The organism is Ruegeria sp. TM1040 (genome assembly GCF_000014065.1).
Taxonomy (GTDB): Bacteria; Pseudomonadota; Alphaproteobacteria; order Rhodobacterales; family Rhodobacteraceae; genus Epibacterium.
The window spans coordinates 2,127,285-2,182,007 of sequence record NC_008044.1; the positions used below are offsets into that span (position 1 = coordinate 2,127,285).

At 61.5% G+C, this 54,723-nt stretch carries 56 protein-coding genes, 4 tRNA genes and 1 riboswitch (2 of these 61 running past the window's edge); of the genes, 34 read left to right on the forward strand and 26 right to left on the reverse strand.

What is annotated here, in order from left to right; all coding sequences use genetic code 11:
- Positions 1 to 400 carry the start of an Mrp/NBP35 family ATP-binding protein gene (locus TM1040_RS14510; protein ID WP_011539347.1) on the reverse strand. 686 nt of this gene lie to the left of the window's left edge, so only the first 400 of its 1,086 coding nucleotides appear in the window; its start codon is at positions 398 to 400; the stop codon falls past the left edge of the window.
- A 318-nt stretch (positions 401 to 718) separates the two neighbouring features.
- Between TM1040_RS14510 and TM1040_RS14515 the strand changes: the two genes are divergently transcribed.
- Entirely contained in the window at positions 719 to 940 is a 222-nt protein-coding gene (locus tag TM1040_RS14515; protein WP_011539348.1) for a DUF1127 domain-containing protein, read from the forward strand.
- A 539-nt stretch (positions 941 to 1,479) separates the two neighbouring features.
- Here the strand turns inward: TM1040_RS14515 and TM1040_RS14520 are convergent.
- Complete coding sequence (locus tag TM1040_RS14520; RefSeq protein WP_011539349.1) at positions 1,480 to 3,924, reverse strand: ATP-dependent helicase; 2,445 nt, start codon at positions 3,922 to 3,924, stop codon at positions 1,480 to 1,482.
- Between the two features lie 260 nt (positions 3,925 to 4,184).
- Here TM1040_RS14520 and TM1040_RS14525 point away from each other — a divergent pair, with 260 nt between their 5' ends.
- Positions 4,185 to 4,601 carry a BLUF domain-containing protein gene (locus tag TM1040_RS14525; protein WP_044027223.1) on the forward strand — a complete coding sequence of 139 codons (417 nt, stop codon included), beginning with the start codon at positions 4,185 to 4,187 and terminating at the stop codon, positions 4,599 to 4,601.
- 175 nt (positions 4,602 to 4,776) lie between these two features.
- A complete protein-coding gene (locus TM1040_RS14530; protein ID WP_011539351.1) occupies positions 4,777 to 5,946 on the forward strand; it encodes an alpha-hydroxy acid oxidase in 1,170 nt (389 codons plus the stop codon).
- Between the two features lie 142 nt (positions 5,947 to 6,088).
- Here the strand turns inward: TM1040_RS14530 and TM1040_RS14535 are convergent, their stop codons facing one another.
- A complete protein-coding gene (locus TM1040_RS14535; protein WP_011539352.1) occupies positions 6,089 to 6,523 on the reverse strand; it encodes a BLUF domain-containing protein in 435 nt (144 codons plus the stop codon).
- A 438-nt stretch (positions 6,524 to 6,961) separates the two neighbouring features.
- Between TM1040_RS14535 and TM1040_RS14540 the strand changes: the two genes are divergently transcribed.
- Positions 6,962 to 10,402, forward strand: coding sequence for a pyruvate carboxylase (locus TM1040_RS14540; RefSeq protein ID WP_011539353.1), 3,441 nt, complete (start codon positions 6,962 to 6,964; stop codon positions 10,400 to 10,402).
- A 71-nt stretch (positions 10,403 to 10,473) separates the two neighbouring features.
- Complete coding sequence (locus TM1040_RS14545) at positions 10,474 to 11,382, forward strand: DUF2971 domain-containing protein (protein ID WP_011539354.1); 909 nt, start codon at positions 10,474 to 10,476, stop codon at positions 11,380 to 11,382.
- Here the strand turns inward: TM1040_RS14545 and TM1040_RS14550 are convergent, their stop codons facing one another.
- A complete protein-coding gene (locus TM1040_RS14550; protein ID WP_011539355.1) occupies positions 11,383 to 11,868 on the reverse strand; it encodes a GNAT family N-acetyltransferase in 486 nt (161 codons plus the stop codon).
- A 291-nt stretch (positions 11,869 to 12,159) separates the two neighbouring features.
- Between TM1040_RS14550 and TM1040_RS14555 the strand changes: the two genes are divergently transcribed.
- The 4 genes from TM1040_RS14555 (at position 12,160) to TM1040_RS14570 (ending at position 14,268) form a co-directional block, all read left to right on the forward strand.
- Positions 12,160 to 12,234 (forward strand) — tRNA-Gly (locus tag TM1040_RS14555).
- Positions 12,235 to 12,425: 191 nt separating this feature from the next.
- Positions 12,426 to 12,500: transfer RNA gene (locus TM1040_RS14560), tRNA-Gly, on the forward strand.
- A gap of 178 nt (positions 12,501 to 12,678) precedes the next feature.
- Positions 12,679 to 12,753 (forward strand) — tRNA-Gly (locus tag TM1040_RS14565).
- A 162-nt stretch (positions 12,754 to 12,915) separates the two neighbouring features.
- Complete coding sequence (locus tag TM1040_RS14570) at positions 12,916 to 14,268, forward strand: aminotransferase (RefSeq protein WP_011539356.1); 1,353 nt, start codon at positions 12,916 to 12,918, stop codon at positions 14,266 to 14,268.
- A gap of 146 nt (positions 14,269 to 14,414) precedes the next feature.
- Here TM1040_RS14570 and TM1040_RS14575 read toward each other — a convergent pair whose 3' ends face one another.
- Positions 14,415 to 14,654 carry an Lrp/AsnC family transcriptional regulator gene (locus tag TM1040_RS14575; RefSeq protein WP_005652398.1) on the reverse strand — a complete coding sequence of 80 codons (240 nt, stop codon included), beginning with the start codon at positions 14,652 to 14,654 and terminating at the stop codon, positions 14,415 to 14,417.
- A gap of 198 nt (positions 14,655 to 14,852) precedes the next feature.
- Here TM1040_RS14575 and hisB point away from each other — a divergent pair, with 198 nt between their 5' ends.
- Both hisB and hisH read left to right on the forward strand, forming a co-directional pair.
- Entirely contained in the window at positions 14,853 to 15,440 is a 588-nt protein-coding gene (gene hisB, locus TM1040_RS14580; RefSeq protein ID WP_011539357.1) for an imidazoleglycerol-phosphate dehydratase HisB, read from the forward strand.
- Between the two features lie 106 nt (positions 15,441 to 15,546).
- Complete coding sequence (gene hisH, locus TM1040_RS14585) at positions 15,547 to 16,185, forward strand: imidazole glycerol phosphate synthase subunit HisH (RefSeq protein WP_011539358.1); 639 nt, start codon at positions 15,547 to 15,549, stop codon at positions 16,183 to 16,185.
- Positions 16,186 to 16,438: 253 nt separating this feature from the next.
- Here hisH and TM1040_RS14590 read toward each other — a convergent pair whose 3' ends face one another.
- Positions 16,439 to 17,170, reverse strand: coding sequence for a helix-turn-helix transcriptional regulator (locus tag TM1040_RS14590; protein WP_011539359.1), 732 nt, complete (start codon positions 17,168 to 17,170; stop codon positions 16,439 to 16,441).
- Positions 17,171 to 17,349: 179 nt separating this feature from the next.
- Between TM1040_RS14590 and TM1040_RS14595 the strand changes: the two genes are divergently transcribed.
- Both TM1040_RS14595 and TM1040_RS14600 read left to right on the forward strand, forming a co-directional pair.
- On the forward strand, positions 17,350 to 17,886 hold the full coding sequence (locus TM1040_RS14595; protein WP_011539360.1) for a peroxiredoxin-like family protein: 537 nt from the start codon (positions 17,350 to 17,352) through the stop codon (positions 17,884 to 17,886).
- Between the two features lie 117 nt (positions 17,887 to 18,003).
- Entirely contained in the window at positions 18,004 to 18,255 is a 252-nt protein-coding gene (locus TM1040_RS14600; RefSeq protein ID WP_011539361.1) for a WGR domain-containing protein, read from the forward strand.
- A 50-nt stretch (positions 18,256 to 18,305) separates the two neighbouring features.
- Here TM1040_RS14600 and TM1040_RS14605 read toward each other — a convergent pair whose 3' ends face one another.
- On the reverse strand, positions 18,306 to 18,695 hold the full coding sequence (locus TM1040_RS14605; protein WP_011539362.1) for a DUF2147 domain-containing protein: 390 nt from the start codon (positions 18,693 to 18,695) through the stop codon (positions 18,306 to 18,308).
- Between the two features lie 311 nt (positions 18,696 to 19,006).
- Here TM1040_RS14605 and hisA point away from each other — a divergent pair, with 311 nt between their 5' ends.
- The 4 genes from hisA to TM1040_RS14625 all read left to right on the forward strand — a co-directional run bounded on the left by hisA (position 19,007) and on the right by TM1040_RS14625 (position 21,754).
- Positions 19,007 to 19,729, forward strand: a complete 723-nt coding sequence (gene hisA, locus TM1040_RS14610; protein WP_011539363.1) for a 1-(5-phosphoribosyl)-5-[(5-phosphoribosylamino)methylideneamino]imidazole-4-carboxamide isomerase — start codon at positions 19,007 to 19,009, stop codon at positions 19,727 to 19,729.
- A gap of 315 nt (positions 19,730 to 20,044) precedes the next feature.
- Positions 20,045 to 20,536: a DUF2867 domain-containing protein gene (locus tag TM1040_RS14615; protein WP_011539364.1), complete on the forward strand. Its 492-nt coding sequence runs from the start codon at positions 20,045 to 20,047 to the stop codon at positions 20,534 to 20,536.
- Between the two features lie 142 nt (positions 20,537 to 20,678).
- The gene (hisF, locus tag TM1040_RS14620) at positions 20,679 to 21,440 is read left to right on the forward strand and encodes an imidazole glycerol phosphate synthase subunit HisF (protein WP_011539365.1); all 762 of its coding nucleotides are present in this window, start codon (positions 20,679 to 20,681) and stop codon (positions 21,438 to 21,440) included.
- Positions 21,437 to 21,754 (forward strand): phosphoribosyl-ATP diphosphatase, encoded by a 318-nt coding sequence (locus TM1040_RS14625; protein WP_011539366.1) that lies wholly within the window; start codon positions 21,437 to 21,439, stop codon positions 21,752 to 21,754. Before hisF ends, TM1040_RS14625 begins: the two co-directional genes overlap by 4 nt.
- Before the next feature lie 56 nt (positions 21,755 to 21,810).
- On the opposite strand, the gene TM1040_RS14630 is transcribed toward TM1040_RS14625, so the two are convergent.
- The 6 genes from TM1040_RS14630 to TM1040_RS20375 form a co-directional block, all read right to left on the reverse strand.
- Positions 21,811 to 22,974: a winged helix-turn-helix domain-containing protein gene (locus TM1040_RS14630; RefSeq protein ID WP_011539367.1), complete on the reverse strand. Its 1,164-nt coding sequence runs from the start codon at positions 22,972 to 22,974 to the stop codon at positions 21,811 to 21,813.
- A 143-nt stretch (positions 22,975 to 23,117) separates the two neighbouring features.
- Positions 23,118 to 23,582, reverse strand: coding sequence for a preQ(1) synthase (queF, locus tag TM1040_RS14635; protein WP_011539368.1), 465 nt, complete (start codon positions 23,580 to 23,582; stop codon positions 23,118 to 23,120).
- A 16-nt stretch (positions 23,583 to 23,598) separates the two neighbouring features.
- Positions 23,599 to 24,306: a 7-carboxy-7-deazaguanine synthase QueE gene (gene queE / locus TM1040_RS14640; RefSeq protein WP_011539369.1), complete on the reverse strand. Its 708-nt coding sequence runs from the start codon at positions 24,304 to 24,306 to the stop codon at positions 23,599 to 23,601.
- Positions 24,303 to 24,656 carry a 6-carboxytetrahydropterin synthase QueD gene (gene queD / locus TM1040_RS14645; protein ID WP_011539370.1) on the reverse strand — a complete coding sequence of 118 codons (354 nt, stop codon included), beginning with the start codon at positions 24,654 to 24,656 and terminating at the stop codon, positions 24,303 to 24,305. Before queD ends, queE begins: the two co-directional genes overlap by 4 nt.
- Positions 24,656 to 25,357: a 7-cyano-7-deazaguanine synthase QueC gene (gene queC / locus TM1040_RS14650; RefSeq protein ID WP_011539371.1), complete on the reverse strand. Its 702-nt coding sequence runs from the start codon at positions 25,355 to 25,357 to the stop codon at positions 24,656 to 24,658. The genes queD and queC overlap by 1 nt, the downstream gene beginning before the upstream one ends.
- 307 nt (positions 25,358 to 25,664) lie before the next feature.
- Positions 25,665 to 25,748 (reverse strand) — tRNA-Tyr (locus TM1040_RS20375).
- Positions 25,749 to 25,867: 119 nt separating this feature from the next.
- Here TM1040_RS20375 and rlmB point away from each other — a divergent pair.
- The 4 genes from rlmB (at position 25,868) to TM1040_RS14670 (ending at position 28,517) form a co-directional block, all read left to right on the forward strand.
- Entirely contained in the window at positions 25,868 to 26,656 is a 789-nt protein-coding gene (rlmB, locus tag TM1040_RS14655; RefSeq protein ID WP_011539373.1) for a 23S rRNA (guanosine(2251)-2'-O)-methyltransferase RlmB, read from the forward strand.
- A gap of 72 nt (positions 26,657 to 26,728) precedes the next feature.
- The gene (locus tag TM1040_RS14660; protein WP_011539374.1) at positions 26,729 to 27,070 is read left to right on the forward strand and encodes a hypothetical protein; all 342 of its coding nucleotides are present in this window, start codon (positions 26,729 to 26,731) and stop codon (positions 27,068 to 27,070) included.
- 172 nt (positions 27,071 to 27,242) lie between these two features.
- Positions 27,243 to 27,725, forward strand: coding sequence for a YHS domain-containing (seleno)protein (locus TM1040_RS14665; RefSeq protein ID WP_011539375.1), 483 nt, complete (start codon positions 27,243 to 27,245; stop codon positions 27,723 to 27,725).
- A gap of 327 nt (positions 27,726 to 28,052) precedes the next feature.
- A complete protein-coding gene (locus TM1040_RS14670; protein WP_011539376.1) occupies positions 28,053 to 28,517 on the forward strand; it encodes a CoA-binding protein in 465 nt (154 codons plus the stop codon).
- A gap of 74 nt (positions 28,518 to 28,591) precedes the next feature.
- On the opposite strand, the gene TM1040_RS14675 is transcribed toward TM1040_RS14670, so the two are convergent.
- On the reverse strand, positions 28,592 to 29,110 hold the full coding sequence (locus tag TM1040_RS14675; RefSeq protein WP_044027225.1) for a DUF2478 domain-containing protein: 519 nt from the start codon (positions 29,108 to 29,110) through the stop codon (positions 28,592 to 28,594).
- 320 nt (positions 29,111 to 29,430) lie between these two features.
- A riboswitch (TPP riboswitch) is annotated at positions 29,431 to 29,553 on the forward strand.
- 120 nt (positions 29,554 to 29,673) lie between these two features.
- On the opposite strand from TM1040_RS14675, the gene thiC reads away from it, so the two are divergent.
- Positions 29,674 to 31,500, forward strand: a complete 1,827-nt coding sequence (gene thiC, locus TM1040_RS14680; RefSeq protein WP_011539378.1) for a phosphomethylpyrimidine synthase ThiC — start codon at positions 29,674 to 29,676, stop codon at positions 31,498 to 31,500.
- A 166-nt stretch (positions 31,501 to 31,666) separates the two neighbouring features.
- On the opposite strand, the gene TM1040_RS14685 is transcribed toward thiC, so the two are convergent.
- The 3 genes from TM1040_RS14685 to TM1040_RS14695 are packed head-to-tail and all read right to left on the reverse strand — an operon-like array spanning position 31,667 to position 34,274.
- The gene (locus TM1040_RS14685) at positions 31,667 to 32,440 is read right to left on the reverse strand and encodes a LamB/YcsF family protein (protein ID WP_011539379.1); all 774 of its coding nucleotides are present in this window, start codon (positions 32,438 to 32,440) and stop codon (positions 31,667 to 31,669) included.
- 41 nt (positions 32,441 to 32,481) lie between these two features.
- Positions 32,482 to 33,507 (reverse strand): biotin-dependent carboxyltransferase family protein, encoded by a 1,026-nt coding sequence (locus TM1040_RS14690; RefSeq protein ID WP_011539380.1) that lies wholly within the window; start codon positions 33,505 to 33,507, stop codon positions 32,482 to 32,484.
- Positions 33,504 to 34,274, reverse strand: a complete 771-nt coding sequence (locus TM1040_RS14695; RefSeq protein ID WP_011539381.1) for a 5-oxoprolinase subunit B family protein — start codon at positions 34,272 to 34,274, stop codon at positions 33,504 to 33,506. Before TM1040_RS14695 ends, TM1040_RS14690 begins: the two co-directional genes overlap by 4 nt.
- A 136-nt stretch (positions 34,275 to 34,410) precedes the next feature.
- Between TM1040_RS14695 and TM1040_RS14700 the strand changes: the two genes are divergently transcribed.
- The 3 genes from TM1040_RS14700 to TM1040_RS14710 all read left to right on the forward strand — a co-directional run bounded on the left by TM1040_RS14700 (position 34,411) and on the right by TM1040_RS14710 (position 36,839).
- Positions 34,411 to 35,325 (forward strand): LysR substrate-binding domain-containing protein, encoded by a 915-nt coding sequence (locus TM1040_RS14700; protein WP_011539382.1) that lies wholly within the window; start codon positions 34,411 to 34,413, stop codon positions 35,323 to 35,325.
- Positions 35,326 to 35,418: 93 nt separating this feature from the next.
- Positions 35,419 to 36,573: an aromatic ring-hydroxylating oxygenase subunit alpha gene (locus TM1040_RS14705; RefSeq protein WP_011539383.1), complete on the forward strand. Its 1,155-nt coding sequence runs from the start codon at positions 35,419 to 35,421 to the stop codon at positions 36,571 to 36,573.
- A complete protein-coding gene (locus TM1040_RS14710; protein WP_011539384.1) occupies positions 36,570 to 36,839 on the forward strand; it encodes a hypothetical protein in 270 nt (89 codons plus the stop codon). Before TM1040_RS14705 ends, TM1040_RS14710 begins: the two co-directional genes overlap by 4 nt.
- Positions 36,840 to 36,890: 51 nt before the next feature.
- On the opposite strand, the gene TM1040_RS14715 is transcribed toward TM1040_RS14710, so the two are convergent.
- Positions 36,891 to 37,811: a hydrogen peroxide-inducible genes activator gene (locus tag TM1040_RS14715; protein WP_011539385.1), complete on the reverse strand. Its 921-nt coding sequence runs from the start codon at positions 37,809 to 37,811 to the stop codon at positions 36,891 to 36,893.
- A 144-nt stretch (positions 37,812 to 37,955) separates the two neighbouring features.
- Here TM1040_RS14715 and TM1040_RS14720 point away from each other — a divergent pair, with 144 nt between their 5' ends.
- A complete protein-coding gene (locus tag TM1040_RS14720; RefSeq protein WP_166485561.1) occupies positions 37,956 to 38,210 on the forward strand; it encodes a YdcH family protein in 255 nt (84 codons plus the stop codon).
- 131 nt (positions 38,211 to 38,341) lie between these two features.
- Positions 38,342 to 40,762: a GcvT family protein gene (locus TM1040_RS14725; RefSeq protein WP_011539387.1), complete on the forward strand. Its 2,421-nt coding sequence runs from the start codon at positions 38,342 to 38,344 to the stop codon at positions 40,760 to 40,762.
- Here TM1040_RS14725 and TM1040_RS14730 read toward each other — a convergent pair.
- The 6 genes from TM1040_RS14730 to dctP form a co-directional block, all read right to left on the reverse strand.
- Positions 40,759 to 42,003, reverse strand: a complete 1,245-nt coding sequence (locus TM1040_RS14730; RefSeq protein ID WP_011539388.1) for an NAD(P)/FAD-dependent oxidoreductase — start codon at positions 42,001 to 42,003, stop codon at positions 40,759 to 40,761. The two genes, TM1040_RS14725 and TM1040_RS14730, sit on opposite strands and share 4 nt — an antisense overlap.
- A 102-nt stretch (positions 42,004 to 42,105) precedes the next feature.
- Positions 42,106 to 42,456 (reverse strand): RidA family protein, encoded by a 351-nt coding sequence (locus TM1040_RS14735; RefSeq protein ID WP_011539389.1) that lies wholly within the window; start codon positions 42,454 to 42,456, stop codon positions 42,106 to 42,108.
- Between the two features lie 35 nt (positions 42,457 to 42,491).
- Positions 42,492 to 43,520: a histone deacetylase family protein gene (locus TM1040_RS14740; protein ID WP_011539390.1), complete on the reverse strand. Its 1,029-nt coding sequence runs from the start codon at positions 43,518 to 43,520 to the stop codon at positions 42,492 to 42,494.
- 19 nt (positions 43,521 to 43,539) lie between these two features.
- Positions 43,540 to 44,826: a TRAP transporter large permease gene (locus TM1040_RS14745; RefSeq protein ID WP_011539391.1), complete on the reverse strand. Its 1,287-nt coding sequence runs from the start codon at positions 44,824 to 44,826 to the stop codon at positions 43,540 to 43,542.
- A 4-nt stretch (positions 44,827 to 44,830) separates the two neighbouring features.
- Positions 44,831 to 45,394, reverse strand: a complete 564-nt coding sequence (locus TM1040_RS14750) for a TRAP transporter small permease (protein ID WP_011539392.1) — start codon at positions 45,392 to 45,394, stop codon at positions 44,831 to 44,833.
- Between the two features lie 87 nt (positions 45,395 to 45,481).
- Positions 45,482 to 46,483 (reverse strand): TRAP transporter substrate-binding protein DctP, encoded by a 1,002-nt coding sequence (dctP, locus tag TM1040_RS14755; protein ID WP_011539393.1) that lies wholly within the window; start codon positions 46,481 to 46,483, stop codon positions 45,482 to 45,484.
- 249 nt (positions 46,484 to 46,732) lie between these two features.
- On the opposite strand from dctP, the gene TM1040_RS14760 reads away from it, so the two are divergent.
- The 3 genes from TM1040_RS14760 (at position 46,733) to TM1040_RS14770 (ending at position 49,244) form a co-directional block, all read left to right on the forward strand.
- A complete protein-coding gene (locus TM1040_RS14760; protein WP_011539394.1) occupies positions 46,733 to 47,716 on the forward strand; it encodes a LysR family transcriptional regulator in 984 nt (327 codons plus the stop codon).
- Positions 47,717 to 47,831: 115 nt separating this feature from the next.
- A complete protein-coding gene (locus TM1040_RS14765; protein WP_011539395.1) occupies positions 47,832 to 48,764 on the forward strand; it encodes a bifunctional riboflavin kinase/FAD synthetase in 933 nt (310 codons plus the stop codon).
- 9 nt (positions 48,765 to 48,773) lie between these two features.
- On the forward strand, positions 48,774 to 49,244 hold the full coding sequence (locus TM1040_RS14770) for a YcgN family cysteine cluster protein (protein ID WP_011539396.1): 471 nt from the start codon (positions 48,774 to 48,776) through the stop codon (positions 49,242 to 49,244).
- Positions 49,245 to 49,293: 49 nt separating this feature from the next.
- Here the strand turns inward: TM1040_RS14770 and TM1040_RS14775 are convergent, their stop codons facing one another.
- Both TM1040_RS14775 and TM1040_RS14780 read right to left on the reverse strand, forming a co-directional pair.
- On the reverse strand, positions 49,294 to 50,130 hold the full coding sequence (locus tag TM1040_RS14775) for an alpha/beta fold hydrolase (RefSeq protein ID WP_011539397.1): 837 nt from the start codon (positions 50,128 to 50,130) through the stop codon (positions 49,294 to 49,296).
- Complete coding sequence (locus tag TM1040_RS14780; RefSeq protein WP_011539398.1) at positions 50,127 to 50,741, reverse strand: 2-hydroxychromene-2-carboxylate isomerase; 615 nt, start codon at positions 50,739 to 50,741, stop codon at positions 50,127 to 50,129. Before TM1040_RS14780 ends, TM1040_RS14775 begins: the two co-directional genes overlap by 4 nt.
- Before the next feature lie 104 nt (positions 50,742 to 50,845).
- On the opposite strand from TM1040_RS14780, the gene TM1040_RS14785 reads away from it, so the two are divergent.
- The 4 genes from TM1040_RS14785 to TM1040_RS14800 all read left to right on the forward strand — a co-directional run.
- Entirely contained in the window at positions 50,846 to 51,868 is a 1,023-nt protein-coding gene (locus tag TM1040_RS14785) for a ribose-phosphate pyrophosphokinase (RefSeq protein ID WP_011539399.1), read from the forward strand.
- A 389-nt stretch (positions 51,869 to 52,257) separates the two neighbouring features.
- On the forward strand, positions 52,258 to 53,586 hold the full coding sequence (locus TM1040_RS14790) for an SDR family oxidoreductase (protein WP_011539400.1): 1,329 nt from the start codon (positions 52,258 to 52,260) through the stop codon (positions 53,584 to 53,586).
- On the forward strand, positions 53,583 to 54,056 hold the full coding sequence (locus TM1040_RS14795) for a DUF2269 family protein (protein ID WP_011539401.1): 474 nt from the start codon (positions 53,583 to 53,585) through the stop codon (positions 54,054 to 54,056). The genes TM1040_RS14790 and TM1040_RS14795 overlap by 4 nt, the downstream gene beginning before the upstream one ends.
- A gap of 86 nt (positions 54,057 to 54,142) precedes the next feature.
- A protein-coding gene (locus TM1040_RS14800) for a DMT family transporter (RefSeq protein WP_011539402.1) crosses the window boundary here: on the forward strand, positions 54,143 to 54,723 show its 5' portion. It continues 283 nt past the right edge of the window; the window shows 581 of its 864 coding nt (coding positions 1-581); it begins with the start codon at positions 54,143 to 54,145; the stop codon falls past the right edge of the window.

Below are 54,723 nucleotides of genomic sequence, written 5' to 3' on the forward strand. Positions count from 1 at the left end.
TCACGGTGGATTTGCCAACGCCACCCTTGCCCGATCCCACCGCGAGGATGCGTTTCACGCCCGAGGGTTTCATCGGCGCAGCCTGCGGTTTAGGATGGCCACCCAGCTTGAGGCTCGGCGCAGGTTTTTGCGCCGATTTGGTCGGCGCAGCGGGACCATGCGCCGTAAGCACCACCGCGACCGTCTCGACACCGGGCAGCGCCTTGACCGAAGCCTCTGCCGCCCGGCGCAGCATCTCCATCTTGGAGGCCTCTTCCGGTGAGGCCGCCTCGATCACGAATCTCACTGTGCTGCCCTCGATGGAGAGGGCGCGCAGCATGTCGCGTGACACCAATGTGCCCCCACCCGGAAGCTCCAGACGGTCCAAAGCGGCGCGAATCTCTTCCTGTGTGACGGGCATGCGGGCAACTCCTGTTTCTGCCGTATTCGGGGGCCAGAGCTGATATAGACACGCGACGCTCCCGGCCCAAGCATCAAATTGCCCAGAGCGGCACCCCGGCGGATCAATTGTTGCCCACGCATACATCAATCTGAAAGATTGTCGCCCAGCCTTTAAGCAGTCGAGAAAAAATATCTTATCTACCCATGCACTTGCTGCATAGCAGAAATGACCAATCCCCGGATTGTGCGTCCGCAGCATTTCATTATCTTAAGGATCAACAGAGACAGACAGTCATTTGGACACACGGTCCAGACGACAGAGAAGCGAGACGAAACGATGGCAATTCTGAACACGATCCACGCACCCAAGTCCCTCACCTCCGGTGGTGTTGCCGCGATGATCGAAGGCCTGCGTGCCCGTTTTGCGCAGTATCGCGTCTACCGCGCGACCCTGAACGAACTGCGCGAGCTGAGCAACCGCGAGCTCGCAGATCTGGGGCTGAGCCGCTCCATGCTGAAAGGCATTGCTCTTGAAGCTGCCTATGGAGAGCTTAAGTAAGGATCAAACGAGATCAGGCCCTTTCTCCTCCTCCCTTAAGGGCCTGTCCTAAGCGGTGGCATCCTCCTCCTCCCTGATGCCACCGCACCCTATACCGGCCAGAAGCCGGGACCAGATGCATCAGGTTTCCTCCTCCCTTTAACCTGATGTGCAACAGAACGGCGGTGCCCCCTCCTCCTCCCTGGGCGCCGCCGTTTCCTGTTTTAGGAACAGGATCTTCCCCCTCTTTGTTAAAGTTGTGCCCGCGTCATGTTCTGCGCGGACGCCTGCGCTGTTTCACGCGCGCAAAAGCCCCGGTTTGAGGAGTCTTTGATCGCAGATTTCAGGTCACAGATTTCAGGTCACAGGATTTTGCCAACGGGCTTCGTGCACCGCAAGAGATCGCTCGCGGCCATAGCGCCAGCTGCGCTCCGTTGCAGATCCCCGGCAGTTGATACTGGGGTATGGCGGCGGGGCCGCAGGGGCGCCTGCCGCTGCGGCCCCGCCGCCCGGATCGGATCGCAAAGCGATCCGACCGTCTCAATCTCTAAGCCTGCGCTTTAGAACGGGATGTCATCGCTGGCGGAAACAAAGCGCGCCACCACCTTCTTGGGGCCGGCTTTTTCAAAATCCACCTCGAGCTTGTCGCCCTCGATCCCGACCACGGCACCATAGCCGAATTTCTGGTGAAACACCCGCTCCCCAACCGTAAAGCTGGAGGTCGCCGCCAGGTCGATGGTCTGCGCCTCGCTCTTGCGCGGTTTGCTGTAGCCACGTTCCGCCGTGCGGGCCTGCATCCGTTTCCAGCCGGGCGAGTTATAGCCATCGGCGTTGCTCATCCGCTCCTCGATGGTGGAACGCACCGCTGGCTCGGCAACCGCAGAGGCCGAAGGCGCAGCGGCCCCAAACCCGCCACCATAGAGGCCGGGAGGGGTCAGCACATCCACATGCTCTTCGGGCAGCTCGTCAATAAAGCGCGAAGGCAGTTGCGACTGCCACTGGCCAAAGACCCGCCGGTTGCCCGCAAAGGAAATCGTGCAGACCTTCTCGGCGCGGGTGATGCCCACATAGGCCAGACGGCGTTCTTCCTCGAGGCCCTTAAGGCCGCTTTCATCCATCGAGCGCTGCGAGGGAAAGAGCCCATCCTCCCACCCCGGCAGGAACACCGCCGGGAACTCCAGCCCTTTGGCGGCATGCAGCGTCATGATCGATACTTTTTGCTCGGCGTCTTGCTTGTCATTGTCCATCACAAGGCTGACGTGTTCGAGAAACCCCTGGAGATTATCGAAGTTTTCCAGCGCCTTCACCAGTTCCTTGAGGTTCTCGAGCCGGCCGGGGCTGTCGGGGTTCTTGTCCGCCTGCCACATGGAGGTATAGCCGCTCTCATCCAGGATGATCTCCGCAAGCTCCACATGCGAGACCTCTGTACGGGCCTGAAACGCCTCAAAGCTCTGCACGCCCTCGACCACCGCGTCCGGATCGTCCGGGTCGGCCAGCACGGTGCGGGTCATCTGGCCCCAACGGGCGATGTTTTCAACGAGACGGCGCAAGGCGGCCCCGCCCTTGCCCTTGATGAGGCCATCCTCGACCGCAAGCCGCGCGCCCTCAAGGAGAGAGACGCCATTGGCGCGCGCCACCGTTTGAATGGTCTGCTGGGCCTTGTCGCCAAGGCCGCGTTTGGGCGTGTTGACGATGCGCTCAAAGGCCAGATCATCTTCGGGCGAGATCACCACGCGGAAATAGGCCATGGCATCGCGGATTTCCAACCGCTCGTAAAAGCGCGGACCGCCGATGACACGATACGGCAGACCGATGGTCAGGAACCGGTCCTCAAAGGCGCGCATCTGGTGCGAGGCACGCACGAGAATCGCCATTTCATTGAGGCCATACTGGCGCATCCCCCGGGTGCCACGCTGCATCGCCTCGATTTCCTCGCCGATCCAGCGGGCCTCTTCCTCACCGTCCCAATGGCCAATGAGGCGGACTTTTTCGCCACCCTCGGCCTCGGTCCAGAGCTCCTTGCCCAACCGCCCTTCGTTGCCCCGGATGACACCGGAGGCTGCCGAAAGAATGTGTTTGGTGGAGCGGTAATTCTGCTCCAGCCGGATCACCTTGGCGCCGGAAAAATCCTTTTCAAACCGCAGGATGTTGCCCACCTCGGCGCCGCGCCAGCCATAGATCGACTGGTCATCGTCGCCCACGCAGCAGATGTTCTTGTGCCCCGACGCCAAGAGCCGCAACCAGAGATATTGGGCGACGTTGGTATCCTGATACTCGTCCACGAGGATGTAGCGGAACCAGCGGTGATATTGCGCCAGGAGGTCCGGGTTGTTCTGAAAAATCTCGACGCAGTGCAGCAGCAGATCGCCAAAATCAACCGCGTTCAGCTCCTTGAGGCGGGTCTGATACTGGTCGTAGAACTCGGTGCCGCGATGGTTATAGGCCGCCGCATCCCCCGCAGGCACCTTGGCAGGCGTCAGAGCGCGGTTTTTCCAGTCGTCGATGATGTTTGCCAGCATCCGCGCGGGCCAGCGCTTGTCGTCGATGCCCGCCGCCTGGATGAGCTGTTTCAGCAGGCGGATCTGATCGTCGGTGTCCAGAATGGTGAAGTTGGACTTCAACCCCACCAGTTCCGCATGTCGGCGCAGGAGCTTCACGCAGATCGAGTGAAAGGTGCCGAGCCACGGCATGCCCTCGGCAGGCTGACCGAGCATCCGGCCCACGCGGTCTTTCATTTCGCGCGCGGCCTTGTTGGTAAAGGTCACGGCGAGGATCTCGTTGGTGCGCGCCTTGTTCGTGTTCAACAGATGCACGATCCGGGTGGTCAGCGCCTTTGTCTTGCCGGTGCCCGCGCCCGCCAGCATCAACACCGGCCCATCCAGCGTCTCCACCGCGTCGCGTTGGGCCGGATTGAGACCATCCAGATAGGGCATGGGACGCGCGGCCATGGCGCGGGCGGACAATGATGCGCCCTCAAAGGCGTCCATTTCGTCAAATGTGCTCATGCGGCGATCCTAACCTGTTTCACAAAGGACGGGAAGAGGTCTGTTCACGCTCCGTTCCCACCCTTGCTGCGCGGATGTTGTGACACCGCCATAGCAGTGCCTTCTGCGACAATAAAGCGGGTCTGCGTGCCTGCCTCCTGTACCAAAGGCTAGGTCGGACACACGAAATGAACAGGCCGCTCGCCTTCAACAGGATCGCGCGCAGGCGCCGTTTGTGCTACGCCGGGCACAAGCGCCAATGGCGCGGAAAGGCCATGAAGATGAGACGTATCATATACACCAGCGACGCAAGCCCCCTGATGACGGACGAGAAAGTCGCCGCCATCGCGGAGAAATCCCGGCGCAAGAACGGAAGCATGGGGCTCACCGGGGCGTTGTCTTTTGACAAGGGGCGTTTCTTGCAACTGCTGGAGGGCCCGTCCGAGGCGGTGACCGCCCGGTTCGAGGCGATCCGGCGTGACGCGCGCCATCAGAACATCCAGATCATCTGCGACGTGCCGACCAATATGCGCAATTTCCCCAACAAACCAATGGCATTGATGCTGCCGGGCGAGGTGAGTGAAGACATGCATGAAGCCCTGTCGGCGCTTTTTGATCTGGCGGATGAACCTGTCGCCCCTTCGCGCCAGACCCTTGGCGATCTGTTGCCGCGGTTTTCGGAACTGGACGCCGCCTGAGCCCGCTTGCGTTTTGCACGCCAGCAGCCGCCCCTCAGAAAGATCGCTCCTGAGATCTGAGGCCCCCGACCCAATCCCCATAGAGAGCCAAACCGCCGAGACTCATCCGGCGCAGATGTCTTTGTGCGGTCTTCCCCGCGCAAAGGGGATAGACAGCGCCAGCGTTTTGCAAATGATGGCGGGCATGACTTTGGATCAACGCTACCCCGCATTGGATGATTTGCGCGCCAAGGCCCGCACGCGTCTGCCCCGATTTGTCTGGGAATACCTCGACAGCGCCACCGGGCGCGAAGCCACGCAGGCGCGCAACCGGCTCTGCCTTGACCGGATCGGGCTGATGCCCGCAATCCTTGGTGGCCCGCAGGAGGTGGACCTTGGCACCACCTTGTTTGGTACCCCGTTGCCGCGCCCCTTTGGCATTGCGCCGGTGGGGATGTCGGGGCTGATCTGGCCCGATGCCGAGGGTCATCTGGCCCGCCATGCCGCGCAGACCAATATCCCCTATGGGCTCTCGACGGTGGCAAGCCAAAGCCCCGAGGATCTGGCCCCGCATCTGGGCGCGCAGGGCTGGTTCCAGATGTATCCGCCCAAAGATGAAGGCATCCGCAAGGACATGCTGGAGCGTGCGCGGGCGGCGGGTTTCAAGGTGCTGGTGCTGACAGTCGATGTGCCGGTGGCGTCGCGCCGGGAGCGGCAGACCCGCTCGGGGCTGACGCAGCCGCCGCGTCTGACACCGCGCCTGCTGGCGCAGGTGGCGATCCGCCCGGCGTGGGCGCTGGGGATGGCGCGGCAGCATCGCGGCGAAGGGGGCATGCCGCATATGCGCACCCTTGATAAATACATCGAGGGCGCGGCCTCGGCTTTGTCCTCTACCGCCCATATTGGCTATTTGCTGCGGACTGCGCCCGATTGGGCGTACCTTGAATGGCTGCGCGATCATTGGGAGGGGCCGCTGGTGGTCAAGGGCGTTCTGGATGCGTGCGACGCGCCCCGGCTGGAGGCGGCAGGGGCTGATGCGATCTGGATCTCCAACCACGCGGGCCGTCAGTTTGATGCGGCCCCTGCCCCGATCGAGGTGCTCGAGGACATCCGTGCGGCCACCACCCTGCCGCTGATCCTCGACAGTGGTATCGAGGGCGGGCTTGATATTTTGCGCGCGCTGGCGCTCGGGGCTGATTTTGTGATGCTGGGTCGGGCCTGGCATTATGCGCTTGCAGCATTGGGCGCGGCCGGCCCTGCACATCTGCACGACATCCTGAGCAAAGATCTGACCGCCAACATGGGCCAGCTTGGCATCCGTACCCTGGCAGAGGTGCGCGACCTGAAGCGGCTCAGCCTCGACTAAAGGCGGCTCGATCAAAGGCAGCGTGCCGCAAAGGACCGCGCGGTGCGCGCCAAAAAGCGAGGGCGCAGCCCTCTGGACCGCGCCCTGCGTCTGTCCCCCCGGATCAGACTGGTCTTATGATCTGCCCTCTGCGGGCGCCCGATCAGGCTGCCAGCAACTGCTTGAAGCTCGCAAGGAAGTCGCGCACCAGGTGGCGCACGGTCAGATCGCGGCCGCGCAGCGGGCTGTTGATCGGCAGCAGAGCGCGCAGGGGCTGCACTTTGACGCCACCAAAGAGAGGCAGCGCAGCGGGTGTTTCATGCACAAAAACCCAGTCCAGGAAGGCGCGCATCTGGATTTCACGCGCTTGCAGAACCTTGAAATCACCGTGGCGCGGGTCGTGCTGGATCTTCTCGGCGCGACGACGGATTGCGGCCTCGTCGCCCTCGAGAATGTGCAGGAACCGACCCTGATGCGCCACCAGCATGCCGGTCAGACCCGCGCGACGGTTGTTGCGATGACAAGCGCCGGCGATATCCGCGATCTGCTGCGCGGTGAGATCCTGTTTGGCGGTGCTGACATAAACAAAGCGGTGCATCGTGCATGTTCCTTGGTTTGAAATATCCCGGACCCTGACTGACGTTGCTGCCCCCCCGGTCCAAATGGATCACCGTTTTGCTGATCCGCTGCGATTGAATAAAATTTATCCGAAATTCTCTCGAACAGAAGAACTATCCTAAAGAGTGGTTAACAGCCCAAAAGGGCAGTCGCGAAATGCTGCAGTGCAAAAAAAGCGTGCGCTGAGGCCTGCCTGTGGCTAAAAGGTCGTCAGCCCGCTGACCAAAATGGCTTTGAGTGGCGGCTAAAACCGGGAGGCCCCGGCCAAAGTTTCGCATTTCGGCAGCCTCCGGCGCCGAAATTCAAGATAAGGGACGCAAGTGAGCGCAATCATGCCGCAGATACCCAGAACCACGGATGGTCTGCGTGTCATACAGCCGTTACCACTTGCCCAACCTAGCAAGACCTCGGGGGAAAGATGACTGAGTTCAACAAAATCTTGATCGCCAACCGTGGTGAGATCGCCATCCGCGTGATGCGCGCCGCCAACGAGATGGGCAAACGCACCGTTGCTGTCTACGCGGAGGAGGACAAACTGGGCCTGCACCGCTTCAAGGCGGACGAAGCCTATCGTATTGGCGAGGGTCTTGGCCCGGTCGCCGCTTATCTCTCGATTGACGAGATCATCCGCGTGGCCAAGGAATGCGGCGCGGATGCGATCCATCCGGGCTATGGCCTTTTGTCGGAGAACCCCGACTTTGTGGATGCCTGCGCCCGCAACGGTATCACCTTTATCGGCCCCAAGGCCGAGACCATGCGCGCCCTTGGCGACAAGGCCAGCGCGCGCCGCGTCGCCATTGAGGCGGGCGTGCCAGTGATCCCCGCCACCGAGGTGCTGGGCGATGACATGGACGCGATCCGCAAAGAAGCGGCAGAGGTCGGCTATCCCCTGATGCTCAAGGCGAGCTGGGGCGGCGGCGGACGCGGGATGCGCCCGATCCACTCCGAGGACGAGCTCGAGGAAAAGGTTCTGGAAGGTCGCCGCGAGGCCGAAGCCGCATTCGGCAATGGCGAAGGCTATCTTGAGAAGATGATCACCCGCGCCCGTCACGTCGAGGTGCAGATCCTTGGCGACAAGCACGGCGAGATCTATCACCTCTATGAGCGCGACTGTTCGGTGCAGCGCCGCAACCAGAAGGTCGTGGAACGCGCGCCCGCGCCCTATCTCACGGATGCGCAACGCGCCGAGATCTGCGATCTGGGCCGCAAGATCTGCCAGCATGTGAACTATGAATGTGCGGGCACCGTCGAATTCCTAATGGATATGGAGACGGAGAAGTTCTACTTCATCGAGGTGAACCCGCGGGTGCAGGTGGAACACACCGTCACCGAAGAAGTCACCGGCATCGACATCGTGCAGGCGCAGATCCTGATTGCCGAGGGCAAGACCCTCGCAGAGGCCACCGGCAAGGCCAGCCAGGAAGAGATTTCGCTCAACGGGCATGCGCTGCAGACCCGTGTGACCACCGAAGATCCTCTCAACAACTTCATCCCGGACTATGGCCGCATTACCGCCTATCGCTCGGCCACCGGCATGGGCATCCGTCTGGATGGCGGCACCGCCTATGCGGGTGGGGTGATCACGCGCTACTATGACAGCCTGCTGACCAAGGTAACGGCCAAAGCGCCAACGCCGGAGAAGGCCATCGCCCGTATGGACCGCGCGCTGCGCGAGTTCCGGGTGCGCGGTGTCAGCACAAACATCGCCTTTGTCGAGAACCTGCTGAAGCACCCCACGTTCCTCAACAATGAATACACCACCAAATTCATCGACGAGACGCCGGAGCTGTTCCAATTCGCCAAGCGGCGCGACCGGGGCACCAAGGTGCTGACCTATATCGCGGATATTTCCGTTAACGGTCATCCCGAGACCGAAGGCCGCGCCGCGCCAGCTGCCGACCTCAAAGAGCCGCGCGCGCCGCGCGCCGATACGGGCAACCTGCCCTATGGCACGCGGAACCTGCTGGAGCAAAAGGGCGCAAAGGCGGTTGCCGACTGGATGAAAGCGCAGCGTCAGCTGCTCTTGACCGACACCACCATGCGCGACGGGCACCAGTCGCTGCTCGCCACCCGCATGCGGTCCATCGACATGATCAAGGTCGCGCCTGCCTATGCACAGAACCTCAGCCAGCTGTTCTCGGTCGAGTGCTGGGGCGGGGCGACGTTCGATGTGGCCTATCGCTTTTTGCAGGAATGCCCCTGGCAGCGTCTGCGCGACCTGCGCGAGGCGATGCCGAACCTGATGACGCAGATGTTGCTGCGCGCCTCCAACGGGGTGGGGTACACCAACTATCCCGACAACGTGGTGCAGTTCTTCGTCAAGGAAGCGGCCAAGGGTATCGACGTCTTCCGCGTGTTTGACAGCCTCAACTGGGTCGAGAACATGCGCGTCGCCATGGACGCCGTGGTCGAGAGCGGCAAGATCTGCGAAGGCACCATCTGCTACACCGGCGACATCCTTGACCCGGCCCGCGCCAAATATGACGTGAAATACTACGTCGGCATGGCCAAGGAACTGGAAGCCGCAGGCGCGCATGTGCTGGGCCTCAAGGACATGGCGGGTCTGTTGAAACCAGCCTCGGCCAAGCTCTTGATCAAGGCGCTGAAGGAAGAGGTCGGCCTGCCGATCCACTTCCACACCCATGACACCTCTGGCATCGCGGGCGCGACCATTCTGGCCGCGGCAGATGCGGGCGTTGATGCGGTCGATGCGGCGATGGACGCGTTTTCCGGCGGCACCTCGCAGCCCTGTCTGGGGTCGATCGTGGAGGCGCTCAAGAACACAGACCGCGACACCGGTCTGGACATTGGCAACATCCGCGAGATCTCGGAATACTGGGAGCAGGTGCGCGCGCAATACGCCGCCTTTGAATCCGGGCTGCAAGCGCCCGCGTCTGAGGTCTATCTCCATGAGATGCCCGGCGGTCAGTTCACCAACCTCAAGGCACAGGCCCGCAGCCTTGGACTTGAGGAGCGCTGGCACGAGGTTGCGCAGACCTATGCGGATGTGAACCAGATGTTTGGCGACATCGTCAAAGTGACCCCCTCCTCCAAGGTGGTGGGTGACATGGCGCTGATGATGGTCTCTCAGGGGCTTACCCGCGCGCAGGTCGAAGATCCCAAATCCGAAGTCTCCTTCCCCGACTCGGTGGTGGACATGATGCGCGGCAACCTGGGCCAGCCTCCGGGCGGTTTCCCCGAAAGCATCGTCAAGAAGGTGCTGAAAGGCGAAGCCCCCAATGTTGAGCGCCCCGGTGCGCATCTGGAGCCGGTCGACATCGAGAGCACCCGCGCCGAACTCTCCAAAGAGCTCGAAGGCTTCAAGGTCGATGACGAGGATCTCAACGGCTATCTAATGTATCCGAAGGTGTTCCTCGATTACATGGGCCGCCATCGCCAATACGGCCCGGTGCGCGCGCTGCCGACCAAGACGTTCTTTTACGGGATGGAACCCGGTGACGAGATCACCGCTGAGATCGACCCCGGCAAGACGCTGGAAATCCGCCTGCAAGCCATTGGCGAGACGGATGAAAAAGGCGAAGTGAAGGTGTTTTTCGAGCTGAACGGCCAGCCGCGCGTCATCCGCGTGCCCAACCGTCTGGTGAAATCCTCCACCACCCAGCGCCCAAAGGCCGAAGTAGGGAACATCAACCACATCGGTGCGCCGATGCCGGGTGTTGTGGCCTCCATCGGGGTTCAGGTGGGCCAGCAGGTGCACGAGGGCGATCTCTTGCTGACCATCGAGGCGATGAAGATGGAGACCGGCCTGCACGCCGAGCGCGACGCGGTGGTCAAGGCCGTCCACGTCCAGCCCGGTGGTCAGATCGACGCCAAGGATCTGCTGGTCGAACTGGAATGACCCAGGCCCCATGCTAAAATTCAGCCGCAGCTCCCCATCGGGGCTGCGGCTTTTTCATTTGGGGAATTCACATGAGCGAAGAGACGACCGGACAGCTCCCGGATGTTCTGTGGCATTACACGACATTCGATACGCTTACGGCGATTCTTACTTCTCAATGCCTTCTGGCCAGCGACTTTCGCGACACCAACGACCGCGAGGAAATCCTGTTTGGTTTCAAAGCCCTGCGAGACGCGTTTGGGACTCACAACACTTGGAACACCACTGAAGGCTTTGCAGATCCCGTGTCTGCAGCAATCCGAGAGAACGAGGAGCGTATCATAGAGGACCTGGAATCTAGCTTCTTGCACGGTCAGATGATCTGTCTGTCCAGCGCAAGGGATTCCCTGTCGATGTGGCGCGGATACGGTCAGCTCACCAATGGCGGCGGCAATGGCGCAGTGGCGATCGGGTTTTGCGCTGCAGACCTGCAAACCTTCTGTGGCCCAAGCGATGCAACGCTTCAATCTTCGACCGCGCACATCCAGCAAAACGCCTCAGGTGGGTTTGAAGGGCCAAGCAATGTTGACTATGCCTTCAGAAATTTCCCGCAACTTTCAAATGCACTTTCAAACGAGGATTACTCGGCCGACTTTCACCTCAAGTGGACGCATTACTTGGCCCATTGGATGAAGCACCGCAAACATCCCGCATTTGCCGAAGAACGAGAGTATCGAATTTGGGGGCATGCCTATGACGGCAACGACAAAGGTAACAGCCAACACGTAGTCTTTGTCGGCAACCACGATCGCCGCAAATTCCACTTGGCGCCGGCACCGGACGACATCCTCGGGCCGCTCACACATCCGTTGGCCATCCAGAAGATCATGGTCGGGCCAAAAACCGACTTCGCAAAAGTCGAGCGTTTCACCAGAAACGTCTTCCAATCTTACACCCACGATCGGCCCGATATGTGCGCCTCAAAAATTCCCTTCAAATAGTCACAACACCAGCCTGAACTTCATAAACGGCCTGCCTGCGTGCTCCACATCCGGCAGACGTTCTGCCCCCAGACGCCGCAGCGCTCCGAGATGACGACGCGATGGCGGCAAAAGAAAAGTCACAAAGGGAATGCGCGTGTCCTGCGCCGCCACCGCAAGGGCGGCCTTGGCGACTTGTATGCCCCGACCAAAGGCGCTGTGCCGCAGCACCAACCCGAAATCCCACTCCTCGTCCTCTTTCTGAAAACCGCCCCACCCGATATAGGCATCATCCGAGAGAATGCCCCAATGCCCCAGGCCGTCGCGCGCCCAGCAGGCTTCTTTGGCTGCGACAAACTGCTCGGTCTGCGCGGCATTCCACTCCACCCCTTCCAAGAGCGGCATGTGCTCGGCCATCAGAGGATCGGACATATGGGCCGTGATCTCTTGCGGGTCGATTTCGGACAGGCGAACAAAACGGATCACGGGGCGGTGCGGCTGTCTCATGGCGAAGATCTTCCTGACTGTGCATAGCGCGAGTGCTTTGCCCGCCTTAGCGGCCCCCGCACGGACGCTGCCAATCACATTTGCGCAATCGGGCCGTTTTATCCCACGCGCGTTCAAAAACGTCACAACCTGCGTCAGGCCGGTTGCGCCTTTCAATAATCCCCTCGGGAAGGAGGCCCGTATGGCCCGAGGGGGCAACCCGACCGGCGTTTTGAAATTTCCCGGATCCGCCCATATTTCCTCTTGCAGCCCCGCGCGACGCGGCATAAACACCATACACCGAATGGCAGCGCGGGCGTAGCTCAGGGGTAGAGCATAACCTTGCCAAGGTTAGGGTCGGGCGTTCGAATCGCCTCGCCCGCTCCATTCGAAATCGAAAAGGCCGCGCCTCCGGGTGCGGCCTTTCGCTTTGTGGCCCGCCGCGCTCTCCTCCCGCCGATGTCGACAAGGTAATCCTCTGCAGCTTCAGAGCGTCTGCAATTTTTGCCGGGATGCCGTAATTTTCCTCTTGCAGCCACAGACGGGATTGCCTAAACCCCGCCTCACCGAATGGCAGCGCGGGCGTAGCTCAGGGGTAGAGCATAACCTTGCCAAGGTTAGGGTCGGGCGTTCGAATCGCCTCGCCCGCTCCATTCGAAATCGAAAAGGCCGCGCCGCCGGGTGCGGCCTTTCGCTTTTCCACTCCCCACCACATCGCTTCGGTGCCCCCCCACCGACCACTCGGAGTGGACATTTTTTAGAGCAACGAGGCGATTTTCCTCTTGCAGCCAGAGACGGGATTACATAAACCCCGCGTCACCGAATGGCAGCGCGGGCGTAGCTCAGGGGTAGAGCATAACCTTGCCAAGGTTAGGGTCGGGCGTTCGAATCGCCTCGCCCGCTCCATTCGAAATCGAAAAGGCCGTGCCTTCGGGCGCGGCCTTTCGCGTTTCAGAGCCTTTTGCATTTATTGAACAAAGACTTGCGACTTTTGATCAAAACCCTTTGACTGCCCCGCAAATGCACGCCAATCCTAACGCCAACCTGTGACAGCAAAGGATTGGCCAGATGGCGAGCGTGATCTACCCGACGACGAATTTCACCGCGACGGAGCAGCTCTGCATCACCCACGGTGAGGGGATCTACGTCTATGACGACACCGGCAAACAATATATCGAAGGCCTCGCGGGCCTGTGGTGTACCTCGCTGGGCTATTCCAACACCGAGGTGGTCGAGGCCATCACCGAGCAGTTGAAACGCCTGCCCTTCCAGCACACGTTTGGCGGCAAGACCCACGCGCCGGTGATGGAGTTGGCCGAAAAGCTGAAGGCAATGGTGCCGGTCGAGGACGCCTATTTCTTCTTTGGCAATTCCGGCTCGGACGCAAACGACAGCCACTACAAGATGCTGCGCTATTACTTCAACGCGATCGGCAAGCCGCACAAGCGCAAGATCATCACTCGCGAGCGCGGCTATCACGGCGTGACCGTGGCGGCGGGATCGCTGACCTCCCTGCCTGCGAACCTCGCCCATTTCGACGCCCCGCTTGAGGCGCTCTCGATCCTGCGCACCGATGCGCCGCATTATTACACCGGCCGCCAAGGCAATGAGACCGAAGCGCAGTTTGTCGAGCGCATCCTGCAAAACCTCGAAGACCAGATCCTCGCCGAGGACCCCGACACGATCGCCGCGATGATCATCGAGCCGATCACCGGCGCCTCCGGTGTAATCGTGCCCCCCGAAGGCTACTACGAGGGGCTGCAGGCGCTTTTGCGCAAACATGGCATCCTGATCTGGGCGGATGAGGTCATCTGCGGCTTTGGTCGCACAGGCGCCGATTTTGGCTGCACCACCATGGGCATCAAACCGGACCTCATGACCTTTGCCAAGCAGCTGTCTTCGGCCTATTTCCCGATCTCCGCCTCCGTCATTCCCGGCTGGATGTACAAGGCGATGGTGGATCAGACCAATGAGGTCGGCGTCTTTGGCCATGGCTACACCTACTCGGGCCACCCCGCCGCCTGTGCTGCGGCCCTGAAGACGCTCGAAATCTACGAGCGCGACAAGATCTTTGACCACGCCGCCGAGGTCGGCACCTACCTGCAAGAGCAACTGCGCGCGACCTTCACCGATCACCCGCTGGTGGGCGAGGTGCGCGGCAAAGGCCTGATCGCCGCGCTCGAACTGGTTTCAAACAAGACCACCGGCGCCACCATCGCAGGCGGCAAGGGTGGTGCTGCCGCAGTCAAAGCCTGCCAGACCGAGGGCGTGATCCTGCGCGCGGTGGCCGGCAATGCGCTGGCCTTCTGCCCGCCGCTCATCATCACAAAGCCAGAGGTGGACGAGATGCTCAAACGCACCAAGGCCGGTGTCGATGCTGCCTACGAGGCCCTGAGATCCGAAGGCCTCCTGAACAGCTGATCCAAAACAAAAGGCGCCGCGATCGAATCGGGCGCCTTTTCATCTTCTTACAAATATCCCGGAGCGCGAGGCAGCGCCTCGCAACAGGCTTTTCCCATAGGGAAAAGCACACCCTGCGCGCCGCACGGCGCTCCTTCTGGCCCCCCTCAGAAGACCTTGAAGGTCATCGTCGTCAGCGAGCGCTCGATATTGGGGATCTGAAGCAGATGGTCGTTGATGTATTTTCCCACATCCTCGCCGGAGGGGATATAGAGCTTCATCAGCAGATCATATTCGCCACTGGTGGAGTAGAGTTCCGAGTGGATTTCATGCAGCGCAATATCCTCGGCCACCTTATAGGTGGTGCCGGGTTTGCAGCGGATCTGGATAAAGACACAGGTGGACATTTCTCGCCTCAGCTTCTGTCAGGTCTGGTTGGCCTGCAACCTCGCATGTGGCGCAAGAAAGGGCAATCCCGGCAAATCCAACGCCGCACTGTGAGAGGCCGATCGCGACACCACATCCCCCCGACAATCGGCGCTGCCCCCTTGAGCCTGAGCACCTCTCAGCCCTATAAGCCTAGCCAACAGATTGAGGATTTCGCCATGCGCACAGCCCAGGTTTCCCGCTCCACCGCCGAGACGGAGATCTCCGTCTCCGTCAACCTCGATGGCAGCGGCACATATGACAATCAGACCGGCGTTGGCTTTTTTGACCATATGCTCGACCAGTTGTCGCGCCACTCTCTGATTGACATGACCATCCGCGCCAAGGGCGACTACCACATCGACGACCACCATACCGTCGAGGACACCGGCATCGCACTGGGTCAGGCCCTGGTGCAGGCGCTTGGCGACAAAAAAGGCATCAACCGCTACGGCGAGTGTCACCTGCCGATGGATGACGCGCAGGTGCGCGCGGCGCTCGATCTCTCCGCCCGGCCTTTCCTTGTCTGGAATGTGGATCTGCCCACGCAGAAGATCGGCAGCTTTGACACCGAACTCGTCCGCGAGTTCTTTCAGGCGCTGGCGACCCATGGTGGCATCACCCTGCATATCGACCAGATCCATGGGGTGAACAGCCACCACATCGCCGAGGCCGCCTTCAAGGCCGTGGCCCGCGCGCTGCGCACCGCGGTTGAGGTCGACCCCCGCAAGGCCGACGCCGTCCCTTCCACCAAAGGCGCGCTCTGACACGCTCCAGAAGAGCCCCCAGGCTCTCGCCCGCTTTTGCCTCGCCCAGACGCGTGCCCTAAGAGGGCTGCCGGGCCGGGGCGCATAAGATCCCGAGGATTTACCTATGCTGACCGCCATCATCGACTATGAGTCCGGCAATCTGCACTCCGCCGAGAAGGCCTTTCAGCGCATGGCGACAGAGGTCGGCGCGGGGGATGTGGTTGTCACATCCGACGCCGATGTGGTGGCCCGCGCTGATCGGTTGGTGCTGCCCGGCGACGGTGCCTTTCCCGCCTGCGCCGCAGAGCTGCGCGGCCACAAGGGCATCTATGACGCCATGGTCGAGGCTGTGGAGGTCAAGGGCCGTCCCTTCCTCGGGATCTGCGTTGGCATGCAGTTGATGGCCACCACCGGTCACGAATATGAGGACACGCCGGGGCTTGGCTGGGTCGACGGGGATGTGGTGAAAATCACCCCGGCAGAGGCACATCTGAAGGTGCCGCATATGGGCTGGAACGATCTGGTGATCAATCACCCGCACCCGGTGTTTGACGGCATCTCGACCGGGGATCACTGCTATTTCGTGCACAGCTACCATTTCCGCGTCGCCAACCCGAACGAACGGCTGGCACATGTGGATTATGCGGGCGATGTCACGGCAGTGATCGGGCGCGACACCATGCTTGGCATGCAGTTTCACCCCGAAAAGAGCCAGCATGTCGGGCTCAAGATGATCGGCAATTTCCTCACCTGGAAACCCTGACCCCTGCCCTTATCCTGCTTTGTCTCCCGCTCTAATCTGGACGCAAGCCGCCCCTTGGGGCGGCACGCGCAAGAGGCGACAGGCTGCTTGCGCGCCACCGGAAGCGCCGCGCGCCCGCCCCATCGAGGGGCGGGCGCGCGGCGTTTGGCGTCGATGTCATGTCTCACAGCCCTCGTCTCATGGCGAAGCCCACACCCGGATCGGACCCGATCGCAGGCCAAACGCGCTCCGCCTCGGGCCGCGGTGCTCTGCCTCAGGCCGCGGTGCTCTGCCGCAATGAAACGGGGGCCACGCCGTAGAATTTGCGAAAGGCCCGTGCAAACCCTTCTGGCGAGTCGTAGGCATAGCGGCGCGCGACGGCCTCAACCCGGTCGCCTCGGATGAGATCCTGACGCGCCAGCGTCAGCCGCCAACGCCTGAGATACCCCATGGGGGTCTCGTTCATCTGCGCCGAGAACAGCTCGGAAAAGCGCGAAAGCGACAGTCCTGCCTCCTGCGCAAGATCCGAGGTGGTCCAGCTCCGCCCCGGCGCATCATGCATCGCCACAATCGCGCGGGCCAATCGAGGGTCGGCGAGACCCGCAAGGAGACCGGGCGCTGCCGTGCCGGCCTCGATCAAATGGCGCAGGAGGCGCACCATCAGGACCTGACCGAGGCTCGAAACCACAGACTGCGCCCCACAGCGGTGCGCCTCCCGTTCCTGACGCAACAAGGCCAGCACGGACGCAAGGGCCGGGGCCTCGGCAAGATCCACCTCCACCCGCTGCGGCAGCGCCGCCACAAGCGGATTATGCGCCCCGTCCCAATCCACACGCAGCGCCAGACCGACCCCCTCTGCCCCGGTGTCCTCAACCCACCCTTCGGGGGTGAACACAAGGATCTGACGCCCTGCCTCCGGCTGCATCACACAAAGGTTGCCCGCCCCGCGCGCGGCCAGAACCACCCGCATCCGAAAGCGGTCAATCAGGGTCGTGAGACGGTCCATGCGCTGCTCCGAATATCTCACAGCGTGTTTCACTGCGTGTAGACTTCGGAATATTGGTCAGCTTTTTCGGAATTATCAAGCCCAGAGTCGTGCGATACCCTCTGCAGAGCTGTTCCGGCGCGCCGGGACAGTGTCACATCAGACACCCCTCAAGACTGACCCACATACGGAGACACATCATGCTGATCCCTCGCCAGAAAACCCCGGACCTTACCCTGCCTCTCTTGGGTGGCGGCCAGTTTGATCTGGCCTCCGAGGCCTCTGAACGCGGCACCGTCATCTGCTTTTACCGTGGCCTGCACTGCCCGATTTGTGCCAACTACCTCAAGGAGTTCGAAAAGCGCGTGGCCGACTTTGCCGAGCGCGGCGTGAAGACCATCGCCATCAGCTCTGACGGCGAGGAGCGCACCCGCCAGATGGCAGAGAAGATCGAAGCCGAAAACCTGCGCTTTGCCTATGATCTGCCGCTCTCCGTGGCCAAGGACTGGGGGCTCTATATCTCCACCTCGCGGGGCAAGACATCGATTGGCATTGAAGAGCCTGCGCTCTTTGCCGAGCCGGGCCTCTTTATGGTGACACCCGAGCAGACGCTGTACTACGGCTCTGTGCAGACGATGCCCTTTGTGCGCCCGCATTTCTCGGAACTGGTGGCGGCGCTAGATTTTGCCATTGCCAATTCCTATCCGGCGCGCGGCGAATACACCGGCGCGGTCTGAGCGCACCTCTGCATCCCAGCTGCATCACCGGTCCCCGAAACGGCCAAGAGCAATGGACATCGCCTGACCAAGAAGGCATATGGGCCTGACCAGTTTTACGGTCAGGCCCACGCACTCTTGTACTTACGTTTCGAAAAATTCAGTCACCGGGACGGGCAGCATCGCTATCTGGTGCTGAGCCTTACGCCGACGCTGTTTGGGGACTGGTGCGTGATCCAATCCACCGGTCCGATTGGACAACCAGGTGGCCAGGAGCGGCGCAACTATTGCCCCACCCTCGGAGAGGCTGAAACCCTGTTCGAGAGCACGCGGGAGCGACAGGTCAAGCGTGGCTTTGTGCCGATCCCGGTGCAGATGGGCCTGTTCTGAACGCACAAGCCCGCTGATGGTTTCCTGCTGGCTCCCTGTGAAAGCGCGCCTTATTTCACCCGTGTCCAGGTCTGTTTCGAGCAGATCAGGCCGCCCGCGACACAGCCCCGCAGACGCAGGCTGTTGCCGTTGAGATCCATCTTGCCGATGTAGATTTTATCGTTTGACGGGCGCCAGACCTTGCCCTCATAGGCGCCGCCGCCTTGCGGGACCATGTCCATCACCAGCGTTTTGCCAAGGTTGGGGGAGCTGTATTCTCCGCCGTCGTTGAAGGTGCGTGCGATGGTGCCGCAGAGAGCCGCACCGCAGGGCTTCATCGCGATATGTGCGTAAGAGCCGTCATCGGGCTGTGTCTTCCAGGTGCCCTCGATGGGGTCGGCAGCAAAGGCTGCAGTGCTCATCCCAACTATGAGCGCAATGCTCGCGAGTATCTGTTTCATATGTCTTGTCCTCCCTATGAGGTGAAGTCTGACCGAGGCAGGCGCATTCAGGCAAGATTGACCTCGGGTCGCCCTCGGCACTGCGTGCGCTCAGGACCGGGCGCCACCCCGACAGGGCGCTCGCGCCATGGGACATTCTGTGCGTCGCAATTCGCCCCTGACCTCCCGCGTTGCCTCCCCCCACCAGTTGAACCACACATGAAAGCGGGGCAATTGAGGCGCCAGAAGGCGCGGGCTACGTTGCAATTCACCTGCGGCTTGGGCAAAAGGGCAGCCGAAAGATATTCCACCATCACCAAAAGGGCGCACTGATGATCCTCTACCCTGCCATTGACCTCAAGGACGGCCAGGCCGTGCGACTTCTGCATGGTGACATGGACAAGACCACCGTATTCAACGACAACCCCGCCGCGCAGGCGCTGGAGTTTGTGGCGGCGGGCTGCGAATGGCTGCATCTGGTGGATCTCAACGGAGCCTTTGCGGGCGAGCCTGTAAATGCGGCCCCCGTTGAGGAGATCCTGAGGCAATGCAAGGTGCCCGCGCAGCTGGGTGGTGGCATTCGGGACATGGCTACGATCGAGCGCTGGCTCGACAAGGGGCTGGCGCGGGTCATCCTTGGCACCGTGGCGGTGGAAAACCCCGACCTCGTGCGCGAGGCAGCACGCGCCTTTCCGGGCAAGGTCGCCGTAGGGATTGATGCCCGCAATGGCAAGGTCGCAACCAAGGGCTGGGCCGAGGAAACCGATGTCGAGGTGACCGATCTGGCGAAATCCTTCGAGGACGCGGGCGTTGCAGCCATCATCTACACCGACATCATGCGCGACGGTGCCATGAAGGGGCCCAATATCGACGCGACAGCAGCGCTGGCCAATGCGGTCTCTATCCCGGTGATTGCGTCGGGCGGGGTGTCATCCCTTGAAGATCTGCATGCACTCAAGTCCTGCGGTGCGGCGCTCAACGGCGCGATCTCTGGTCGGGCGCTTTATGATGGTGCGATTGATCTCGCCGAGGCGCTGGCCGTCCTGAAGGGCTAAACACGCCAAGGCAAATGGCGCTGCGGTGCCAGTCTTTTCCCACGCTCAGACCGAGATCGACCGCTGAGAGAGAGGGGTTTCGCTTCGGGCTTCGCCCGAAGCGACCGCGGTGGCGCGTGTCCATTGGACACGCGCCACCGCGCCCGGCCCAACGCCAACAGATCCACGCCAGAAGCGGGGATCGTATTGGGGGCGGGAGCTTTCTCTTTTCTGGGCATTGCGCCCGCTGTCGGGAGGGCGGCGCTCTGCGGCACCTTGACCTCTGGGCACACATGGTAAGGGGCGCCATAGTGCGTGCAACACAGGAGCCGCGCCATGCCCCAATCTTCCCCCCAGTCCAAAGTCATATCCTGCCCGTTGCCCAAGACCTCGACCCTATGGCAGCGGGTGCAGCCTCAGGATTTTATCGATGGCTATGCCGTCGAAAGCGCTCTTTCCCCTCGGGAGGCAATGGAAATTGGCCTCAGCATGCCCGGCTGGGCCAGCGCGCTTTTGGCCCTGCGCAATCGTCTTGTTGCGCCCTTGGGGCTCAAGACCGAGGCCAGCGATACCGGCGAAGGGGCCATTTTCCCGGTCACGCATGAAGACGAGAGCGAGATCATCCTTGGGACAGACGACAGCCACCTCGACTTTCGCATCTGCATCCGTCGCGAGGCCGGACGCATCCATATGGCGACCTGGGTACATCGCAACAATCTCTTGGGGAGAGCCTATCTTGTGGCAGTGATGCCGTTTCACATTCTGATTGTGCGCGACTCCATGCGCCGGATCGCCCGCGCCAGCGCGCCGCTTGCTCCTGTCAGCTAGGCCGCCAAGCAGATCTGACCTGACGCTCCACCAGTCTGGCCCCAGCCCGATGGTCTAACAGCCTGACAGAGGATCGCGGATTTCCCGCGTCCCGGCGCTATGCCCTCTTTTCCCGCCGCCGGTTCCGGTCCATAAGGCCCCTATGCTAAAGACCCGTCTCATTCCCTGTCTCGATGTTGCCGATGGCCGTGTGGTCAAAGGCGTGAATTTTGTTGGCCTACGCGATGCGGGCGACCCGGTAGAAGCCGCGCGCGCCTATGATGCGGCCGGAGCCGACGAGATCTGTTTCCTCGACATCCATGCAACCCACGAGAACCGTGGCACCATGTTTGACATGGTCCGCCGCACCGCCGAGCAGTGCTTTGTACCGCTCACTGTGGGGGGCGGCGTACGCACCAAGGACGATGTGCGGGCGCTATTGCTGGCGGGGGCCGACAAGGTCTCGTTCAATTCCGCCGCTGTGGCCAACCCGGATGTGATCGCCGAGGCCGCCGACCAGTTCGGCAGCCAGTGCATCGTCTGCGCCATCGACGCCAAATCCGTCGCCCCCGGCAAGTGGGAGATTTTCACCCATGGCGGACGTCGCGAGACCGGCATCGACGCGGTGGAATTCGCCCGCTTGGTGACCGCCAAGGGCGCGGGCGAGATCCTCTTGACCTCGATGGATCGCGACGGCACCAAATCGGGCTTCAACCTCGAGATGACCCGCGCGATTTCCGATGCGGTGAATGTGCCGGTGATTGCTTCGGGCGGTGTCGGCACCCTGGATCACCTCGTGGACGGTGTGACCAAAGGTGGCGCCAGCGCGGTGCTGGCGGCCTCGATCTTCCACTTTGGCGAATACACGGTGCAAGAAGCCAAGGAACACATGATCGCCAATGGCATCCCGATGAGGCTCCAATGACCTTGCTGCACGACCTCGAACAGACCATTCTGTCCCGCAAGGGCACCGATCCCGACACCAGCTGGACCGCGAAGCTCTTGTCCAAGGGGCCGGAGAAATGCGCCGAAAAATTTGGCGAAGAAGCCATCGAAGCCATCATCGAAGCGGTGAAGGACGACAAAGCCAAGCTCGCCTCTGAGGGCGCGGATGTGCTCTACCATTTTCTGGTGATGCTGGCAGCGCGGGATGTGGCGTTGGACGATGTTCTGACTGTGCTTGCTGAGCGGCAGGGTCTGAGCGGCCTTGCGGAGAAAGCCGCCCGTCCCAAAGGCTAGGCGCAAAAGCGTCGGGGCCAAGCGCGCGGCCCAAAGCGGACCGAGTGCAAAGCCGCCTATTCCACGGCCCAGATCACCCTCTGCAGACCCGCGAGTCGTGCAAGGCGGCCAAGTTCCGCATCAAGTTTCTGCAGGCGTTTGGGCGTCTTCAAATGCGGATGTTCCATCCAAAGTTTGCTGAGCGTGAGCGTACCCTTGCTGCGATCGCCCTTGATCTCGGCGCGGCCCACCAGGCGGCTGCCCTCCAAGAGCGGGTAGATGTAATACCCCCACTGTCGTTTGGCGGCGGGCACAAACATTTCAACTGTGTAGTCAAAGCCAAACAGCCGCGCCAGCCGCTTGCGATCGCGGATGGCCGGGTCGAACGGGTTCAGAATGCGCAGCCGCGAGGTGGGCGATGAGAGCGCCGCAATGCGGGTTTCGATATCGCTGCAGGCCAGCACGTTGGACCAGCTGCCATCCGCGCCCTCGACCTCGGCCTCGATCAGATCGGGCGCCGCCTCTTCTGCCCAGCGCGCCACTTCTTCGACCGCGCACGCCTCCCAGAATTTGCGGATCTGCCCCAAAGTGCCAAAGCCGATCCGATCAAGCGCCGCATGACAGAGCCCCTGCACCTGAGCCTGATCGCTCAGCTGAGGCACGTCTTGCGGATACACGCGCTCGGCCAGATCGTAGTATTTGGTAAAGCCCTCCCGATGCGAGGTGGCCAGTTCGCCCGCATACCAGAGATAGTCGAGCACCATCTTGTGCGGCGGGCGGGTCCACATGGCCGTCCTGTCCGCACGCCTGGTCTCAAAGTCCTTGGTGGAGAGCGGGCCGTCCTCCGTGATCCGGCGCAAAACGTCCGAAATCAGCTCGGGGTCCAGATGCTTGCCAAACCAGTTGGAGCGGCTCACCTGATGCTTTTTGCGCGCAAACTGCCGCTGCCACATGGGCAGAAACGCCATCGGCAACACCGAGGCATCATGGGTGAAATGCTCAAACACCTGTCGGTGCGTGCGCAGCAGCGGGTCGAGCATCGGCTCGCGGTAATTCTGATTGCGGCTCCAGAGGATGTGATGATGCGCGCGCGACACCACCTGAATGGTATCAAGTTGCACGAAGCCAAGCTGTTCGATCAGCCCGAGTACATCCAGAGGCCCGGTGGGCGTCTGCGCCAGGCCATGCAACTGAAGCCACAGGCTGCGGGCGGTTCGATTGTCTATTTTTAATCGGGCCATTCAGCAGCGCCTCCGTGTTCCCCCTTTGTTTCACACAAAGAGGGAGGAGGAAAGCCGTTTCTAGCGGTCCGCAAGAGCGCCCCGACGCGCCGGGACACGGCCCGGCGCAACGGGTGCAGTTCTATCAAAACCGAGGGCGGCCCTCAGCCCCGACCGCGATAGGGCGGCACACCCTGATCGGGAATCCAGACACCCTCGGGGATCGTGCCGGACTGCCAAAAGACATCAATCGGGATACCGCCGCGCGGATACCAATAGCCCCCGATCCGCAGCCATTGCGGGTCGAGAAAGTCGACCAGCCGCCGCGCGATCGAGATGGTGCAATCCTCGTGAAAGGCGCCGTGGTTGCGAAAGGAGGTCAGGAAGAGCTTGAGCGACTTTGATTCCACCAGCCACGGGCCAGGAACATAGTCGATCACCAGATGGGCAAAGTCCGGCTGGCCCGTCATCGGACAGAGCGAGGTGAACTCCGGCGCGGTGAAGCGCACGTTATAGGCCACATCTGCCTGCGGGTTTGCCACCCGTTCCAGCTCGGCCTCTTCGGGGCTGGCAGGGATGCGGGTCTCACCGCCCAGTTGTTTGAGGTTTTGGTAAATATCTTCAGACATTGAACTCTCCATCACATCAGACGCCACGTTTGTTGCCCCAGATGAGGACATGCAGTTGCGGCAGAATACGAGGCGCAAACCACCGCTCGCCCATGGCCCGTTCCGTGAGCCAGCGCAGGCGCTCCGCCTGTGCATTGAGATCCACAGGGGTTTCGGGGTCGACCTCGGGGTTGCCGGGCTGCAGATACAGCGGCAGGTCACTGTGGCGGCGGTGAACCTCCCGCGCCCAGAGATAGTCGGCCTCATCAAAGATCACGATCTTCATCACCTGCTGGCGCGCCCCTGCGCCGATTTTGCGACAGGCAATAAAGGCGCCCCAATCCACGTCTTCCCCACTGGAGGGCGGTTTGGGCGAAAGCACCAGCGTCTCAAGATCGGAGAACCACGGTCGCGGGATCGAGCCTTGGGTTTCGCAGGCAAACCGATAGCCCGCCGCCTTTCCCCGCGCGATGAGCGGGCCGAAGTCCTGGATTGCCGGGTTGCCGCCCGAGAGCGACACGGTCAGGGGCTGGTCTCCCGAGAGGCGGCGCACCTCCTGCCAGACGGCTTCGGTCTCCATCGCGGCCCAGCTGTGGCGGTGCGCGCTGTCCACCGCATGCAGGCTGTCGCACCAGCTGCAGCGATAATCGCAGCCGCCCGCGCGCACAAAGACCGTGGGTTCGCCAATCAAGGCCCCCTCGCCCTGAATCGTCGGGCCAAAAATCTCTGCGATCCTGAGGGTCATGGCCGGTACTCCGCCCAGGTCTTTGGGGTCTCGCTCACGAGGACCGCGCTGGTTTCGGGCCAGCGCGCGGCGCACCACTCGTAGAAATGGCGTGCCATGTTTTCCGCCGTGGACGGGCTGTCCATCACATCATTGAGATGCCGGTGGTCGAAGTGATCGTCGATATAGGTCTTGAGCGGTTTGAGATCATGATAATCGCGCACAAAACCATCCGCGTTGAGGCTCTCGGCGGCCAGCTCCACCACCACGATATAGTTGTGCCCATGCAGGCGCGCGCATTGGTGATCCAAAGGCAGATGTGACAACTGGTGCGAGGCGGAGAAGTGAAACTCCTTGCGAATGCGAAACATCACTCTGCCTCCCGCCCGGCAATGGCCGCGCTCCAATAGTCTGGGTCGGCATAGACCGTGGGGTCCGCAACCTCCGCCAGATGGAAAGCCTCGCGCCGCTCCACGCAGGTGCCACAACGGCCGCAGTGGATGTCACCGCCCTTGTAGCAGGACCATGTTTCAGCAAAGGGCGTGTTGTGAGCGGCGCCGGCACGCACGATGTCGGCCTTGCTCTGCTCGACAAAGGGCGTGTGCAGGCGCACATCGGCATAACCGTCCAGCGCCGCGCGCTGCATCGTTTCAAAGGCGCGGGTGAAGCCGGGTCGACAATCGGGATAGATGAAGTGATCCCCGCCATGCACGGCGGTGGCCACGGCCTCATCCCCTTGCGCCGCCGCGACGCCAAAGCCAATCGCAAGCATGATCGCATTGCGGTTGGGCACCACGGTGATCCGCATGGTGTCCTCGGCGTAATGCCCATCGGGGACGTCGATGTCGTCGGTGAGCGCCGACCCGGAGAGCGCGCCACCGATGCTGCGCATGTCGATCAGGTGAAACGGCACGCCCAGCCGCGTGGCAGCGGCGCGGGCAAAGTCAAGTTCCTTGCGATGGCGTTGACCATAGTCAAAGGAAACCAGACGGGTAAGTTGGTATTTCTGGGAGGTGATATGCGCCAGCGACACGGAATCGAGTCCGCCAGAGCAGATGACAAGTGTTTTCATATCTGGGGCCCTTGTTTTGATGTCCGGGTAGGCTGCGACCGGATGGCGGGCCTTATTTCAGAAACCGCGGAATTTGCAAGAGCCCTCTCTCTGGGCGCTTTGAGCACACGAAATGACGCCCCCGCCAACGCGCGCAAAAAGTGGAGCGCTGGCACAGTTTCATGCGTGATCATGAGGGAGGTAGAATTGGGCGATTGGGGCAGGATAATGCGCGCGTCTTCCTATGGCGGCACGCAGGCGCACCCTCTCCCGTTCCCGATATATACCGAGGTAATTCAATGAATTAGTGATATACAAAGGGAGGAGATGGTGGGCGACCCTGGAATCGAACCAGGCGTGCGTCTCCGCGAGGGAGTTACAGTCCCCTGCCACACCTTGCGGCCTGTCGCCCACTGTCAGAAGCTTGTTGCACCTGACGTGGAGGCGTGATTACTAGCGCACCAAACGGGCGTCAACCGGAAAAACGCAACTTTTTTCCGCTGCCTTGCATTTTGTTTTCCGGAGCATGCCATGAACAAGAAATCCAACAAGAAACCCGCTTGGGTCGTGGAGAAGGAAAAGGCCAAAAAGGCGGCGGCATCCGAGACCGTCTGGCTCTTTGGTCTGCATGCGGTGCGGGATGCGCTTTTGAACCCCAAACGTGAGAAGCTACGCCTTGTGGTGACGCTCAATGCGCAGAACAAACTGGAGGATGCCATTGCGACCTCTGGCATCACGCCCGAGGTGGTGGACCCGCGCAAATTCTCGGTACCGATTGATCCGGGCTCTGTACATCAGGGCGCTGCACTCGAGGTCAAGCCTCTGAACTGGGGCGGGCTTGAGGACAATTGTATCGGGGCCGAAGTGCCGCGCGTGATCCTTCTGGACCGGGTAACTGATCCGCACAATGTCGGCGCGATCCTGCGCTCTGCAGAGGTGCTGGGTGCATCGGCGGTGATCGGCACCCGGCATCACTCCGCACCGGAAACCGGTGCGCTCGCCAAGACGGCATCGGGCGCGCTTGAACGTCAGCCCTATCTCAGAATGCGCAATCTCTCCGATACCATCGTGGCACTGCAGCAGATGGGGTATCTGGTGCTTGGCCTTGATGGCGAGGCAGAAGAGACCATCGAGGAGGCGGTCGCCGGGCGCACCAAAGAGCCGATCGCGCTGGTCCTGGGCGCCGAAGGTCCCGGTCTGCGACAAAAAACCAAGGAAACCGTGGACAAGCTTGTCAAAATCGATGCCGCGCGCGGTTTTGGCTCCTTGAATGTTTCAAATGCCGCTGCACTCTCCCTATATGCATCTTTGAAGGGTTAGGACGCAGAGGAGGCTCCCATCGCACATCACAGTATTCCCGGAGGCAAGCTGATTGTCTGTTGTTATTGTGGCGTGCAATCCGCCTTTGTGCCGGACGCCACACTTCATGCGCTGGTGTGCGGCACCTGCGGCGCCCCCCTCAAGGCGCAAAAGCAACGCCCGCTGAGCGATCACAAGGGCGCAAAGCTGCCCAACGCCTCGACCCTTCAGCCCCATGGCAGAGATGACAAAGCGGCAAAGGTCAAAAAACCCAAGCCCGTCAAAACGGGCAAACCGGGAAAGTCGGGAAAATCGGGCGACTGGAGCACGCTTGCGCATGAACTGGCATCAGCCAAGCTGATGAAGAAGCGTAAGAAGAAAAAGAAATCCTCGTGGAAGATGGTCTTTGACGTGATCGAGGACATCTTTGACTGAGACTGCTGGCGGGATGCGCCGATTTACTGTGTCTTCACGGTAGCAGTCGCTTCTGTCGCTGCTCACAACATGTTCAAATTCTCGTATGTTCTCTTTTCTCGGGGCGCGGCCTTGGGCATTGTTGGCGCATCTCATCGCGCAGAAACCTGACCCCGGACGGAGACCCTTGGACGTGCCGACACACCCTCTGACACTTGCCCTGCGCTCTGCGAGTCTGGCCGTCGGGCTGGCGCTGATGGTGGCACTTGTGCCCGTGTCCAAGGCTGCGGCGGGACCGATTTATATTGCGGTTCAGGATGGCTATGCGATGGGGGGCTATGATCCGGTGTCCTTCCACGAGGCGGAGGCCCCTTTGCGCGGTCACCAAGATCATGCCTTGATGTGGAAAGGGGCGGTGTGGCTGTTCCACTCCGCGCAGAACCGGTCCCGGTTCGAAGCCGATCCGCGGGCCTTTGCGCCAAGGTTCGGCGGGCATTGCGCCTATGGGCTCTCACGCGGGCACGCCTCGGTCGGCGATCCGGAGACCTGGGAGATCGTGGATGGGCAGCTGTTTCTTTTCAATTCTGCGCGCGGGCGCAGCCTGTGGCAAGAAGACAGGCAACAGATGCTCAAAGCTGCGCAGGCGTCCTGGCCGGAGGCGCTGCGCGCCCAATGAGCGCTGAGGCCTGACCCGCGCAAGCAATGCGGCGCGTATCGTGACCCCTACAACCTGGCCGCGAGGTTGAGGCCGATTCGTCAAGGCGCAACCCGGCGGTCGTGATCACAAAATCGCGAGATCCCTTTAACCCGGCGGGCTGAGCCCCACCTAGTATCACAGACTATGGCGCTGGAACCGCCGTAGATCTTTTTCACTGTCCCTCGTTCCACACCTTGCGCCCGAAGCCATTCGGGCGCTTTTTTCTTGTCGAGGCATTGGTGCCAAATCCGTGAGCCCCTTTCAGAAGGGCTTGCATGGCAATCGCAGGCGACCCAGAGTGGCGGCATGTATTCGGATACGCTTCTCAAAGACGTTCTTCGTCGCACGCACAGCATCGCCGTGGTTGGGGTTTCAACCAACCCGGTGCGCCCCAGTTACTATGTCGCCAGATACCTGTCCCTCAAGGGGTATCGGGTCATCCCCGTCAATCCGGGCCACGCGGGCAAGGAGCTCTTTGGCGAGACGATCCGCGCCACCCTGTCAGACATTGATGCCCCCGTCGACATGGTCGACATCTTCCGCCGTCCCGAAGCGGTGCCGGAGATTGTGGACGAGGCGCTGGCGGTGTTTCCCGCGCTCCAGACGATCTGGATGCAGATCGGGGTGGAACACGCAGAGGCCGCCGCAAAAGCCGAGGCGCGCGGCCTCACCGTGATCCAGAACCGATGCCCAAAAATCGAGTATCAGCGCCTCTTTGGTGAACTGCGTCAGGGTGGTTTTGCCACCGGGATCATTTCATCGAAACTGTGACCACTGGCGGAACGCGCCGGGGCGCTGCCCCGGACCCCGAGATATTTTTGAAAAGCTGAAGCGGGCCGGAGGGATCAGGCAGGATGCGCAATCGCGCGTTCGACCCATGCTACGAGGGCATCGAGATCCGGGCTGGCTTCTTCACAGAGCCCTTCGGCGAAATTCTGGAAGGCCTCGACATTCATCCTGTTCACGCCACAGACGACCGGCACCCCCATCGCCAGCGCTTCGGCAATGATCGGGCGCATGCCGCGGCCATCGGCCTCATGTTTGCCAAATTTGTTGACCAGCAGTACCTGCGGCGCAGGCGAGAGAGAGAGGGAGCTGGTGACCAGACCGACCGCGCGTTCGAGTGCGTCGGGATTGAGACGGCAGCCGCGCGCGCCCTCGCCCAGCGACTGCGAGATGCGGATGGTTTCACCTTCTGGCAGCACCCGCACATCCATATCGCAGAGTTTATTGTCGTAGCATTCCGTGTTGGTCTGCACGATGCCGGCAGTCCGGATCCCCTTGCTGGCCAGTTGCTCGGCCAAGGCCGTGAGAAGCCGGTCGGTGGCGCCACGTTCTGTTGTCATCACATAGGTCAGCTGCATGGGCGCAAGCGATGTGGGGTCATCCGACATGGGGGTAGCAGACATGGGGTATCCTTTGTGTCTTTTGCCGGCAACCGTAGCGCGGTTGGCTTGCGCCGACCAGAGGGCTGTTGTCGCAGCCCGACCTGCGCAGGGATGGCGCGGCGCATCGCGCAAGAGCTGTGCCAAAAGGCGTGCGGGCGAGACACCAGCATGACAACTTTCCTGTAATACACTGATTTTAATCACTATGCCTAGACGCACTCACACCCATAGCGCGAGTTCATCTTAGCACACTCGCCGGGAATCGCTTGACGCTTTTTGGGGGCTGCTCTACCCCTTGCAGCACGCAGGGGAGTCCCAACCCAAGGGGACTGAGAGGCGGACGGGGAGTGATCCCGGTGACGCGACCCTTTGAACCTGACCCAGTTGATACTGGCGGAGGAAGCTAGGACAGTCGCGCACCGCCCCCGTTCAGGGCGCGTTCGCGCTGATCTGAGACGGCAGGATCTGAACACCCTGCCCCGTTTTCCTGAGGCCCGGCTCAATTGGTGTTTTTGAGAATGGACTCGAGGAGCACCAAGATGAACACCCCAACCCGACACCCGACCCCCAACGTCACAACGGGCGCCCTGCCCGCCTCCCGTAAGATCTATGTGGCAGGCGAGATGCATGAAGGCATCCGCGTGCCGATGCGCGAAATCGCCACCCACCCGACTGCGGGCGAGGCGCCGCTACCGGTTTATGACAGCTCCGGCCCCTATACCGACCCCGATGTGTCAACCGACATCCGCGAGGGATTGGCCCCGTTGCGCGCGGCGTGGATCAAGGCCCGCTGCGATGTTGAGGCCTATAGTGGCCGCGATGTGACCGCTGCAGACAATGGCTTTGTCGAAGGCGATCGGCTGGTGCCTGAGTTTCCTGTAAAACCGGCGCCCCTGCGCGGGAGGCAGCGGGCCGCTCCGACTCAGCTGGCCTATGCGCGCGCAGGAATCATTACGCCCGAGATGGAATTCGTGGCGATCCGAGAAAACCAATTACGCGATCTGTCGCCCTGTCATTGTGCGCGCGACGGGGAGGATTTTGGCGCCAATATCCCCGACTACGTGACGCCAGAGTTTGTCCGCGCTGAAATCGCCGCAGGGCGCGCCATCATCCCCGCCAATATCAACCACCCGGAGCTGGAGCCGATGATCATCGGCCGCAATTTCAAGGTGAAGATCAACGCCAATATGGGCACCTCTTCGGTGACCTCCTCGATGGAGGAGGAAGTGGACAAGCTGGTCTGGGCGATCCGCTGGGGCGCAGATACGGTGATGGATCTCTCGACGGGCCGCAACATCCACAACACCCGCGAATGGATCATCCGCAACAGCCCGGTGCCCATCGGCACCGTGCCGATCTATCAGGCGCTGGAGAAGGTGAACGGCATCGCCGAGGATCTGACATGGGAGGTGTTTCGCGACACGCTGATCGAGCAGGCGGAACAGGGCGTCGATTACTTTACCATTCATGCGGGCGTCCGGCTGCATATGGTGCCGATGACCGTGGAACGCGTGACGGGGATCGTGTCGCGCGGTGGGTCGATCATGGCGAAATGGTGCCTGCATCACCATCGCGAGAGCTTCCTCTATGAGCACTTCGAGGAGATCTGCGACATCTGTCGGCAGTATGACGTGAGCTTCTCGCTGGGTGATGGCTTGCGTCCCGGGTCGATTGCCGATGCCAATGACGCCGCGCAATTTGCCGAGCTGGAAACGCTGGGCGAGCTCACAAAAATCGCCTGGGCCAAGGACTGTCAGGTGATGATCGAGGGGCCGGGCCATGTGGCGATGCACAAGATCAAGGAGAACATGGACAAGCAGCTGGAGTGCTGCCACGAGGCGCCGTTTTACACGCTCGGCCCGCTCACCACGGATATTGCGCCGGGGTACGATCACATCACCTCCGGGATTGGCGCGGCGATGATCGGCTGGTTTGGCTGCGCGATGCTGTGTTACGTGACGCCCAAGGAACATCTGGGCCTGCCGGACCGCGATGACGTTAAAACCGGGGTGATCACCTACAAGATCGCCGCCCATGCCGCTGATCTGGCCAAGGGTCTGCCCGGCGCGCAGCGGCGCGATGATGCGCTGAGCCGCGCGCGGTTTGAATTCCGCTGGGAGGATCAGTTCAACCTCTCGCTCGACCCGGAGACCGCGCAGAGCTTCCACGACGAGACCCTGCCCAAGGAGGCCCACAAGGTCGCGCATTTCTGTTCCATGTGCGGGCCAAAGTTCTGCTCCATGCGGATCAGCCACGACATCCGCGCCGAAGCCCAGAAAGAAGGGTTTGAGGCGATGGCGGCAAAATTCCGCGAAGGCGGTGAACTCTATGTACCACTGAAGGACACCGCACCAGAAGAGGCCTGAGCGCAGCCGTGGCCACCCGCTGCGCTGCCTGTGCGCCTCTTTAGGCGCGCGGGCAGCGCCCGGCCCAACGGGAGGTCGGGTCCCACCTTGAAAAGGTGGGGCATGACTGACGGGCGGGAGCCTCCCCGCCGTAGCCTACCCAAATCAGGCCCGGATCAGCGCCTGATCAGAGCGGCTTGCCGTCGAACTGCTGCAAGGTGACGCCCGCATCTTCGAGCTGGCGGCGTACCGCGCGCGCGATCTCCAGCGCCTCGGGCGTATCGCCGTGCAGGCAGATGGTGTCGATGCGCGCCGGGATACGGCTGCCGTCCTCGGCCAGAATTGCCCCGTCCTGCACCATCTGAGCCACCCGCGCGCCAGCACGCTCGGCATCATGGATCACCGCGCCCGGCAAGGACCGATCCACCAGCGAGGCATCGGCGTTATAAGCCCGGTCAGCAAAGATCTCGCAGGCGACATTGCAGCCCAGCGCCTCGGCTGCGGCCTGCTGCTGAGTGCCTGCCATCACCATGATGATGATCTCCGGCGCGACCCGCAGAGCAGCCTCATAACAGGCGCGCGCCATGTCATGATCGGCTGCGGCCATATTGGCCATGGCCCCGTGCAGTTTCAGATGACGCACCTTGCCCCCGGCGGCCTCTGCCATCGCCTGGGCGGCGCCCACCTGGTACTGTACCAGATTGCCGAGGCTCTCATGCGGCAAGTGCAGCTTACGCCGGCCAAAGCCCTGAAGATCGGGAAAGCCCGGATGCGCGCCAATGCCGACGCCGCGCGCCACCGCATCGGCCATGGTCTGCGCCATGACGTCCCAGTCGCCCGCATGTACACCGCAGGCCACATTGGCCGAGGTCACAACGTCCAGCACCTCGGCATCGCGTCCCATCACCCACGGGCCAAAGCTCTCGCCCATGTCGGCATTCAGATCTACGGTAGATGTCATGGCCCATGGCCCTCCTTCGTTCGTTTGCGTCCGCAGCGCGCTCAGAGCGCCTCATCAAGATCGCGCCCGGCGGTCACGCCGCTCACCAGTTGATAGGACAGAAGATCCCGCATTCGGGCCGGATCACGCACAAGCGGCGTCAGCCGGGAGGGCAGACGCTCGCGCTCGGCGCGGGCCCGCCGTTCAATCTCGACCGCTTCCTCAAGTGTCACCTGTTCAAAGCGAAACGCCGCTCCTGCCTGTGCCTGTGCCACGCGCGGCATATCGCAAGGCAGAACAGAGCCGATGCGGGGATAGCCGCCGGTGGTCTGGCATTCGCTCATCAAAACATAGGGCGTGCCATCGCCGGTGACCTGAATGTCACCGGGTGCGATCACCTCGGAAAGAACGCTCAAGCCCCCCTCAAGCGCAAACCCCTGCCCCTCCGGCAAGAGCCGCACCCCCATGCGATTGGCGCGGCTGTCACGGTGAAAGCGTACCTCTTGAAAGCGGGCCACCTCTGCCGCGCCAAAAAGGCTGGTTTGCAGGCTTGGCACCATGCGCAGCGTGCCGCCGTCCAGGCGCGGCTCGGGGGTCAGGGTCATATTGACTGCACCCCCTGCATCGTCACCAAGGGGCAGCTCCGCCCCATCCCGGAGACGTGCGCCAAGCCCCGAGGCGAGATGCGCACTGCGCGCGCCAAGCTGCAGCGCGTTTGCGATGCCGCCGCCCACATGAAGGTAGCCATACGACCCCGCCCGCACTGCGCCAATGCTGAGCTGCATCCCGGCCGCAAGAAGGTGGCTGGCATTCCAGCGCAATTCCGAGCCGTCCTGTAGCGTGGCCTTCATCGGCGCACCTGTGAGGGCGATACGGGTATCGGTTGTGACCTCAAATGTGCCGCCAAGCCCGGCCATCTCGATGGCCGCCGCGCTTGGTTCCTGTCCCAAGAGCGCCGCGCCCTCATAAAGCGCCAGCCGATCCGCCGCGCCACCGCGCGACAGACCAAAGGCGAGATAGCCGCTACGGCCAAGATCCTGAATGCTCAGACCCGGTCCTGCGCGGTGAACAATAAGGCGCACGCTCATGTCAGCACCTCGGAGGTGGCGCCACCATCCACTCCCGCGCGCTCGAGCGCGGCGTAGCGTTCGGGCGAGATGGGCTCAAACAGCACTTCATCGCCCGGACGCAGCACAAAGGGCTCTGGCGCGTCGGGGCGAAAGAGGCGAAAGCGGGTCTGACCGATGTGGCGCCAGCCGGTTGGGGTCGTGACAGAAAACAGCACGATCTGGCGGATCGCCACGACCACGGCCCCCTCGGGGACTTCGGGGGTGAGCTCGGTCTGGCGCGGGATGTCAAAGGCGGGCGGCAACTCGCCCAGGTAAGGCTGGCCGGGGGCAAAGCCGATGGTCTGCACCCGAAGCCGGGTCTGTGAAATCTGCGTGACCGCCTCACCTGCGCTGAGGCCGGCCCGCGCCGCAGCCTCTTCGAGCTGGGGGGCGAGTTCGGTGCCAAACACCGTCGGCACCCGCCAGAGCTTGCGCCCCTGCGGCAAGGCGGCGGCGTACCAGTCGCGGGTCTCCAGCAGCGCCGCGACCTGGGCAATCATCTCGGCATGTGACGTCCCCAGAGGGTCAAAACGCAGGTAGGTGGACACCAAGGAGGTCGATGTCTCTTCAACCGCAGCCCAACCGGCCACATCCACCGCCGCACGAAACGCAAGTGCTGCGCGATTTGCGGGCTCACTCAGCCGGTCGGCAAAGCGCACCACCACGCCGTCAAAGCCGGCTGTCGCGACTTCGGGCCATTGCGTATCCCCGACGGGGGGCTCAACACGTATGGGGCTTTTTGTCATGGCATATGACTGCCAGCGGTTGCCGGGAAAGACCAGACCCAAATGTCGGTAGCGGCCGGGCTTTTGTCGGGAAGCCTCTCGCCAAGTGCCTGCGCGAAGCCCATAGTCACATCACCCCTAGCCATGAGCCGCCCGCATGTCTCGCCGCCACTACAATCTGCCCCCCCTGACCACGCTCACCGCCTTTGAAGCGGCGGCGCGCCACCTCAGCTTCAAGGACGCCGCCAAGGAGCTCTCGGTGACACCGGGCGCGGTCAGCCACCAAGTCAAAGCGCTGGAGGGGGAATTGGGCGTGGCGCTGTTTCGCCGCAAGCATCGCGGCGTGGATCTGACGGTGCCGGGGCAGACCCTCTACGACACGCTGGCGGGGTCCCTGACCCGCATCTCACAAAGCCTGCAGTCCATCCGCGACCAGAGCAGCGCAGGCGTGGTGACGGTGGGCTCCACCACGGCGATGGCGGCCATGTGGCTATCGCCTGCCGTGATCCGGTTCTGGCGCGACCACCCGGAGATCAACATCAACCAGGTGGTGCGCGACCGGGCTTTCACCACCTCGGCAGAACTTGATCTCTATATCTGGTATGGCCGCGAAAAGGATCAGCGGCTGGATCAGTTTCCGCTCTATCGCGATCGCCTGCTGCCTGTTGCCGCCCCGGAGCGGGCCGCCGAGTTGGCAGGCGCGGATCTGGACGTGCTGGCCAGCCAGCGCCTGATCCATCTGGAGGGCGACGACATCAGTTGGACCAAATGGCACGACTGGTTCCGCCAGCTTGGCTACAGCGGTCCGGTGGCTTCGGGCATCCGGGTCAACAACTACTCTATCGCGCTGCAGGCGGCGCGCGATGGCGCCGGGCTGACGCTGGGTTGGGAGCGGCTGATCTCGCCGCTCATCACACAGGGCGACCTAGCGATCATCGGCCCGCATGTCCTGCCCGCACCAGAGCGGTTTTTCCTCGTCAGCAAACCCGACGAGGAGCTGACGCCCAGCGCCAGATTGCTGCGCGACTGGATCATCGAAGAGGCCAGCCAGATCACGGATGAGCCCTGCTAACGTGTGAGTGAGATTTTCTGATATTGAGGGCGCCCGCGCTGCGCCACATCCTCGGCTCAAGATCCTTGCCACATCCGTTCAAAGGAGCGCCGGATGACCAAGCCAGTCTCACTTCAGTCTGTCCTCACGTCGGTCAATCGCGCCAACGGGCTGCCCAATGCGCATTACATCGACCCGGTGGTCTTTGCCGAGGAGCGCGCTGCAGTGCTGTTTGCCAATTGGTCCGGCGTGGGTTTTGGCAAGGACATCCCCAACCCCGGCGATGCAAAGCCCGTGGATTTCCTCGGTGTGCCGCTGTTGCTGGTGCGCGATCACGATGGCGGTGTCCATGTCTATCAAAACACCTGCCGGCACCGGGGCATGATCCTTGTGGAAGAAGCCAAGAACATCCGTGGCACCATCCGCTGCCCCTATCACAGCTGGTGCTACAGCCTGAAAGGCAAGCTGCGCGCTGCACCCCATGTGGGCGGGGTTGGCCAGAACACCCATGCCGACGTAAAGATGGACGAATTGAGCCTCGTCTCTTTTCGCGCTCATGTCTGGCAGGACGTGATCTTTGTGAATATCGACGGCAAGGCCGCGCCCTTTGAGGAGGTGCATGCGGACCTTCTGCAACGCTGGCAGGAATTCGACCGCCCCTTGCACCACGGCGGACCGGAAAGCTCGCTGAAGTTGGAAGTCAAAACCAACTGGAAGCTCGCGGTGGAAAACTACTGCGAGAGCTATCATCTGCCTTGGGTGCATCCTGGTCTCAACAGCTACTCGCGACTAGAAGATCACTACAATATTGAAAAACAAGGAAAATACTCCGGCCAAGGAACGTTGGTCTATCGCCAGCTGCGCGGGGCCGAGGATGAAGTCTTTCCCGATTTCGAAGGGCTCAGCGACAAATGGGAGACCGGCGGAGAATATGTCGCGCTCTATCCCAACGTCCTCTTGGGGGTTCAGCGCGACCATAGTTTCGCAATCGTCCTGGAGCCCAAGGGATGCGAGGAAACGGTCGAGCACATCGAGCTCTACTACGCAAAATCAAGCGCCGAGACACCCGAGCTGGACCCGTTGCGCCATCAGAATGCGCAGCTCTGGAAGACCGTTTTTGAAGAAGACGTCTTTGTGGTCGAGGGCATGCAGAAGGGGCGGCATGGGCCGATGTTCGACGGCGGGCGTTTCTCCCCCGCGATGGACGGGCCAACGCATAATTTTCACCATTGGGTTGCCACCCAGATCGAGGCTGCGCGCGCCTCATGAGTGCTGTCGAGTTGCAGATCTCACCGCAAGAGGCGGCTGCCCTGCACCACGCCATTCTGGCCGCCCATGCCAAGCATGATCTGGCACAGCTGGTCGAGCTCTATGCCATTGCGGCGGACGGCAAGGAGGCCGAGGGCGACACTGATGCAGCCTGTTTCTTTCTGACGCAGGCCTTTGTCTTTGCGCTGGAAGCAGGCGTGGCGCGCGCCCAAGAGCTGAACCACCGGCTTGTGGCCTATGGGCGCGCCTGGCCGCTCGAACAATAACCTCCCCCGGGCGCCATTTAACGCATGGGCGCGTTTACTGGATGGTCCCCTTCAAGTGATGGCGGCCTTGGGGTCTGTTTTGCCCATCACAGCAATGGCTTCTGCCAGTTCTTCAAAGCTCGCCGGGTTGCCACTGGAGACGCGCCACGCAAGGCCGATATGGCGCTCTAGGCCTGGCTTCAGGGTGACCACGCAGACATCATCCTTGCGGTTGTCGATTTCGGAGCGCGTGTAGGACTGCGGCATCAGCGTCACCCCCATGCCGAGCGCAACCATCTGGCGGATCGCGTCGAGGCTGGTGCCATCAATGTCGTCCTGCATCCGCGCGCCAACCGTCTGCGCCAGCCCCTCCACCTGCCGCCGCAGCGCATAGGCGGGGTTGAGGCTGAGAAACTGTTCCTGCCCCAGATCACGCCGGCGGGCGACACCCGCCGTTGCAAGCGGATGACCCCGCGGCACCACAAGATAGAGCGGCTCGCGGAACAGCGGGTGAAAACGGATGTCATCGCGCTGGATCGGCGCTTGGGTCAGGATGAGATCATGCTTGCCCGCAACCAGATCCTCCAACAAATCGCGCGAAGGGCCATCGCGAATGATGAGCCGGAAATCGGGATAGGTCTCATGCAGACGCTTGAGCACCTGTGGCAGAATATAGGGTCCAATGGTGGGAGACGATCCCAACCGCAATGTGCCGCTCAACCCTGCGCGGCGGGTGGCCGACGCGTTCACCAGCAGCTCGCAATCGGCCAGAATACGCTCCGCCCTGGCGGCCACATCTCGCCCCGCAGCGGTCAGGATCAACCCATTGCGCCGCCGCTCCAGCAGCGGCGCGCCGACGATTTCCTCAAGCGCGGCGATCTGAAGGCTGAGCGAGGGCTGGCTGATCCCCAATTGCCGCGCCGCGCGTCGAAACTGCAGCGCTCGGCTCAGAACCGCAAAGTATCGCAAGTGACGCAGGCTCAGCTCTGGCATATGATACCCACAGGTTCCATTGATAGTTTTTTCCAATACTATTTCACAATAAGATTGTATTGGATCAAGGCAAGCCCTCCCCCATATCGAGGGAACCATGACGGCTGCCCCCGTTACATGTGTCCCACAAAATGGAGGTTCCCTATGAAAGACAGCCCCAAGGTCAAAGCGTTCTCGCTTGAAGTTCGGTTGACCAAACTGCGCTTGAAGCATCAGACGCTGAAGGCGCGGATTGCGCGCGAGATGAAGCGTCCTTCGCCCTGCAGCGCCACGTTGCAGTTGCTCAAACGTCAGCGCCTGCGCCTCAAGGACGAGATCGTGAGCTGCGCCAACAGGCTCCGCGCCCTGGGACGGCGCAACCTTGCAAGCGGGCCGATGCTGTCTCGCCCGACATCATAAGCTGAGGCCTTCGGCTTCGGTTTACCTCATCTCATGCGAGCATGAGAATTATCGAGGTTGCCCAAGGTGGGGCGGCGGTGGAACATTTCCCCAACGCCCCTTCCCCGCAGCAAAGCAAAGGCACCCTCATCATGCGTACAGAAGCCAAGGCCGTGGTCATCGGCGGCGGGGTCATCGGTTGTTCGATCCTTTATCACCTGACCAAACTCGGCTGGTCCGATGTGGTGTTGCTGGAGCGCGACGAGCTGACCTCGGGATCGACCTGGCACGCGGCGGCCAATATCCATGGCCTGCACGACAGCACCAACATCTCGCGCATCCAGCACTATACGATGACGCTCTACAAGGAGCTCGAGCAGGAAACCGGCCAGGGCTGCGGCGTGTTTCAGCCCGGATCTCTCTATCTGGCGCAGACCGAAGACCGCGCGCACCAGCTGCGTCTGCAGGCCGCCAAGGCCAAGCTCTACGGGATGAACTTCTACGAGATTTCCATCGAGGAAGCTCAGGAACTCAACCCGCTGGTGAATTTCGACGGGATCCGCTGTGTCATGTATGAGCCCGATGGCGGCAATGTGGACCCCTCCGGTGTGACACAAGCCTACGCCACCGGCGCGCGGCAACGCGGCGCCGAGATCCATCGTTTCACGCCGGTCACGGCCACAGAGGCGCAGCCTGATGGCACCTGGATTGTAAAAACCCCCAAGGGCGACATTCACACCGACTGGGTGGTGAATGCAGCGGGTCTTTGGGGCCGGGAGGTGGCAAAACTTGCGGGCCTCGAGTTGCCTCTGCAACCCACCGAGCATCAGTATTTTGTCACCGAAACGATTCCGGAGATCGCCGGAATGGAGCGTCGCCTGCCATCTGTATCGGATCGCGACGGGGAATATTACCTGCGCCAAGAGGGACAGGGGCTTCTGGTGGGTGCCTATGAGAAGGGCATGAAATTCTGGGCCGAGGACGGCACGCCCCTGGATTTTGCGCATGACCTGTTCCCCGACGACCTCGAGCGCATCGAAGAAAACATGATGAACGCCATCGAACGTGTGCCTGTGGTGGGGGATGCGGGCATCAAGCGCGTGATCAACGGACCAATGATCTGGTCACCCGATGCCAATGTGTTGTTTGGCCCGGTGCCGGAGCTTTCGGGCTATTTCTGCTGCAATGGCATCATCCCCGGCTTTTCGCAGTCCGGCGGTATGGGCCTGATGGCGGCGCAGTGGATGATCGAGGGCGAGACGCAGTTTGACATGTTCAACTGGGACGTGGCGCGGTTTGGCGACTGGGCCACAAAGGAATTCACCAAGGCGCGCGTAGAGGATCAATATGCGCATCGGTTTGCGATCCATTTCCCAAATGAAGAGCGCAGCGCAGGCCGCCCCGCCCGCACCCGCCCGATCTATGAGATGCAGCGCGAGATGGGCGCGGTCTTTGGGCTCAATGCCGGATGGGAGCACCCCTTGTGGTTTGCGGATCAGCCCGGCGCCGAGGACACCAATGGCTTTACCCGGCAGAACTGGTGGGGGCCGGTGGGCGAAGAATGCAAGATGCTGCGCGCGCGTGCCGGCATCATCGACATATCGAATTTCGCCAAATACCGCTGCAAAGGCCCTGATGCCGAGGACTGGCTGAATGCGGTATTTGCCAATCGCATGCCAAAGGCGGTGGGGCGGTCGTGCCTCACGCCCTTGATTTCAAAGCGCGGCGGGATCGCCGGGGATTTCACCGTCACACGGCTGGCGGAGGATGAATTCTGGGTCATCGGCTCCGGCATGGCGGAGCGCTATCACAAGCGGTTCTTTGGTGCGGTGCCCTTGCCGGAAGGGACCTCGTTTGAGAGCCTCACCCAGGAGGTCTGCGGTTTCAACGTGGCAGGCCCCAAGTCGCGCGAGATGCTCCAGCGCATGACCAATGAGCCTTTGGACACCGCCTCATTCCCCTTCATGCGCAGCAAACGACTGATGCTCGCAGGGATCAATGTTGTGGCGTTGCGCGTCTCTTTCACGGGGGACCTCGGCTGGGAGTTGCACTGCGCCACAGAGGATCAGGAAAAGCTTTATATCGCGTTGATCGAAGCAGGCCGAGAGTTCGGCGCCGGCCCCGTGGGCAGTCGCGCCCTGATGTCGCTGCGCGTCGAGAAGGGCTATGGCTCCTGGAGCCGCGAGTACAGCCCCGAGTACTTCCCGCATGAGGTGGGATTTCAGCCGCTGTGTAAAATGGACAAGGATTTCCTCAACAAATCTGCCGCCGAGACCGCGATGGGCACGCCTGCGCGCGAGGAATTGGTGCTGCTGCATCTCACTGCCGAGGATGTGGAGGCCTCTGACGCCGATGCCACCGGGGGGGAGCCGATTTTCAAGGACGGACGCGGTATCGGGCGGGTAACATCGGGCACCTATGGATACACGGTCGGCATGTCTCTGGCTCTTGGCTATGTCAAAGACGCCAAGCCCGGTGATACCGTCGAGGTGATGGTGCTGGGGCGCGCGCACCGTGCCGTGATCCTCGCCGAGCCGCCCTTTGACCCCAAGGGCGAGCGGCTGCGCGCCTAGGACAAAACAGCCGGTCGGTTCTGCGGCAGGAGCGCCGCGATACCGGCGCTGTCACCGCCGTCGATGAGCGCGCCAAGGTGACGTGCGGTGGTGGGGCCAAGGGTGAACCCCTGGTGCCCATGCCCAAAATGAAACCACAGGCGGTCGTGGCGTGGGGCGGCACCGACCATCGGCAGCATATCCGGCAGAAACGGACGCGTGCCGTGCCAGATCGGTCCGCCCTCGGCAGTGCCGAGATCCATATAGGCGGCAAGACCTTTGGCGCCTCGATCCAGCTGGCGCGCATCCGGCACCCGGCCAGAGGCCTCCAGCGCCACGCCACAGGTCATGCGCAAGCCCCCTTTCATGCTCGAGAGCACAATACCGTGTTGGGCGTCATGCACGGGGCGGCGCAGCTTGGGCCCCGTGGGATACATGCGATGCGCGCCGTGTTTCATGATCATCCGCACCCGGTAGCCCAGTTGGGCCAATATCGGCGGCGTCCATGGCCCGAGCGCGATCACGGCATGCTCGCCGTGCAGCCGCCCGGCCTCTGACATGAGCGCCCAGGCCGACCCCTCCGGGCGCAAAGTGCTGGCATCGCCGGTACAAATCTCTCCGCCCCGGCTCTGGAACAATGCGGCATAGCGCGCGACCAGTTCGCCGGGGGCGGCGCAGCTCCAGACGTCGCGCCAATGGATGCCCCCTACGGGTGGGCGCTGATACAACGGCTCCATCTTGCAAAGCTGCGGCCCGCTCATGGCCGTTGCCTCGACGCCATAACTTTGTCGCAGCCGCTCGAGATCAGAGGCCAGGCTGTCAAACATGGCCGCATCCTGAAAGACCGACAGATAGCCATCCTGCGCGATCAGATCCTGTGCCGCCGCCGCGGTGATCCAACGATCATGATCGGCGCAGGCGGTGCGGATCAGATGCGCGTTGGGCTGCGACAGGGCGAGATGGCGGTGCGGATGCGAGTAGCGATAATACTGCCAGAGCGCGGGCAGCTGGCTTAGCACGCCGCGCAGGGACCAGATCACGTCGTTGCTGCGTCCAGACAGAATACCAAGGATCTCGGGCAGCGCGCGGGGCATGGCGTAGGGCTCGGCCGCTTCGGCCTGAATGAGCCCCGCATTGCCATAGCTTGTCTCCTGCCCGGGGGCTTTGCGATCCACAACCGTGACCGCGTGCCCGCGCGCCTGCAGTTCGAGCGCCGTCGAGATGCCCACCATTCCGCCACCAAGAACCAGAATTTCGGACATGAGCGCAGGCTCCTCAAGGCAAAAGATATTCTGTCACGCCCGCCAGGGGCAGCGGGCGCGGTTGGTGTTTGTAAAATCGAAAGGCGCGATGACGCGCTGAGATCAGCCTTTGGCGGCGATGATCAGGATTTCCACGGTGAAATCGGGCGTGGCGAGCTTGGATTCCCCACAGGCCCGCGCCGGTGCGCGCCCCTCAGGCACCCAGGCATCCCAGACGGCATTCATCTCGGCAAAATCGCTCATATCCGCGAGCCAGATGGTGGCCTGCAGGATGCGCTCTTTGGAGGAGCCCGCCTCGGCCAGCAGCGCGTCGATCTTGTCAAGGCAATCCTGCGTCTGCTGGGTGACGCTTGCGCCCGCGGTGCCGACCTGACCGGCAAGGTAGATGGTGTCGCCATGGGTGACGATCTGGCTCATGCGCTGGGTGGTGTGGGCGTAGGTGATATCGCTCATAGTAGTCTCTTATGGTTTGAGGATTAAAGGAAATCTCAGCGTGCAGCAGAGGTAAATCCGCCAAGCACGCGGGTGAGGTTATGACCGAGGCTGTCGGAGATGTAACCGCCTTCCTGCACAAAAAGCGTTGGAAGGCCGGCGCGGGCAATTGCCTCGCCAATGCGCGAAAACCCGTCGCCGGTAACCTGAAAGCCCTGAAACGGATCGTCCACGGAGGCATCAAGGCCCAGCGCGATCACAAGCACATCGCACCCAAAGGCGCGCACCCGGTCAAGACAGGTGTCCAGTGCATCCAGGAACGGTGCATCTTCGGTACCACGCGGCAGCGGCAGGTTGAGGTTATAGCCCCGCCCCCGGCCCTCGCCGCGCTCAGAACTGTGGCCCCAGAAGAACGGGTAGAAGTCCGCAGGGTCGGCGTGGATCGAGAGCGTCAGCACGTCGTCGCGATCATAAAACAGCCCCTGCGTGCCGTTGCCGTGGTGGACATCCACGTCCAGAATTGCGGGCCTGAGGCCCCGATCCCGCAACAGCTGCGCCGCGATGCCGGAGTTATTGAGGAAACAAAACCCCCCCGCCATATCTCCAAACGCGTGATGCCCCGGCGGGCGGCAGAGCGCATAGGCGGCGCGCTCGCCCTTTGCAATCAGGTCGGCGGCGGTGATCGCAGTCTGCGCCGACCAATAGGCAGAGCCCCAAGTGTCGGCATTGATCGGACAGGAGGTATCGGCCTGATGATAGCCCGCCTGCCCTAGCGCAGACCGCGGATAACTGTCACGGCGATCTCCCGGCTTGATATGAGAAATCACCTCGGGGCCTGCGCCTTCGATCTCGCTCCAGCGGGCGTGGATGGTCTGCAGGAAGGTCAGGTATTCCGGCGAATGCAGCGCCGCGATGGGGCCAAGGCCCGCATCCTCGGGCGCTGTGAAGGTACAGCCTGCCGCCTCCGCGCCGCTGCGCAGGATCTCGGTGCGTTCGGGTTGTTCGGGATTGGGCTTCATCACCCCAAAGGCCATGAACTGGCTGGGGTTATGGGCGCGTTGGCGGGGATCATAGATCGCTTTCATGCGGGGTCTCCTTGCGGCCTTAGCCAAAGACAAAATTGGGCAGCCACAGCGCCACCTCGGGCACAAATGTGGTGATCAGCAGCGTCGGCAGCCATGCAAACAGGATCATGATGAAGGTGGGCTTCAGCATCTCGCTCACGGGTGTGTCGGTGACCTTTGCACCTAGATACAACAGCGGTGCCGTGGGCGGCGTGATGTTGGCCATGCCGAGGTTGACGCCAAGGACGGCGGCAAAATGCACCGGGTCCATTCCGACGCTTTGTACGATGGGCAACAGGAGCGGTGCTGACAGCAACAGCCCTGAAATATCATCCATCAGCATACCGATGAGGATCATCACCAGATTGACCATCAGCAAGATCACGATCGGGTTGTCCGAGATCGAGAAGATCAGATCCTTGGCCATCCCGGGGATGTCTTCAAAGACCAGAAAGCGGCTGACGATCACTACCACAAAGACCATCAGCATCACCACACCGATGGTGGTGCCCGCATAGCGCAGGGTCGGCCAGATATTCTGAGGCGTAAGGCCGCGATAGATGAACAGGCCAACGGGAATGGCATAGATCACCGCCACGCCTGCGGCCTCGGTCGGGGTCATGATGCCGCCGTAGATACCGCCAAGAATGATGATCGGCATCAACAGCGCCGGAAAGGCCCGCCCACCGCGGCGCACGAATTCCTGCGGGTAGCTTGCCGGGCGTTCGAGCAGTTTCAGGTCCGCCTTGCGCATCAGTACGTAGTTCACCATGCACAAAAGCGTAATCAGGATAAGCCCCGGCACCACGGTCGAAAGGAAACACTTCAGCACCGATTGCTGCGCCACCCACGCATAAAGGATCTGCGACGACGACGGCGGGATCAGGAGCCCCAAGGGACAGGCCGCCACAATCAGCGCCGCCGCCGGGCCGCGCGGGTAATTCGCGGCCTTCAGGTGCGGCATCATAATCGACCCGATACAGGTCAGCGTCGCCGCCGCAGAGCCCGAGATCGAGCCGAAGATACCGCTGGCGAACACCGCCGCCGCGCTGAGCCCCCCGTGGATGCGCCCCACCAGAAGCTCCGCCACCGACACCAGCGGCGCCGCGATCCGCCCCCGCTCCATGATAGCACCTGCCAGAATGAACAGCGGAATCGCAAGCAGCACGATGGAATTCATCTTCCAGTGCCCCGTGGGCAGGAACCCGGTCACATCATGGCCGCCAAAGACGCCGATAAAGACCAGCACGCCACCAAAGGCCAGAGGCACGCTCACCCCAATGAGGAGCAGCACACACAGGATAAAAAGACTGCCGAGAATAATCATGGGCTCAGGCTCCTTGGGCGGGGTCGCTGTCGGCAGAGACCGCAAACCGCGTCGCCGGGAGTTTCAGGAAAACAAAGAACCGCAGCGCGCTATAAAGCCCCATCAAGCCAAAGCCGAAGAAGATCGCCGCACGCGGCACAAAGAACGGGATCTGCAAGGCAATCGTGGTCTGATAGCGCGGGTAATCCCCGATTTCCTCGATCATCATCACCGTGGACCAGTAAAACAGCACCAAGGTCACCAGGAGTTCAATCGCGGTAATGAGGATCGCCCGCGCGCGCCGCTTGACGGGATCAAGGATCACAAAATCCAGGAGATCGGCGTTTACATGCGCGCCCTCCCAGGTGCCGATGGCGGCCGCGATGAAATAGAGCCAGAAACAGATGATGAGCAGCCATTCCTCGTAGGCGAACAGATCAGCGTTGAAGCCATATCGGAACACCACCACAAAGAAGAACGTCAGCGCCATGGCGATACAGCCAAAGCACACGTAGATGGTCTGAAGCCGCAACAGGATGCGGACCAGCTTGGCCAGCCCTGCGGGCAAATCTTGGCTCAGGTCTTTCATGACGCGGTCACCGTCCAAAGATCATTTGAGGATCATAAGGTCACAGGCCCCGCAAAACGGGGCCTGCACATACTGAGATCAGGGCGATCAGTTCTTGGCGGTCATCAGGCGGTCGATGACGTCCTGACCAACGATCTCGGCAATGCCGGGCCAGACGTCCTTACGCACGGTTTCAGCAATCGCGCTGCGTTCGGCGTCAGAAACTTCAACGACCTCGTAACCGGTCTCTTTAAGCTTATCGATATAGCCCGCCTCATTCGCCTTGGCCTCGGCAAAATAGGTCTGTGCGGCCTTGTCGAAGGCGGCCTGTACGGCGGCGCGCTGTTCGTCGTTCATCTCTTCCCATGTTTCCATGGAGGCGTAATAGGTCGTGTTCTCGACCACTGCGCCATAGGGGATGAAATACTTGCCCACATCCGAGGTGGCAAAGGCGCTATAGGCCAGCTGCGCGGTGCAGCAGATGGCCCCGTCCACGACGCCGGACTGGATCGCGGGGAAAACCTCACCCCAGTTCATCGTGGTGGCGTTAAAGCCCATGGCCTCGACGGTGTTTTTGATCACCTGGCTCGACCAGACGCGAATATTGACGTCCTTGTCGCCGACCGAGGTGGCGTTTTCAGGAAGGTTCTCGGCCACAACGCCGATGAAACCTTCGGGTGCATTGGCCAGAAGTTTCAGCCCCAGCCCCTCCAGACGCTCGGCAAAAATCTCGTTAAAGGCGCTGTCCTTGTTGAGATAGATGTCTTCCATCTCATCAAAGCTCGACACCAGATAAGGCAAGGAGTTGATCTCCAGCACCGGGTCACGATGCGCGTAGATCACGGAATGCACCAGATCGACGTTGCCGCGCGCGGCGTCCTCGAACAGCTCTTCGCCAGAGCCCAGCTGCCCCGCCTCAAACAAGGTCACCGAGAGGCCCACATCAGCGCCTTCGATATCCGCTTCGATCTGCTTCAGAATGTCATTGCCGAAGTGTTCGACCGGGACGACCCCGGCGAGTTTGAGCCGCATGTCTGCCGCGTCTGCAGCGCCGAGCGACAGGGTGAAAGCAGCCGCCGTGGCTGCGGTGGTCAAAAGTGACTTACGCATGAGAAAAACTCCGTTCCCTGTTGTCAGTGTGACGCGTCCCCTGGTGGCCCCTCTGTCGGCTTTTGCCGCTTCTGAAGAAGGCCGGGTTCAACGCCAAGCTTCGGCGAAATTTGCGAAGGGATAGCAAATAGATCAAATAGATAATTGATTACCCCTGCATAGATTCTGATAATGGTCCTGAATATACGTCATCTGGCAGCTCACACTCAGGGCCGACAGACCCACTCTCAAACCCTTGATTTTAAAAACATGACACCACCAGATCAGGTCCATCCCCGCCCCCATATCGACCCGGAACGTCTGACCCGCGAGATGAACTGGAACCTCCTGCGCACCTTTGTAGTGCTGGCCGAGAGTGGCTCCATCACCGAGGCAGCAGAGCGTTTGCGCCTGAAACAGCCCTCGGTTTCGGTTGCGCTCAAGAAGCTTGAAGACCAGCTAGGGCAGCACCTGATAGATCGCTCGCCGGGGCATTTCACCCTCACCAAGGCCGGCCAGATGCTCTACCGCGAGGCGGTCAACATCAACGGCTCCATCCTGCGGCTGGCGACCCTGATGCGCACCGTCACCCCTGAAATCAGTGGCCATGTGCGAATCGCGGTGGCGAGCCATGTGCTCTGCCCGCTGTTTGACAGTGTGATCGGCGATTTTTACGCCGCGCACCCAAAGGCCAGCCTTGCGATTGACGTGATCACCAGTGGCGATGCGATCACCGCCGTGGCGGCCAAGCGTGTGAGCTTTGCCCTCGCCCTTGTGCGCGAACAGGACCCAAACCTGCGCTATCTGCCTGTCTACCGCGAAACCTTCGGATTGTTCTGTGGCCCCCGTCACCCGCTCTTTGGCCGCAGCGATCTGACCCTTGAGGACCTGAAGGGCCATGCGGCGGTGGTGTTTGACAATGACCGCCTGCAGGACGCGCTGCAGGATGTCACCCTCTTACGGGCCCGCGCCGCCCTCGCACCCGAGATCACGGGCGTTTCTGAAAACCTCGAGGAGGTCCGCCGTATGATCATGGCAGGGCTTGGCATTGGGCCTTTGCCCAAACATGTGGTCGCGCGCGACATCGAGGATGGTCTGTTGTGGCAGGTCCCTCCGTTCGAGGACCTGCCCGAAGTCGACGTCTATCTGATCTGGAACCCGACAACCGTGCGCAACCGCGCCGAGGAAACGCTGCTCACCACTCTGATCGAGCGCCTCGAAACCGTCCCCTTTGCCGAGCGTTCCTATGCCTGACCTCTCAGTTTTCACTTTTTCATAAAGACCTCATTTCAACATATCAGAGCGGCGCAACCTGTGGTCAGGACACAGCACCCTTGCGCCATCCCCCACTCGGAGCTAGGGAAGCGCCATGCGCATCATTCGGGACTATCAATTCGTCGAAGAGCAGGATCGCGGGGCCACCGTTGCGATCGGCAATTTCGATGGCGTTCACCGCGGACACCGCTCGGTCATTGATCTGGCACGCAAGGCCGCGCCCGATGCGCCCCTCGGCGTGATGACATTTGAGCCTCATCCGCGCGAGTTCTTTGCCCCCAATGCCCCGCCCTTCCGGCTGATGTCGGCAGAGGCACGGGCACATCGGCTGGAAAAGATCGGCGTGGAGAAGCTCTATCAGCTCAATTTCAACCACGCGCTCTCATCGCTGACACCCGAGGAGTTTGCCCGCAATGTGATCGCCGAGGGACTCGGCCTGTCGCATGTGGTCGTGGGGGCCGATTTCTGTTTCGGCAAGGGCCGCGCAGGCACCGTCGAAGATCTGCAACGCTTCGGGCAGGACATGGGGTTCGGCGTCACCATCGCGCCTTTGATGGGGTACTCAGAACACACCGTGTCCTCGACTGCGATCCGAACCGCGCTGAGCGAAGGCCGCCCGCGCGACGCGGCCGCCATGCTGGGCCATTGGCACCGTATCGAAGGCGAAGTGATCGGCGGCGAACAGCGCGGCCGCACGCTGGGCTTTCCCACCGCCAATCAGTCCATTGACGGCCTGCACCCGCCGGCCTTTGGCGTCTACGCGGTGCTGGTCGATGTGCTCGATGGGCCGCACAAGGGCAGCTATCATGGCGCAGCTTCGGTCGGCGTGCGCCCGATGTTTGATGGCGAGCAGCCCAACATCGAGACCTATCTCTTTGATTTCAAGGGCAACCTTTATGGCGCGCATCTCTCCGTGGGTCTTGTGGATTACCTGCGCGCCGAGCTGAAGTTCGACGGGCTCGAGCCTTTCATCGCGCAGATGCAGGCCGATTGCGATCAGGCCCGCGCCATCCTCACATCGCTCTGAGGGGGTGACATGACCAATCAGATCGACCGCAACGGGCTGACGCCGAAGTTCTGGGAGAAGAAGCCCCTGAAGACACTCTCGCAGCGCGAGTGGGAGGCGCTCTGTGACGGGTGCGGCAAATGCTGTCTCAACAAGCTGGAGGACGAGGACAGCGGCGAGGTTGCGCTCACCCGTGTGGCCTGTCGCCTGCTCGACGATCAGAGCTGCCAATGCGCGCATTACGAGACCCGGCACAGCTTCATTCCCGAATGCATCGTGCTGAAACCTGAAAACCTGGACACCCACGCCTATTGGATGCCCCAGACCTGCGCCTATCGCCGACTTTGGGAAGGGAAATCCCTGCCCGACTGGCACCCGCTGGTGACGGGCGATCCGGACAGCGTGCATCGCGCCGGGGTCTCGGTGCGCGGCATGACGGTGTCGGAATTCGACACGCCGCTGGAGGAATGGGAAGACTACATTATCGAGGAACCGGTCTAAGGATACGCCCGGAGAGCGCTGACCGACCCCAGAGCCGATCAGCACTGGCTTATCTCTGAGACCAGAACGCCCGCAACACCTCGGCCACCGCTTCGGGATGTGTCACCGGCACCATATGGCCTGCGCCCTTGATGACGCTGATCTGCGCCTCTGGCATCCGCGCCGACAGCGCGTCGGTAACCGCGGTCATGATGGGCTGCGTCGCACCGCCCTGCATCACCAGCACCGGCATCTCGAGCGCCTCGAGCGCACCCGGCGCAAGCAGCCCGGCCGCATCGTCATAGACCTGGCTGTCACAGTCCATCACCGCCGGAAACGATCGCACCATGGCGGCGCGGGCATGCTCTGGCAGATCCGGCCATTTCGGATGGCCCGTTCCCCAGGCCCGGTTAAAGAGCCGGGTGGCATATTCCACATCGCCCGCCGCATAGGGGCTCCGCACCGCCATGTGATCGGAACGCATCTGCTCGAGCGCGTCCGGGTTCTGCACCTTGGCGGCAGCAAAAAGCACCGGCTCGATCATCACGAGGCTCCGCACCAGGTCCGGGCGCATCTCGGCCATGGCCAGCGCCACCGTCGCCCCGAAGGAATGCCCGATCAAGTCAACCGGCCCACCCGTCTCTGCCACCTCCGCCTCCAAGAGACACAGCCCGGCCTCGGCATTGCGACGCTGCAACAGGCCCTGCCCGTCCCAATCCGGGCTCTTGCCGTGCGAGAGCATGTCAAATGCGGTGCAGCTGACACGGTCCTCGCCCAAGGCCCCAACAAGCCCCCGCCAGGCCCCCGAATGCGCCAGCGAGCAATGCACCGCCACCAGATGACGCGCCCCGGTGCCAAACTTTCGGTGATAGACCTCTTGCGGCAGCGCGCTCAGATCGAGGCTCACGCGCCCTGCCCCGCAAGATGCTCGTCAAGATCAACCAGACGATCCTGCCCCCAGAACTTCGCCCCGTCGGATGTGACATAAAACGGCGCGCCAAAGACATCGGCGTTCACCGCATCCTCGAGATTTTGCGCATAGATCTCCGCGCCGGTCAGAAGGCCGCTATCCGCAAGCGCGGGGTCAAAACCGGCGCTCTCCAACAGCGATTTCACCACATCATCCTGCGCGATGTCGCGCTCCTCGGCCCAGACGGCCCGCAATGTGCCATGGACAAGTGCGCCAAGATCCCCGCCGCCCGCCTTTTGCGCCGCGATGATCGCATAAGACGAAGGCGCTGCATTGGTCGGCCAATGGGCGGGCTTCAGGTTCAAGGGCAACCCGGTGCGCTTGGACTGACGCTCCATCTCGATAAGGCGATAAGCCTGCCGCGCCGGATGACGGTCCTTGGGCGGCGTGCCCCCGGTGCGGGCAAAGAGCGCCATGATGTCAAACGGCTTGTAGGTCACCGCAGCACCGTGGCGGGCCGCGATTTCCTCGAGCCGCTGCCCAGCCAGATAGCTGAAGGGCGACAAAGTTGAGAAATAGTAGTCGATTGACAGGGAAGAGGCGGTCATGGCGAGAATTCCTCGTGCTTAGAACTAGGCCTGACCCTATGTGCGTGTTAAGCGGGGTTCAATATCACGAATCTGTCACATTGCTGCCTGGGGAAAAACAGCCAATGCCGACCTTGAACGAACCCAAGTTGATCTCTGGGAACGCCAATCTTCCGCTCGCTAAATCGATCTCGCGCCGCATGAGCATGCACCGTGGTGTCGACCAAGACCTCGTGAACGCCCGTGTCGAGCGTTTCAACGATGGCGAGATCTTTGTCGAAGTCTACGAGAACGTGCGCGGCGAGGATATGTTTATCATCCAGCCGACCTCGAACCCGGCCAATGATAATCTGATGGAGCTGTTGATCATCGCCGATGCGCTGCGCCGTTCCTCGGCCCAGCGGATCACCGCAGTGATCCCTTACTTCGGCTACGCCCGTCAGGACCGCCGCACCAAGGCGCGCACACCGATTTCAGCCAAGATGGTCGCCAATATGCTGACCGGCGCGGGCATCGAGCGGGTTCTGACCATGGATCTGCACGCCGCTCAGATCCAGGGTTTCTTCGATATTCCGGTGGACAACCTCTATGCCAGCCCGATCTTTGCGCTGGACGTGAAGGCGCAGTTCAAGGACCAGATGGACGACCTGATGGTGGTTTCGCCCGATGTGGGTGGCGTGGCGCGTGCCCGCGAGCTCGCGAAACGCATCAACGCCCCCCTGTCGATCGTCGACAAGCGCCGCGAAAAGGCGGGCGAGATTGCCGAGATGACCGTCATCGGTGACGTCAAAGACAAGATCTGCCTGATCGTCGATGACATCTGCGACACCGCCGGCACCCTCTGCAAGGCCGCGCAGATCCTGCTCGACAATGGCGCCAAGGAAGTCCACGCCTACATCAGCCACGGCGTGATGTCCGGCCCCGCCGTGGAACGTGTGACCAATTCGGTGATGAAATCGCTGGTGCTGACGGACTCGATCCAGCCCACTCAGCCGATCCTCGACGCGCCCAATATCCGCATCGTGCCCACCGCGCCGCTCTTTACGCAGGCGATCCTCAACATCTGGCACGGCACCTCGGTGTCCTCGCTGTTTGAGGATAAGACCCTGATCCCGATCTACGAGTCGCTCTACAACAGCCAGAGCTAAGATCGCTCGGATTTCACCAAAACACCCCGCGAGATGTCGTGGGGTGTTTTTTTGTGGGCGTCGAAAAAATGCACCGCACATGGCCACGTCTGTTCAATGGTTTTCAAAGGACGAAGGTGAGACCAGGGGCAGCGGTACGCCCTGTCCGCGCCCTGTTAAAAGTGCGCAAGGGTACCACCGGGCGAGGCAAAGTATGCTTTAGGACAGCGCACTATGGTCCTTCGCGCGACGACTTCGGGCTTTGTGACCATTCCACTGAGGCTGCGGATTGAATGAATGCCGCCTTTCGGCAATAGATACGTTTCGCACAAGCGAGCCAACGCACACCCGAAGCGAAACAGATATCGTGCGGTTCGATGCTCAAATCGTTTTTTCAACAGAGAATTTGCATGAACGCCTCTAAACCAAACACCCCTCTAGAACTGACGGTGCTCATCATTGGCGCATATGGCCTCATCGGGTGTGGGGTCGCGCAGCGTTTAGAGCGCGACGGACATAGGATCATCGGGCTTGGTCGCGATACCGACACCGGGAAACGCGTCATTCCAACAATCGACTGGCTTCCCGCAGATCTTCGCTCATTGACCAAAGCGAGCGCATGGCAACCTTTCTTGGAAGGCATCAATGCCGTCGTGAATTGCTCCGGCGCTCTACAGGACGGGCCCGAGGATGACCTCGAGGTGGTCCACCACCACGCCGTGGCCGCTTTGGCTGAAGCTTGTGCGACCTCACAAGTGAAACTCGTTCAAATTTCGGCGGTAGGTGCCTCTGAGGATGCGGCAACGCCATTTCTTGCATCAAAGGGACGCGGTGATGCTGCGGTTCAGCGAGCAGGCAAAGATCACCATATCTTTCGACCCGGGCTCGTTTTGGCAAGACATAGCTATGGTGGAACAACCATGCTACGCATGTTGGCCGCATTTCCGTTGGTACAACCTCTTGCAGTGCCCGATGCCAAGATTCAGACGGTTGCATTGGATGATGTCGCAAAAGCCGTAAGCGCAGCACTTGCAGGTGATATTCCCAATGGCTTTGTTGGCGATCTGGTGGAAACCGAAACTCATTCGTTGCGCAACGTGGTGGCGTCAATCCGCGCTTGGTTGGGATTTGCGCCAACAAAACATGAGTTTCTGATCCCAAGTCTATTTACAATATCAATGTCGAAGATTGCAGATGGATTGGGAAGGCTCGGATGGCGATCGCCGTTGAGAAGCACTGCGATCAAAGTGCTGGACGATGGCGTAACCGGAGTTCCCACTGACCTCTCTCGGTTTGGGTTGTCTCCCGTCAGATCACTCTCGCAAACCTTGGCGAGTATGCCAGCGCGAGCTGAGGATCGACTGTTTGCTCGAATGGCACTGCTTACTCCCATCATCATTGCTACGCTCATTAGTTTTTGGTTTTTGTCTGGTGTCATTGGACTCCTCCAAATAGGGGAGGCTGCGCTTGTTCTTGAAAACGTCGGCTGGACACATGCCTTGGCAGCGACCAGCGTGCTTTTCTGGTCAATCGTTGATCTCGCTATAGCAGCGGCATTTGCCTACCGTCCCTATGCGAAAAAGGCGTGTTGGTGCGCCGTTGGCGTCAGTCTTTTCTATTTGGGGGCATCAACGGTTTTTGTACCGCACCTATGGCTTGATCCGCTCGGCCCGATGATAAAAGTCCTGCCAAGTATTGCTTTGGCTTTGGTTGCCCGTATTGCACTGGAAACGCGATGATTGTCTGGATTGATGTTGTGCGTTTGCTGCACGTCCTTGGCGCCTGTGTTTTGATCGGCACCGGAGCCGGGATCGCGTTCTTTATGGTCATGGCTCATCGCACCAGGGATGCGGCCAGTATCGCGCATACAGCCCATATTGTTGTCATCGCTGACATGCTGTTCACGGCAACGGCTGCGGTAGCGCAACCTATCACAGGCTTCGTTTTGGCTCGCTATTATGGGTGGCCCCTTTGGGAAGGTTGGATTGCAGTCTCGCTCGCGCTGTATGTATTTATTGGGCTTTTTTGGCTGCCTGTCGTGTCGATCCAAATCAAAATGCGTGACGAGGCCCGTACATCCGCCCAAACAGCGACACCGCTGTCAGCACGCTACATGCTGTTGTATCGCATTTGGTTCGCGTGCGGCGTCCCGGCGTTCCTGGCGATTGTTGCGCTGCTATGGCTCATGGTTGTCCGCCCCGCGATATGACACTGCACACCAGAACATAGTGAGCGCTTTGGATCTCCAGCCGCAGCTGATAGGCAGGTGATACCCTGTCCACCTTACGGTTCCCCATGCACACCACTGATCTTCTGCGCCTTGCCGCTCTGGTTTTCACCGCCGTCACCTGTGTTGTGCTTGGCGATACCGCAGGTAAAGTGCTGACCTCGGGCGGTGTGGATCCGGTGATCGTCGCTTGGGCACGCTTTGGACTTGGGGCTTTGGTGCTCCTGCCGCTGAGTGGTCTGCGTCTTACCGAGCTGTCGATTGCCCGCGACTGGAGGGTCTGGCTCAGGGCAGGCTTTGTCACCGCCGGGATTTCCTGCATTCTGACCGCGCTGCGCACAGAGCCGATCGCCAATGTGTTTGGCGCATTTTTTGTGGGGCCCGGCGTTTCCTATGTGATTGCGGTCCTGTTCCTGGGCGAGCGCCCCTCGCCGCTGCGCAGCCTGCTGCTGGGGCTTGGGTTCATTGGCGTCATGCTGGTGGTCAAACCCGGGTTCGGCGTGAGCTTTGGGCTGTTCTACGCGCTGGCGGCGGGGTGTTTCTATGGCGCCTATCTGGCAATGACCCGCACCGTGGCCGGCAGCTATCGACCGCGACTTTTGTTGATGTCGCAGCTGCTGATCGGCACGCTGCTGCTGACCCCGATGGG

Excerpts from the sequence above, each read along its gene's own strand:
- TM1040_RS14515 (WP_011539348.1), top strand. The coding sequence starts at position 719 with ATGGCAATTCTGAACACGATCCACGCACCCAAGTCCCTCACCTCCGGT.
- TM1040_RS14520 (WP_011539349.1), bottom strand. The coding sequence starts at position 3,924 with ATGAGCACATTTGACGAAATGGACGCCTTTGAGGGCGCATCATTGTCC.
- TM1040_RS14525 (WP_044027223.1), top strand. The coding sequence starts at position 4,185 with ATGAGACGTATCATATACACCAGCGACGCAAGCCCCCTGATGACGGAC.
- TM1040_RS14530 (WP_011539351.1), top strand. The coding sequence starts at position 4,777 with ATGGCGGGCATGACTTTGGATCAACGCTACCCCGCATTGGATGATTTG.
- TM1040_RS14535 (WP_011539352.1), bottom strand. The coding sequence starts at position 6,523 with ATGCACCGCTTTGTTTATGTCAGCACCGCCAAACAGGATCTCACCGCG.
- TM1040_RS14540 (WP_011539353.1), top strand. The coding sequence starts at position 6,962 with ATGACTGAGTTCAACAAAATCTTGATCGCCAACCGTGGTGAGATCGCC.
- TM1040_RS14545 (WP_011539354.1), top strand. The coding sequence starts at position 10,474 with ATGAGCGAAGAGACGACCGGACAGCTCCCGGATGTTCTGTGGCATTAC.
- TM1040_RS14550 (WP_011539355.1), bottom strand. The coding sequence starts at position 11,868 with ATGAGACAGCCGCACCGCCCCGTGATCCGTTTTGTTCGCCTGTCCGAA.
- TM1040_RS14570 (WP_011539356.1), top strand. The coding sequence starts at position 12,916 with ATGGCGAGCGTGATCTACCCGACGACGAATTTCACCGCGACGGAGCAG.
- TM1040_RS14575 (WP_005652398.1), bottom strand. The coding sequence starts at position 14,654 with ATGTCCACCTGTGTCTTTATCCAGATCCGCTGCAAACCCGGCACCACC.
- hisB (WP_011539357.1), top strand. The coding sequence starts at position 14,853 with ATGCGCACAGCCCAGGTTTCCCGCTCCACCGCCGAGACGGAGATCTCC.
- hisH (WP_011539358.1), top strand. The coding sequence starts at position 15,547 with ATGCTGACCGCCATCATCGACTATGAGTCCGGCAATCTGCACTCCGCC.
- TM1040_RS14590 (WP_011539359.1), bottom strand. The coding sequence starts at position 17,170 with ATGGACCGTCTCACGACCCTGATTGACCGCTTTCGGATGCGGGTGGTT.
- TM1040_RS14595 (WP_011539360.1), top strand. The coding sequence starts at position 17,350 with ATGCTGATCCCTCGCCAGAAAACCCCGGACCTTACCCTGCCTCTCTTG.
- TM1040_RS14605 (WP_011539362.1), bottom strand. The coding sequence starts at position 18,695 with ATGAAACAGATACTCGCGAGCATTGCGCTCATAGTTGGGATGAGCACT.
- hisA (WP_011539363.1), top strand. The coding sequence starts at position 19,007 with ATGATCCTCTACCCTGCCATTGACCTCAAGGACGGCCAGGCCGTGCGA.
- TM1040_RS14615 (WP_011539364.1), top strand. The coding sequence starts at position 20,045 with ATGCCCCAATCTTCCCCCCAGTCCAAAGTCATATCCTGCCCGTTGCCC.
- hisF (WP_011539365.1), top strand. The coding sequence starts at position 20,679 with ATGCTAAAGACCCGTCTCATTCCCTGTCTCGATGTTGCCGATGGCCGT.
- TM1040_RS14625 (WP_011539366.1), top strand. The coding sequence starts at position 21,437 with ATGACCTTGCTGCACGACCTCGAACAGACCATTCTGTCCCGCAAGGGC.
- TM1040_RS14630 (WP_011539367.1), bottom strand. The coding sequence starts at position 22,974 with ATGGCCCGATTAAAAATAGACAATCGAACCGCCCGCAGCCTGTGGCTT.
- queF (WP_011539368.1), bottom strand. The coding sequence starts at position 23,582 with ATGTCTGAAGATATTTACCAAAACCTCAAACAACTGGGCGGTGAGACC.
- queE (WP_011539369.1), bottom strand. The coding sequence starts at position 24,306 with ATGACCCTCAGGATCGCAGAGATTTTTGGCCCGACGATTCAGGGCGAG.
- queD (WP_011539370.1), bottom strand. The coding sequence starts at position 24,656 with ATGTTTCGCATTCGCAAGGAGTTTCACTTCTCCGCCTCGCACCAGTTG.
- queC (WP_011539371.1), bottom strand. The coding sequence starts at position 25,357 with ATGAAAACACTTGTCATCTGCTCTGGCGGACTCGATTCCGTGTCGCTG.
- rlmB (WP_011539373.1), top strand. The coding sequence starts at position 25,868 with ATGAACAAGAAATCCAACAAGAAACCCGCTTGGGTCGTGGAGAAGGAA.
- TM1040_RS14670 (WP_011539376.1), top strand. The coding sequence starts at position 28,053 with ATGTATTCGGATACGCTTCTCAAAGACGTTCTTCGTCGCACGCACAGC.
- TM1040_RS14675 (WP_044027225.1), bottom strand. The coding sequence starts at position 29,110 with ATGCAGCTGACCTATGTGATGACAACAGAACGTGGCGCCACCGACCGG.
- thiC (WP_011539378.1), top strand. The coding sequence starts at position 29,674 with ATGAACACCCCAACCCGACACCCGACCCCCAACGTCACAACGGGCGCC.
- TM1040_RS14685 (WP_011539379.1), bottom strand. The coding sequence starts at position 32,440 with ATGACATCTACCGTAGATCTGAATGCCGACATGGGCGAGAGCTTTGGC.
- TM1040_RS14690 (WP_011539380.1), bottom strand. The coding sequence starts at position 33,507 with ATGAGCGTGCGCCTTATTGTTCACCGCGCAGGACCGGGTCTGAGCATT.
- TM1040_RS14695 (WP_011539381.1), bottom strand. The coding sequence starts at position 34,274 with ATGACAAAAAGCCCCATACGTGTTGAGCCCCCCGTCGGGGATACGCAA.
- TM1040_RS14700 (WP_011539382.1), top strand. The coding sequence starts at position 34,411 with ATGTCTCGCCGCCACTACAATCTGCCCCCCCTGACCACGCTCACCGCC.
- TM1040_RS14705 (WP_011539383.1), top strand. The coding sequence starts at position 35,419 with ATGACCAAGCCAGTCTCACTTCAGTCTGTCCTCACGTCGGTCAATCGC.
- TM1040_RS14710 (WP_011539384.1), top strand. The coding sequence starts at position 36,570 with ATGAGTGCTGTCGAGTTGCAGATCTCACCGCAAGAGGCGGCTGCCCTG.
- TM1040_RS14715 (WP_011539385.1), bottom strand. The coding sequence starts at position 37,811 with ATGCCAGAGCTGAGCCTGCGTCACTTGCGATACTTTGCGGTTCTGAGC.
- TM1040_RS14720 (WP_166485561.1), top strand. The coding sequence starts at position 37,956 with ATGAAAGACAGCCCCAAGGTCAAAGCGTTCTCGCTTGAAGTTCGGTTG.
- TM1040_RS14725 (WP_011539387.1), top strand. The coding sequence starts at position 38,342 with ATGCGTACAGAAGCCAAGGCCGTGGTCATCGGCGGCGGGGTCATCGGT.
- TM1040_RS14730 (WP_011539388.1), bottom strand. The coding sequence starts at position 42,003 with ATGTCCGAAATTCTGGTTCTTGGTGGCGGAATGGTGGGCATCTCGACG.
- TM1040_RS14735 (WP_011539389.1), bottom strand. The coding sequence starts at position 42,456 with ATGAGCGATATCACCTACGCCCACACCACCCAGCGCATGAGCCAGATC.
- TM1040_RS14740 (WP_011539390.1), bottom strand. The coding sequence starts at position 43,520 with ATGAAAGCGATCTATGATCCCCGCCAACGCGCCCATAACCCCAGCCAG.
- TM1040_RS14745 (WP_011539391.1), bottom strand. The coding sequence starts at position 44,826 with ATGATTATTCTCGGCAGTCTTTTTATCCTGTGTGTGCTGCTCCTCATT.
- TM1040_RS14750 (WP_011539392.1), bottom strand. The coding sequence starts at position 45,394 with ATGAAAGACCTGAGCCAAGATTTGCCCGCAGGGCTGGCCAAGCTGGTC.
- dctP (WP_011539393.1), bottom strand. The coding sequence starts at position 46,483 with ATGCGTAAGTCACTTTTGACCACCGCAGCCACGGCGGCTGCTTTCACC.
- TM1040_RS14760 (WP_011539394.1), top strand. The coding sequence starts at position 46,733 with ATGACACCACCAGATCAGGTCCATCCCCGCCCCCATATCGACCCGGAA.
- TM1040_RS14765 (WP_011539395.1), top strand. The coding sequence starts at position 47,832 with ATGCGCATCATTCGGGACTATCAATTCGTCGAAGAGCAGGATCGCGGG.
- TM1040_RS14770 (WP_011539396.1), top strand. The coding sequence starts at position 48,774 with ATGACCAATCAGATCGACCGCAACGGGCTGACGCCGAAGTTCTGGGAG.
- TM1040_RS14780 (WP_011539398.1), bottom strand. The coding sequence starts at position 50,741 with ATGACCGCCTCTTCCCTGTCAATCGACTACTATTTCTCAACTTTGTCG.
- TM1040_RS14785 (WP_011539399.1), top strand. The coding sequence starts at position 50,846 with ATGCCGACCTTGAACGAACCCAAGTTGATCTCTGGGAACGCCAATCTT.
- TM1040_RS14790 (WP_011539400.1), top strand. The coding sequence starts at position 52,258 with ATGAACGCCTCTAAACCAAACACCCCTCTAGAACTGACGGTGCTCATC.
- TM1040_RS14795 (WP_011539401.1), top strand. The coding sequence starts at position 53,583 with ATGATTGTCTGGATTGATGTTGTGCGTTTGCTGCACGTCCTTGGCGCC.